Here is a 57,178-nt window from a genome sequence, read left to right as displayed (position 1 = left end):
GGGGGATTCCCAAAACGTTCCCATCGGAGCGTTTTTTTGTGTCTGAAACGTCGAAGCCCCTGTCATCCGCTAGGAAAATCAGGGGCTTCGCGTATATTGAGTCTGGCGGTGAGGGTGGGATTCGAACCCACGATACGATTTCTCGTATACACACTTTCCAGGCGTGCTCCTTCAACCGCTCGGACACCTCACCGGATCTCGACGGAGTTTGATGTCCGTCGAGGCGCGCTAATGTAGCCGAAGAGCTCTCGGATGGCAAAAAGTTTTTTAGTTCTTTCATGTGGTTAAGGCACCGTTAGAATGCCGACGAGGTGGCGATAGCAATGAACCTATCGTTGCGCTAGGTTTCTCAGCTCTAGTTGGCATCGGAACACACGTCACTGGGATCGAGCGTAGTGAATATTAAGAGCCAGGACAGGCTTTGATGAAGTTATTCAAAAACAAACGCAAGCGGCCAGATGCGGTGGAGGTCGCTACGAAGCGCCGTCTGCACGTCAGCCACCTCGAACTCGGCATGTTTATCTGCGAGTTGGATCGGCCGTGGCGTCAGACCGATTTTCTGTTCCAGGGGTTTCCCCTGCTCAAACTCGAACATATTCAGGCGGTGCGTGAGCGCTGTGACTATGTTTTCGTCGACGACACCCGTCGGGTTCTGCTCGATCAGGGCCAGATGATCGTGCCTTCGGCAACGCCGCTACGCGTCACGCGCACAATGACCCGTATTCCGCTATCGCTTGAGGTTCAGGAAGCCCGCGAAGCCTATCGTAGTAGCGCGCTGGTGCTCGATCAGGTGCTGCTGGACGTCCAGCAGGGTCGAGCGATCGACACCAAGGCCTGCCAGGCGCTGGTATCACGAAACCTCGAAAGCATGTTGCGCAACGAGAGCGCCATGCTCTGGCTGACGCGGCTGAAGTCGCAGGACGTCTATACGAGTCTGCACTGCCTGTCCGTCTCCATTCTGGCGATGGGCTTTGGCACTCATCTCGGGTTACCAGACGAAAAAATTGAGTTGCTGGGAATCGCCGGGCTGCTGCACGACGTGGGCAAAATGAAGATCGACCCCGCTGTTCTCAACAAGCCCGGCAAGCTCACCCAGGAAGAGTTCGAACATATCAAGCTGCACCCGACCTTTGGCTACCAGGCGCTGCGCAGTCAGGAAGACATTCCGGCCGCGGCCGCGCAGGCGGCGCATGGGCACCACGAGCGGCTGGATGGAAAGGGCTATCCGCTAGGCCTGGATCAGTATCAGATTCCGTTCACTACGCGGATCATCACTATCGTCGATGCCTTCGACGCGATCACCAGTCATCGCACTTACGACGACGCGCGACCGATCCAGGCCGCCTACGACGTTCTGCGTGGCGGTGCTGGCAAGCAGTTCGACGAAACACTGGTGCAGGAGTTTATCCGCTGGCTGGGCGTGTTTCCTGTGGGCACGCTCGTCGAGCTGCACACTGGTGAGGTGGCGCTGGTGTTGGAGAAGCATCAGCAACTGCATTTGCGCCCCAAGGTGGTTGTCATGCGGGATGCCGAGAAGAAGCCCTGCGAGCCGCGTTATCTGGATCTTTCGCAGCTAACCGTCGATGCCGATGGGACGCCTTATCGGATTCGCAGCGGCATTTCCGATGGGGCGTACGGCCTGTTCATCGCCGACCCGCAGCTACAAACCATCCTGCATCCCGAACTGCTGGCGATACTGGAGCTCGAGCCGGAATCGGCTGAAAGCTGAGCCAGCCGCCTTTGTGTGCGGTGTTCCAAATGACCTTTAGATCGTGACTTGTCAGTCAGTCACGGCGCTTTACCTCAAGGGTCGTGCTGGGTAACGTCTGCCGACTTCTAACAAGGAATATTCGTCATGAGTGATCTGGTTTCCTACGAAGTCGAAGACGGCATCGCCACCCTGACCCTGAACAATGGCAAGGTCAACGCATTGTCCCCGGCTGTATTCGACGCGCTCAACGCGGCATTCGATCGCGCCGAGCAGGACCGCGCCGTCGTGATTCTTACCGGGCAGCCGGGCATTCTTTCTGGCGGTTACGACCTCAAGGTCATGACATCCGGGCCGGAGAATGCCATCGCGCTGGTCGCGACCGGTTCCAGCTTCACGCGGCGGATGCTTGCCCATCCGTTTCCCGTCATCGTTGCCTGTCCTGGGCATGCGATTGCCAAGGGTGCCTTCCTGCTGCTTGCCTCGGATTACCGCGTCGGCGTAGATGGGGCGTTCAATATCGGTCTCAACGAAGTACAGATCGGTATGACCATGCACCATGCGGGCATTGAGCTGGCACGGGATCGTCTACGTAAATCGGCGTTCAGCCGCTCGGTGATCAACGGCGAAATCTTCGATCCGCACGCGGCGGTCGATGCCGGCTTCCTGGACAAGGTCGTTCCGGCCGGTGAGCTGATGGCAGTCGCCAAGGCAACCGCGATTCAGCTGAAAAAGATCAACATGACAGCGCACAAGAACACCAAGCTCAAGGTCCGCAAAGCGCTGCTGGAAACACTCGATCGGGCCATCGTTCTGGATCAGCAACACTCGGTTGCGCCCTGAAGAGAATTTTCGCCGGACCGCCCACTCCTGGCGGACCTGCGTTTAAACTGCGTGTGCAACGCCCCGCTATGGCGGGGCGTTTTCATTCCTATTCGCTGCATCGCAGGAGAGTCCTGATGTCCGCCCCGCACACCCCGGTAGAACGCGCTGATTTCGACCAGGTCATTGTTCCCACTTTCGCTCCAGCCGCTTTCATTCCGGTGCGCGGCCAAGGTTCACGAGTTTGGGATCAGAGCGGGCGAGAACTGATCGACTTTACCGGCGGCATCGCCGTGAATGTGCTCGGTCATGCGCATCCGGCGCTGGTGGCTGCGTTGACCGAGCAGGCGGGCAACCTCTGGCATATCTCCAATATCTTCACCAACGAACCGGCGCTGCGCCTGGCGAAGAAGCTGGTGGCGGCGACCTTTGCCGACCGGGCATTTTTCTGCAACTCTGGAGCCGAAGCCAACGAGGCTGCGTTCAAGCTGGCACGTCGCTATGCCCACGATAATCATGGGCCGGAGAAGTACGAGATCATCTCGGCGGTGAACAGCTTCCACGGCCGCACCCTGTTTACTGTGACGGTGGGTGGCCAGCCGAAGTATTCCGACGGCTTCGGCCCGAAGATTCAGGGTATCAGTCACGTTCCGTATAACGATCTGGGCGCGCTCGCCGCCGCGATCTCGGGTAAAACCTGCGCCGTGGTGCTGGAGCCTATTCAGGGCGAAAGCGGCGTGCTGCCCGCCGACCAGGCCTACCTAGAAGGTGCTCGCAAGCTCTGCGATGAGCACAACGCGCTGTTGATCCTTGATGAGGTACAGACCGGCCTGGGTCGTACCGGTGCGCTGTACGCCTATATGAACTACGGCGTAACACCAGACATCCTGACCAATGCCAAGAGCCTGGGTGGCGGTTTCCCGATCGGCCTGATGCTGACCACCGATAAGGTCGCGGCGCATTTCAGCGTCGGTACCCACGGCACCACCTACGGCGGCAATCCGCTGGCCTGCGCTGTGGCAGAGGCGGTGGTCGATATCGTCAATACCCCAGAGGTACTGAACGGCGTCAAGGACCGGCACGAACGCTTCAAGAGCGGGCTGCTGAAGATCGGCGAGCGCTATGGACTGTTCAGCCAGGTGCGTGGCATGGGGCTGCTGATTGGCTGTGTGCTCAACGATGCGTGGAAAGGGCGCGCACGGGAAATTTTCGACGCGGCCGAAAGCGAGGCCTTGATGATCCTGCAGGCCGGCCCCGACGTGATCCGCCTGGCGCCGAGCCTGATCATCGACGAGGCCGACATCGCCGAAGGTCTCGCTCGCTTTGAGCGCGCCGCAGCGAAACTTACCCAGGCCTAAGCCGATAAATCTGGCAGGGCGATTTTCCGTCCTGTCTTCCTCACTTCATCGAGAACATTGACCATGAGCGATAGCCTGCAACTGATCCTGGAAGACGTAGACGGCACCCAGCTGGAAACCTCCTGCACCCGCTTTGCTGTGATGTGGCAGGGCCGGGAAGTCTGGATTCAGCAGGTCGGCAATAATCAGCTGATGATTGGTGTAGACGTCGAGGACGGAGACACCGAATACGCCAATTTGCTGCTGCGCCCGTTAGCGACCAACTTGGTCAGTCTTGAGCTTGAGATGGAGCCGGTCGAGTCCGCCGACGATGACCACGTCCATGGGCCGGACTGCAATCACGATCACTGATCGCGCCGACATGCTCTCGCTCGGTGGGTTGTTGGAGCTGACCCTTGACGGGCGCGAGCCCGGTGAGAAGGTCCAATGGACGGCTGACGGAGCCAGGCTGCAATGGCTGGGCGAGGGCACGCTTGAGGTGACGCCGGCGGCTGGCCGAGACGCAGGCTTGGATCTAGTGCTGTCCGCTGGCGTACATGGTTGTGAAATAGTCCCGATTGAACTGCTCGACCGACTGGTGCGGGCGATCGGGCGCGGCGAAATACTTCCTCGTGCGCGCTTGCTTCTGCTGTTTTGCAATGTGCCCGCGATGCGTCAGGGCGTGCGCCTGATCGGCCGGGATCTGAATCGTCTTTTCTGCAGTGCACACGCGAATGATTCGAGCGACGAAGCGCGTCGTGCGTCGCAGTTGGAAGCGTTGGCGGCAGATTTCTTTCATGATCCGGGTCGCCGACGCTGGCACTACGATCTGCATTCGGCCATGCGTGCCTCGAAATTGACGCAGTTCGCCGTATGTCCGTGGGTGGGTGGACGCGAAGCCTCTGCCGAAAGCCTGCAGCGCCTCCAGCATGCAGCGGTCGACGCGGTGCTGGTGCAGGAAAAGCCGTCCGCGACCTTTAGCGCTCATACGGCGACGCGCCATGGAGCTGAGGCCTTTACCTTGGAAGTTGCGGAAGCGCCAGATGGCGTCTGGCCTGATTGCCTCGATGAGTTTCTACACGCTGCCCAATGCTGGATCGAGGAGGCTGAATCTGCGCAGAAGAACCAGAACCCGGTACGACCTCTATTGAAGTTCCGGCTGGCCAGGGAAATCATCAAGCGCAGCGAACAGTTCGTCCTGCGTCTGCCGGCTGATATCGATAACTTCGCGCCGGTATCGCCCGGTACCTTGCTGGCCGAGGATGAACACGGCGTGCTCTGGGTGGTTGAGGAGCAGGACGCGCGCATTCTGTTTCCGCTGGCCGATGTCGCGATCGGCGAGCGTGCCGGCTTGATTGTGGTGCCCCTCGATTGAATCATGCTGCCGCTTCAAGAAAAACGGCTCGGTGTCGGATTTGGCCGTTTTGATTCTTGAGAGGCCCGACCTCGGAGCGGAGCTTTTACCTCTGAACGAGCGGCAAGAAGCTTTCGCCGCGGGGCGCGCCTCCCACTGGAAGCAGTTCGGAGTGGGCTCGGGTACCACGTACCGGCTTTGGCTTTTGTGGGAGGCCCGCCTCGGGGCGAAGCTTTTGCCTTTGAACGAGCGGCAAGAAGCCTTCGCCGCGGGGCGCGCCTCCCCCTGGAAGCGCGCCGGCCAGGATCAAACGCCGATCGGCGGGTTGCTGAGCGAATCGTTACCGGTCACCGCCGCGGTGCCAGTAGCCGCCTGGGCATTGGTTCGCAGGCGTTTGTCGTCGGCTTCACTGCGCTCCAGCGGCATGCTCCGAGAGTTGCCTTCGGCCATTTTGGCCTGCTCGTTTACCTCGCACAGCACCCGCTTGGCTTCGCAGTGGCCAGATACCCCGCGCGCCAGCGCCATGCCGCCCATGGCGAGTTGAAGCAGGCCGCCTAGACCGCCACGTCCAAGTCCCTTGCCAAGGAAATACAGTCCGCCTGCAATTGATGCGGCGCGCTCCCAGCCGTGCACATTCTGCGAAGCCTGGTTTGGTGTCCTGTTCATGGGTAATCACTCCGAAACAGTGGTGTGAATAAGTGACCCCGGCGTGCAAGGCCCGTTCCCACCGCAAGTCGGCAATCCGCGGCTGTGTACAAATGCGGGGTGGCGCCGCATGCAGGCCCACCCCGTCACATTAGCGCGCGGCTATTCCGAACACTTTCAGCACGAAGGTGTATTCCAGCGCGACATCCTTGAGCGCCTGATAGCGCCCACTCATGCCTCCGTGACCGGCACCGAATTCCGTCTTGAGCAAGAGCAAGTTGTCGTCGGTTTTGCTCGCGCGCAGTTTGGCCATCCACTTCGCCGCCTCCCAATACTGCACCCGACTATCGTTGTACCCGGCAACGGCGAGCAGGGCTGGATAAGCCTGGGCGCGAACGTTCTCGTAGGGCGCGTAGGCCTTGATACGCGCATGCACGTCGGGAATGTTCGGATCGCCCCACTCGTCGTACTCGGTGACCGTCAGCGGCAAGTCGGCATTGAGCATGGTGTTCAGCACATCGACAAACGGCACCTCGGCGACGGCGGCTCCGAACAGTTCCGGGCGCAGGTTGAGCACGGCACCGATCAACAGGCCGCCTGCGCTGCCGCCGCTGATAGCCAGCTGCTGTGATGATGTGTAGCCATCGGCGATCAACTTTTCGGCGCAGGCGATGAAGTCGCTGAAGGTATTGGGTTTGTGCTCCAGCTTGCCGGCGCGATACCAGGCTTCGCCTAAATCGCCGCCGCCGCGGACATGGGCGATGGCGAAGACGAAGCCACGGTCGAGCAGCGATAGCCGTGCGTGAGAAAACCAGGGATCCAGGCTGTGACCGTAAGCGCCGTAGCCGTACAAGTAGAGCGGTGCGGGCTTACCTAGATTCTCGCGGCGGCCAACGAGGCTGATCGGCACCTGGGTGCCGTCTGCGGCGGTTGCCCAGATTCGACGGCTTTCGTAGGCGTCGGCATCGAAGGGGCCTTCAACAGGGGTTTCCTTGAGCACCTTCTGCTCGCCATCGGCCAGGTTCAACTGCCGAATCTGCGCGGGGCGGTTCAGCGCCTCGTAGCGCAGGCGGATGACAGGACTGTCGAACTCGAGCGTGTTGTGCACATGCAGACTGTAAGCCGCATCCGGTAGCTGAAGGCGGTAGGGCGTACCATTTTGTGGCCGCACCTCGATGATCGGCAGACCGGACTCGCGCAGGCTGAGCGTGATGGCGCTGGCATTCAGGCTGACATCTTCGAGCATCACCGTTTCTCGGTGAGCGATCATTTCCTGCCAGTGCTCACGCTGCGGAGTGCTCCCAGGCGCTTGGTATAGCGCAAAGTTGATGCCGGTCTGGTTGCTGCGAACGAGCCAACTCCACTGGCCGTCGAGCAGTCCGTGATCGGGATAGTACTCGTGATTTTCTTGACGTGGTGCCATGCAAACCCAGCGGTCTTCGGGTTCATCGGCCGAAAGCACCCAGGCTTCGCTGGTGGTTTTGCTGTTGGACAGGATTACCAATTGGCGCTCGGAGCTGGCGCGGTAGCAGTGGACGAAATAGCGACCGTCGGGATCGTGATACACCTCTGTGCGGTCCGTTTCGCCCAGGCGATGACGGTAGATCTTGTGTGGGCGGTGTGTGTCGTCTAATTCGCCGAAGAACAAGGTTCGATGGTCGTTGGCCCAGGTCATGCTGCCGTCGCAATCATCGAAGGGCAGGGCAGTGACTTCACCCGAACTCAAGTCTTTGACGAACAATTGATAAATTTCGTCGCCCTGGGTGTCGAGGCTGTAGGCCAGCTTGCTGTGGTCCTGGCTGACGCTGAATGCGCCGAGCGAGAGAAAGCCGCCGGCCGCCAGCTCGTTGGGATCGAGCAACAATTGTTCGGAGGTCTCGTCTACGCTGAACGACCCATCGGCCGGTCGTGGGCAGCGGTAATGACGTGGATATTCATCGCCAGCGGTAGTTCGCTGGTAATAGAGCCAGGGGCCCCAAGGTGAGGGCAGCGACAGATCGGTCTCGCGGATGCGCCCTTTGATCTCCTGAAACAGCGCCTCGCGCAGATCAGCCTGGTCGAGCAATTGCTTCTCCAGATAAGCATTTTCCGACTTCAGGTAATCGAGTACGTCGGGCGCGTCGCGATTCTCCAGCCACTTGTAAGGATCCTGGCCGTTATCGACGCGGGCAATGGGGACGGACATGCGGAACTCCTGGGGTGTGGCGGCTGGCTGGTGCAGCTGCAGGTGAGAATTGCGGCGCCCAGTGTACAAGGCGCATCGTCAGTTTGTGACGGTGCGGACCGTCATGGGTTCAGCGACATCACTGCTCAGATCATTTGCATGAATGGATCTCGATGAGGCAAATCGATGCATCACACACCGCACACGCCGGGGTCTTGGCTAGTCTCACTGGTCTGGTTGCGGGGCGAGCATATCCGAGCGGCTTGCTAGTCGATTGACAATGGATCGCTTTTGCATGAAGGTGTGCTCACCCAAATCAAACGGGCGTATGAATCGAGCGTTTGCCACGCAAACGCCGTCAGCCCCGGTTTATCGTGTCGGTGGGTGTCGTTTCACCGAGATCGGTGAAGGTCTTCGGACCGGAGACGTGCGACACGTAACGTTCAGCTTCCATACCGTGGAGATCAGTTGATGATTTACGAAGGTAAAGCCATCACGGTTAAGACTCTTGAGAGCGGCATCGTCGAATTGAATTTCGATCTCAAGGGTGAGTCCGTCAACAAGTTCAACCGCCTCACCCTCAACGACCTGCGCCACGCTGTCGACGCCATCAAGGCCGACGCTTCGGTCAAGGGCGTTATCGTTACCAGTGGCAAGGACGTGTTCATCGTCGGCGCCGATATCACCGAATTCGTCGACAACTTCAAGATGCCTGATGAGGAGCTGGTAGCCGGCAACCTCGAAGCCAACAAGATCTTCAGCGACTTTGAAGACCTTGGCGTTCCTACGGTCGCCGCCATCAACGGTATCGCACTGGGTGGCGGTTTCGAGATGTGCCTGGCTGCTGATTTTCGCGTCATGTCCACCAACGCCAAGGTGGGTCTGCCGGAAGTCAAGCTGGGCATCTACCCAGGCTTCGGCGGCACCGTGCGCCTGCCGCGTCTGATCGGTGTCGACAATGCTGTCGAGTGGATTGCTTCCGGTAAGGAAAACCGCGCTGAAGAGGCGTTGAAAGTTCGTGCCGTCGATGCGGTCGTTGCTCCTGATCAGTTGCAGGCCGCCGCTCTGGATCTGGTCAAGCGCGCCATCTCCGGCGAACTGGATTACAAGGTCAAGCGTCAGCCAAAACTGGACAAGCTCAAGCTCAACGCCATCGAGCAGATGATGGCTTTCGAAACCTCCAAGGGTTTCGTTGCCGGCCAGGCCGGGCCGAATTATCCGGCGCCAGTCGAAGCGATCAAAACCATTCAGAAAGCCGCCAACTTCGGTCGTGACAAGGCGCTGGAAGTCGAGGCCGCTGGCTTCGTCAAGCTGGCCAAGACCTCGGTTGCGCAGAGTCTGGTCGGCCTTTTCCTGAGTGATCAGGAGCTGAAGAAAAAGGCCAAGAACTATGACAAGCAGGCCCGTGAAGTGAAGCTGGCTGCTGTGCTCGGCGCTGGCATCATGGGCGGCGGTATCGCCTATCAGTCGGCGGTCAAAGGCACGCCGATCCTGATGAAGGATATCCGCGAAGAAGGCCTGCAGATGGGTTTGAACGAGGCCTCCAAGCTCCTCGGTAAGCGCGTCGAAAAGGGTCGTCTGACTCCGGCGAAGATGGCTGAAGCGCTTAACGCCATCCGCCCGACCACGTCCTATGGCGATTTCGGCAACGTCGATATCGTCGTCGAAGCCGTGGTGGAAAACCCCAAGATCAAGCAGTCGGTTCTGGCTGAGGTCGAAGGGCTGGTACGTGATGACGCGATCATCGCTTCCAACACCTCCACCATTTCTATCAGCCTGCTGGCCCAGGCGCTCAAGCGTCCGGAAAACTTCTGCGGCATGCACTTCTTCAACCCGGTGCACATGATGCCGCTGGTGGAAGTGATCCGTGGCGAAAAAACCAGCGAAACCGCCATCGCTACCACCGTTGCTTATGCCAAGAAGATGGGCAAGAGCCCAGTGGTGGTCAACGATTGCCCGGGCTTCCTGGTCAACCGCGTACTGTTCCCGTACTTCGGTGGTTTTGCCCGTTTGGTCAGCGCAGGCGTGGATTTCGTCCGCATCGACAAGGTAATGGAAAAGTTCGGCTGGCCGATGGGCCCGGCCTACCTGATGGACGTCGTTGGTATGGACACCGGCCACCATGGCCGCGACGTCATGGCCGAAGGTTTCCCGGATCGTATGAAGGACGATCGCCGCACTGCGGTTGATGCCTTGTACGACGCCAATCGCCTAGGCCAGAAGAACGGCAAGGGCTTTTACAGCTACGAGATGGACAAGCGCGGCAAGCCAGCCAAGGTCGTGGATGCGAGCGTCCAGGAAGTGCTTGCGCCGATCGTTTACGAGCAGCGCGAAGTCACCGACGAGGACATCATCAATTTCATGATGATCCCGCTGTGTCTGGAAACCGTCCGTTGCCTGGAAGACAAGATTGTCGAGACCGCCGCCGAAGCCGATATGGGTTTGATCTACGGCATCGGTTTCCCACCTTTCCGCGGCGGTGCACTGCGCTACATCGATTCGATCGGTGTTGCCGAGTTCGTGGCACTGGCCGACAAGTATGCCGACCTGGGCCCGCTGTATCAGCCGACTGCGAAGCTGCGCGAAATGGCTGCCAACGGCCAGCGCTTCTACGGTTAATCGAGGAATAGAGATAATGAGCCTTAATCCGAGAGACGTCGTCATTGTCGACTTCGGCCGTACCCCGATGGGTCGTTCCAAGGGCGGCATGCACCGCAACACACGCGCCGAAAGCATGTCCGCGCACCTGATCGATGGTGTGCTGGCGCGCAATCCGAAAATCGATCCGGCCGAAGTGGAAGATGTGATCTGGGGCTGTGTCAACCAGACCCTGGAGCAGGGTTGGAACATCGCCCGCATGGCCTCGCTGATGACCCGTATTCCTCATACCAGCGCCGCGCAGACTGTCAGCCGCTTGTGCGGTTCGTCGATGAGCGCGCTGCATACCGCCGCCCAGGCGATCATGACCGGCAACGGTGACGTATTCGTCGTCGGTGGTGTCGAGCACATGGGTCACGTCGGCATGATGCACGGCGTCGACCCGAACCCGCAGCTGTCCCTGTATGCCGCCAAGGCATCCGGCATGATGGGCCTGACCGCCGAAATGCTGGGCAAGATGCATGGCATCACCCGAGAGCAGCAGGACGCGTTCGGTGAGCGCTCGCACCGGCTGGCGCACAAGGCGACCGTCGAAGGTATGTTCAAGGATGAAATCATCCCGATGCAGGGCTACGACGAGAACGGTTTCCTCAAGATTTTCGACTATGACGAAACCATTCGTCCGGAAACTACGCTGGAAAGCCTCGCGGCGCTGAAGCCCGCATTCAACCCCAAGGGCGGCACTGTGACGGCTGGTACATCCTCGCAGATTACTGATGGTGCGTCCTGCATGATCGTGATGTCGGCGCAGCGAGCGCAGGACCTCGGCATCCAGCCGATGGCTGTGATCCGCTCCATGGCACTGGCCGGTGTCGACCCGGCGATCATGGGTTACGGCCCGGTGCCGGCCACCCAGAAGGCGCTCAAGCGTGCCGGCCTGACGATGGACGACATCGATTACGTCGAGCTCAACGAAGCCTTTGCCGCCCAGGCTTTGCCTGTGCTTAAGGATCTCAAACTCCTCGACAAGATGGAGCAGAAGGTAAACCTGCACGGCGGCGCAATCGCGCTGGGCCATCCGTTCGGTTGCTCAGGAGCCCGTATTTCCGGCACCCTGCTGAACGTGATGAAGCAGAACGGCGGCACCCTTGGCGTGGCTACGATGTGTATTGGCCTGGGTCAAGGTATCACCACGGTGTTCGAACGCGTCTAAGCTGTTCGGGACACAGAAGCCGGGGCCTCGTGCCCCGGTTTTCATTTATAGGTATGTCGTTTTTTTCCAGAGGCAGTGGTCATGCAGGTTACGCCTGGTCGTTATCGTCATTACAAAGGCCCCGAGTACCGGGTTTATGCGGTTGCCAGACATTCCGAGACGGAAGAGTCCGTTGTGTTCTATCAGGCGCTATATGGGGACTTCGGCCTTTGGGTACGCCCGCTTTCGATGTTCACCGAGACGGTAGAAGTCGACGGCGAAACGCTTCCCCGTTTCGCCCTGATCGAAGCCGAACCCAGCCACTTTTAACCGCTGCCTGGGCAAGCTGGCTTAACCCTTGCGCTTGACCTCAGCGCTATCGCCACTATATATAGCGGTGCTTTTCGGACAGAGTAAAAGCGACTCCACTCTGTTTTGGCGGTACAAAACCACCGGGCAGCCAAGCTGCCAATAGGTTTTGGCCGTGGATATGAAGGATTTTCCGGAGCATATGAATGCTTCTGTGCAGCTCTGGAAAGCGCTGCTTCGCTTCTTTCCTGGCAACCTGCACATCGCGTTGCGACGCGACGTTTAGGCACCGCCGATCAAACTTCTCAGTTCACCTCTCGATTCAGGAACTCTCCTCTCCATGGGTAAATCGCTGGTCATCGTGGAATCACCGGCCAAGGCCAAGACAATCAACAAGTATTTGGGCAACCAATACGTGGTGAAGTCGAGTATCGGCCACATCCGCGACCTTCCTACCAGCGGTTCCGCAGCTCGGGAGCCGGCCAAGCGTGGCAAGGCGGCCGCCACCGAAGCCCCTGTGCTTTCCCCGAAGGAAAAAGCCAAGCGTCAGCTGTTCACTCGTATGGGCATCGATCCCGAGCATGGCTGGAAAGCGAAGTATGAAATCCTGCCGGGCAAGGAAAAGGTCATCGATGAATTACGGCGTCTAGCCAAGGAAGCCGACACCATCTATCTCGCGACCGACTTGGATAGAGAGGGAGAGGCGATCGCCTGGCATCTGCGCGAGTCGATTGGTGGAGACGACAGCCGCTTCAAGCGGGTGGTGTTCAACGAAATCACCAAGAAGGCCATTCAGGAAGCCTTTTCCAAACCGGGCGAACTCGACATCAATCGGGTCAATGCGCAGCAGGCGCGGCGCTTCCTTGACCGTGTGGTGGGATACATGGTTTCGCCACTGCTGTGGCAGAAAATCGCTCGCGGCCTGTCCGCCGGTCGTGTGCAGTCTGTTGCTGTGAAGCTTGTGGTCGAGCGTGAGCGCGAAATCCGCGCATTTGTTCCTGAAGAATACTGGGAAGTGCACGCGGATCTGGCCACCGCCGAGCCGGCCAAGGTCCGCTTCGAAGTCGCCCGCGAGAATGGCGAGGCGTTCAAGCCGCTGAATGAAAGCCACGCGATGGCTGCGCTGGAAAAGCTCAAGGGCGCCAGCTACAGCGTAACCAAGCGTGAGGACAAGCCGACCAGCAGCAAGCCATCGGCACCCTTCATCACTTCAACGCTGCAGCAGGCGGCTAGCAATCGCCTCGGCTTCGGCGTGAAGAAGACCATGATGATGGCGCAGCGCTTGTACGAGGCCGGTTACATCACCTATATGCGTACCGACTCGACCAATCTCTCCGTCGACGCTGTGACTATGGTGCGCGGCTTCATAGAGGACGAGTTCGGCAAGAAGTACCTGCCGGACAACCCGATTGTTTATTCGAGCAAGGAAGGCGCCCAGGAGGCGCACGAGGCGATTCGCCCGTCCGATGTCAACTTGCGCCCGACACAGCTAACCGGTATGGAGCGCGATGCTGAGCGCCTTTACGATCTCATCTGGCGCCAATTCGTGGCCTGTCAGATGCCGCCAGCACAATATTTGTCCACCAGCGTCACCGTTACCGCAGGCAACTTCGAACTTCGTGCCAAGGGTCGTATTCTCAAGTTCGACGGTTACACCAAGGTAATGCCGCAACAGAGCAAAAGCGGTGAAGACGATGTCCTGCCGGATATGAACAAGGGCGACGGGATGAAGCTGCTCAAGCTTGACCCAAGCCAGCATTTCACCAAGCCGCCGGCACGTTTTTCCGAAGCGAGCCTGGTCAAGGAAATGGAGAAACGCGGCATTGGCCGACCGTCCACCTACGCGGCGATCATCTCGACCATTCAGGATCGTGGCTATGTGTCCTTGCAAAATCGCCGGTTTTATTCCGAGAAGATGGGCGACATCGTTACCGAACGACTTTCAGAAAGCTTTAACAACCTGATGGACTACGGCTTCACTGCCGGCATGGAAGAAAACCTCGACGACGTGGCCCAGGGCGAGCGCGAGTGGAAGCACGTACTCGACGAGTTCTACGGCGATTTCAGGAAGAAGCTTGAAATGGCGGAGGCCAGCGACAACGGCATGCGTGCCAACCAGCCGACGCTAACCGATATCCCGTGCAAGGTGTGCGGCCGTCCAATGATGATCCGCACCGCTTCGACCGGTGTGTTCCTCGGCTGCTCCGGTTACAGCCTGCCGCCGAAAGAGCGCTGCAAGTCGACGGTCAATCTGATTCCTGGCGACGAGATTGCTGCCGACGATGAGGGTGAGTCGGAATCGCGTGTGCTGCTCGGCAAGCATCGCTGCCCAATTTGCAGCACGGCGATGGACGCCTATCTGCTGGACGAAACGCGCAAGCTGCATATTTGCGGCAATAATCCAGATTGCACCGGCTACGAGATCGAGCAGGGCCAGTACCGCATCAAGGGCTACGAAGGTCCGAGTCTAGAATGCGATAAGTGCGGCAGCGAGATGCAGCTCAAGACGGGCCGCTTCGGCAAGTTCTTCGGTTGCACCAACGCCGAGTGTAAGAACACACGCAAGTTGCTCAGGAGTGGCGAGGCGGCACCGCCAAAGATGGATGCGGTGAAGATGCCGGAACTCAAGTGCGAAAAGGTCGAGGATACTTACGTGCTGCGTGACGGTGCGTCCGGCCTGTTTCTCGCCGCCAGCCAGTTCCCGAAGAATCGCGAAACCCGCGCGCCTCTGGTGCTGGAGCTGATTCCGCACAAGGATGAGATCGATCCGAAGTACCACTTCCTGTTAAGTGCGCCGCAGAAGGATCCGGAAGGTCGCCCAGCCGTTATCCGCTTCAGTCGCAAGACCAAGGAGCAATATGTGCAGACCGAGGTCAATGGTAAGCCGACGGGCTGGAAGGCATTCTTCGATGGCGGCAAGTGGAAGGTAGAAGACAAGAGCGCCAAATAGATCAACAGCCGATAAGGGCGCTTGAGGCTGAACGCCGGACGAGAAAGCGGCTTCAGCCTCGACCAAGGCAAGTGTTCGGATTGCGATTCCTGCATCTGCCGCCATACTTTCCCAGCTACCTGCTGATCTACGAGAGCGACCGCTATGGCTCATGAGCTGTACACCCGAACCAATCAGAAGATCTATTTCGCCGGGCTGACGCTTGAGAGCTGGCGACGGGCCGAGGAAAAAGGTGCGCTGAATGCTCCGGGGCTGATCCAGGCGGAGCGTGAGGCCAGTCTGTTTCATCTGTACGGCGCACTGCTGGGGCTTTGCCACGAGATTGCCGGCTACTATCGCCTGCCGGGTGCGAACGCGCCGCGAGCAGAGTTGCTGCTTACACATTCGCCGCAGAATTCATCGTCGAGTCCAGAGCTGGCTGAGTTGGTCGAGTTGGCCGAGCATTCCGAAACCTGGCTTGCGCGATTGCTGCAGGCCCATGCGGCACTGTTCGAGCCGCCTAGCGCGCCCGTCAAGGCCAAGACCGACCCAGCCATGCCATTGATCGAAGCGGTCAGCGTGGGCGAGGAAGCGCCGGTACTGACGCATGCCGAAGTCGAGTCCTGGCGGCAGAACATGAAGGATCTGGCGCTGCGCTTTCGGGAATCGCTTACCGAATGGTAAAGGCCTAAGCACGAAACCGTCTGGCTATTCCGCTCTGGTTGGGACCTTGTGCTTGACCCGTAAGACCAAGGCGATGCCGCCCAGGATTGCGAGGCCGGAGATCAATAGTCGGCCGGTCAGGGTTTCCCCGAGAAGCAGACTGCCGGCCAGCGCAGTGATAAGGGGCACGCTCAGCTGGACGCTGGCAGCCTGTATAGCCGCGAGGCCGGGCAGCGCGGCGTACCAGATGGCATAGCCGATACCGGACGTCAGCCCTCCGGATAAGAGCGCATAGATCACACCGGCCGTGTCCCACTTGAGCGAGGCCAGCGCCAGCAGGCAAAGCACAGCAGTGATCGGTAGCGTGCGGATGAAGTTTCCAGCTGTTGCGGCCAGCGGATCTGGCGTTCCTCTTCCCAATAGCGAATACGCGCCCCAGGCGATGCCCGATAGCACCATCAGCAACGAAGCTGCAACGGCCGGGGTGCTCGTGCCTGGAAGAAGAAGCGCGACCAGTCCCCCTCCTGCCAGAAACAGCCCAACCACTTGCAGGCGATGCAGCCGCTCCCCTCTGGTGAGCCCCCAGGCAATCATGCTCAACTGCACTGCACCGAACAGCAGCAGCGCGCCGGCACCGGCATCGAGATGCAGGTAGGCGTACGAGAAGGCTGCCGCATAGACGAAGAGCGCCAGGGCGCCGTACCAACTGCCGGACTTCACTGAAGGTCGTTTGCGCAGGAATAACAATAACCACAGCATCAGAGCGCCGGCTAACAGGCGCAACGCGGTAAAGCTGGCAGGGTCGATCTGGCTGTCACGCAATGCAGCACGGCAAAGCAGTGAGTTCCCCGCGAAGGCAAGCATGGCCAATGCTGTCAGCAGCAACGTTCTGGCGGTCATTCGACAGTTTCCTTGGGGCGAATGGCGCTGCCCGACTGCTGTTCGGACGGCGATGAGACGCCATCCTACTGCGCCGTTGAGCTTTGGCGCACCTGCATTTGGCAACCACCCCCTCGCTCTGAAAGCGGTATGGCATCGTTCTCGTACCGAGAAGCCAAGGGCTGTCTGCACGCTGGTCGGCTGGTACAATGCGCGCCTTTCACGGGGAGCAGACTCATGCCAACGTCTTTTCTGGAAATCGTCGAGCTACCCGACGGCAGCATTGTGCTGCGTCGCGCTGAGGACGAAGGCGTGCTGGTCACGCTGGATTTCTCTGACGATGCCAAGGAGTTCCTGCAAGGTCAGCATGTCGAAATTGCCAAGGCAATGTTCAGCGTCGGTGTGCAGATGGCAGGGCGAGTATCGGAAGGGGAATTCGAACGGGAAGAGGGGCCGCATGTGCTGCACTGATGCGGACTGCCCGGTTGCCATTGCGGCTGGGCGGGATTTTGGCACTTCCTTGTGCCGGGTAGATCAAAGGGTTCAGTTACCCATACGTATGTTCAGGCTTTGCGCGCTGCCCTGATCAGCCGCAGCGTGCAGTTTCAGCCGGCTGGCCCTGTCGAGGCGCCCCAGCCAGGTAATCACCGTATGGCTGCAACCTGACATCAGTGCCTTGCACGCCAATTCCAATGCGCCTTGGGTCTCGCGGGACTGTAATAACAGAATACGGTCGCGGTTGAGCCCGGTTTCCCGCAACCAGCTTTGCGACAATGATGCAGGCGGCGCGATCAACGTCAGCCAGCGTGTATCAGTCGCCTCACTAAGCTCGCGCAGAATGGGGGCGAGCAACAGACGGCAATGACCACTGCTGCCGCTCAAGGTCATTTCGCTCAGGCAGTCGTCGGCAGGCTGCGGGGTGACGCAAGCCACCTCCCCGAACGGCGCCAAGCGATGAGCGATCAGCCCTTCGAATAAAGAAAGCTGTGGTGGTTTGCCTGCGATGGGTTGGGGTTGATACTGCATGAACCTCTCCTCAGCAGGCTGTTGAAACTACCTGCGTTGCCAATACGTCGTTAAAACAGCCTCGTCTCGCTATCTCGGCTACGTTTTTCAACGGCCGGCTAGCGGCGAATCACGCCGACACTCAAGCCTTCGATAACCAGTTCCTGTTGTTCGAGATCCACTTCGATGGGGGCAAATTCGGGGTTCTCAGCGAGCAGCCAGACCTTGTCGCCTTCGCGCTTGAAGCGCTTCACCGTTACTTCATCGTCAATCCTAGCCACAACGACCTGACCATTGCGTGCCTCACGCGTGGTATGTACGGCAAGCAAATCACCATCGAGGATGCCGATGTCCTTCATGCTCATGCCATGCACGCGCAGCAGATAGTCGGCCTTGGGGTGGAAGAATGACGGGTTGATCTGGCAGGACTCTTCGACGTTTTGCTGGGCAAGAATTGGCGCGCCGGCTGCGACCCGGCCGATAACGGGTATACCGCTCTCTTCGGCGGCAGGTTCGAATCCGGGAATACGTATCCCGCGCGAGGCGCCGGGCGTCATCTCGATAGCGCCTTTTCGGGCCAGCGCCTTAAGGTGCTCTTCAGCGGCGTTGGGAGATTTGAACCCTAGCTGCTGAGCGATCTCCGCGCGAGTCGGCGGGTAGCCGTTGTCTTCCAGGCAGCGTTTGATGAAAGCTAGGATTTCCGACTGGCGAGGGGTCAGCTTGATCATGAGCGGTCTCTGTTCTTTTATACAGTGACTGGGATTATATACAGTGCCTTGTGCTTGGCAATCTTTGTTTGGTTGAGGGCTGCGCTGGCTTGGTGCAAGCTTTGGTTGCGACGGCTAGGCGCTCGGGCGCTTTCATGGTTGACTTGGCTGTGAGTGAAACGTAAGTTTCAAACAAGTGTTCGTCAGTGGGGAGGGGGCATGGCGCAGTCGGAAACAGTGGAGCGTATTCTTGATGCAGCGGAACAGCTGTTTGCTGAAAAAGGCTTCGCCGAAACTTCGCTTCGCCTGATCACCAGCAAGGCCGGGGTCAACCTGGCGGCAGTGAACTACCACTTCGGTTCGAAAAAGGCGCTTATCCAGGCAGTGTTCTCTCGTTTCCTCGGGCCGTTCTGCGTGAGCCTTGAGCGAGAGCTGGACAAGCGGGAAGCTAAGCCCGACAAGAAGGACAGTCTCGAAGAGTTGCTGGAGATTCTGGTCGAGCAGGCGCTTGCGGTGAAGCCACGCAGTGGCGACGATCTGTCGATTTTCATGCGCCTGCTGGGTTTGTCATTCAGTCAGAGCCAGGGTCACCTGCGCCGTTATCTTGAGGACATGTACGGCAAAGTGTTTCGCCGGTACATGCACCGAGTGCACGAGGCGGCGCCTTCGATACCGCCAATCGAGTTGTTCTGGCGCGTGCATTTCATGCTCGGTGCAGCGGCGTTCAGCATGTCGGGCATCAAGGCGCTGCGGGCCATTGCCGAGAACGATTTCGGTGCCAGGACTTCCATCGAACAGGTCATGCGCATGATGATTCCATTTCTTGCTGCCGGTATGCGCGCCGATTCCGGCGTTGTGGATTCGAGTCTGGCCCACGCCCACCCCATCGCCCGGCGCAACGCCCTGGCGATGCCCGCTAAGGGTTGAGGTGCACGACTGCGGATCGATCGGCTAAGCTAGCCGCCCATGTCTGATCTCGATTTTCTTCATATCTCGATTGCCGACCAGATGCTCTACGGATTTTCCGATGGCAGGCTGCGCGTTCGGCTGCCTGTGTCTACCGCTCTTAACGGTGCTGGCGAGCGCAACGGTTCCGGCTGCACGCCTCGTGGTCGCCACCAAGTCCGTGCGCGCATTGGTGAAGGGCTGCCCTCCGGGGCCGTTTTGCGCGGCCGGCGCTGGACCGGTGAAGTCTGGAATTCGGGCCTGGACGAGCAGTTTCCCGGGCGCGACTGGATTCTTTCCCGAATCCTCTGGCTCAGCGGATGCGAGCCCGGACACAACCGGATGGGCGAGGTAGATACCTTTCGTCGTTACATCTATTTGCATGGCACGCCTGACGTAGAACCCATGGGCGTACCGCTTTCTCACGGTTGCATCAGGCTGCGCAATGCCGATTTGCTCGATCTTTTCCCGCTGGTTCCGGCTGGTTGTGCCGTTCAGATAGGCGAAGCAGCGTGTCCGGATTGGTCGAGCGCAACGCTGAACTAAGGATTTGCTCAATATCATGCAAGGCTCATTGATGCTGGACATCGCCGGCACCTGGCTGACTGCCGAGGATCGCCAGTTGCTACGCCAGCCGGAGGTAGGCGGACTGATTCTGTTCGCTCGCAATATCGAAAATCCTCGTCAGGTGCAGGAGTTGTGTTGCGCGATTCGTGCCGTGCGGCCCGATGTTCTGTTGGCTGTCGATCAGGAAGGCGGGCGCGTTCAACGGCTGCGGCGCGATTTTGTTCGCTTGCCAGCGATGCGCGACTTCGCTTCGCACGCCGATGCGTTGGCGTTGGCAGAAGCTTGTGGCTGGGTAATGGCGACCGAAGTGCTGGCGGTCGGGCTGGATTTCAGCTTCGCGCCGGTACTCGACCTGGATCATCAGCGCAGCGCAGTAGTCGGGACCCGCGCGTTCGAGGCCGACCCGCAGCGGGCCACCGAACTTGCCGGGGCGTTCATCAAGGGCATGCGTAGCGCCGGGATGGCGACCACAGGCAAGCACTTCCCTGGTCATGGCTGGGCCGAGGCTGATTCTCACGTTGCGATTCCGGTCGACGAACGTGGTCTGGACGCGCTGCGCGCGCATGATCTGATCCCATTCCGGCAGTTGGCGGGCGAGCTAGACGCGGTGATGCCTGCGCATGTGATCTATCCGCAGGTGGACGACAAGCCGGCCGGCTTTTCACGACGCTGGCTGCAGGACATATTGCGCAACGAGCTGGGCTTCCGCGGGGTGATCTTCAGCGATGACTTGTCGATGGCCGGTGCGCATGTGGCAGGGGATGCCGCGAGTCGCATCGAAGCGGCACTGACGGCAGGCTGCGACATGGGGTTGGTGTGCAACGACCGTGGCGCTGCCGAGCTGGCCCTGTCGGCGCTGCAGCGTCTCGGTGTGCAACCGTCGCCGGCACTGGCGAAGATGCGCAGCCGTGCGGCAGGCTCGCTGGAATACAAACAGGATCCGCGCTGGCGCGCATCGATCGCCACGCTCAAAGCAGCCGAACTGATCGTTTGACCAAGGAAGCATGATGACTGTCCACGCCATTATTGGCGGCACCGGCCTGACCGAGTTGCCCGGTTTTACCCTGCGTGAAGCCATTTACATGGAAACCCCATACGGTCCGCCGTCGGCCGACATCCTGCGCGGCGAGTATGCCGGCAAAGATGTGTTGTTTCTGGCCCGTCACGGACACCCGCACCGCATCCCGCCGCATCAGGTGAACTACCGCGCCAATTTATGGGCACTGAAGAAGGCCGGAGCGCAGGCGATCATCGCGGTGAACGCGGTCGGCGGCATTCATTCGGCGATGGGTTCTGGCCATCTGTGCGTACCGCATCAGCTCATCGACTATACCTACGGGCGCGAGCACACCTTCTTCGAGGGCGACATCGAGCATGTCACCCATGTCGATTTCAGCTACCCCTACGACGAAACCCTACGTCAGCGCCTTATCGCTGGTTTGTCTGCCGAAGGCTATCTGTTCAGCAGTCATGGCATCTACGGCTGTACCCAAGGACCAAGGTTGGAAACGGTTGCCGAAGTCGCCAGGATGGAGCGAGATGGCTGCGATATCGTGGGTATGACGGGGATGCCCGAGGCGGTCCTCGCCCGAGAGCTAGAGCTGCCTTATGCCTGCCTGGCGCTAGTCGTCAATCCTGCTGCCGGCAAAACCACCGGCGTCATTACCATGGCGGAAATCGAGGCGGCACTGGCGGAGGGGATCTTCAAGACCCGGGCAGTGCTAGCCCGCGCGCTCGCTGGTTAGCCCGGCGGGCAGTTGGCTTCCTAGAAGAGCGAACGGCTGCGTCGGCAAGTGCCGCAATGGTTCCGTACGCCGCAATGGTGGTAGCAAAGACGTAGCGGAGACATGCTAGCTTCGCCAAAACAACCCATTGCAGCCAATCCGCCGCTTGCTACACTTGGCCGTCCTATGGAGTACCGGAATGCTTTGCCACGCACCTATAAGAAGAATATCGAGAGCAGTGGTTTTGCTGGGCCTGCTGTCCAGCCTTGCCGGTTGTTCGACCTGGTTCAGCGGCGATTTCCAGGATCCTCGTGTCCAGCTCACTAAGGTCGAAATCATTAAGGCCAGGTTGCTCGAGCAGCAATTCATGCTGCGCTTTCGCATCGACAATCCCAATGAGCAAAGCCTGCCGGTTCGCGGGCTGATTTACACCGTCCACCTCAACGATATCGAACTGGCCAGCGGCGAATCCAGCGGCTGGGCGACTGTTCCCGGTCATGGCTTCGAATACTATGAAGTGCCGGTATATACGAACCTCTGGCGGCACATGAAATACATCGTGCGACTCTTGGAGAAGCCTGACCGGCCAATTGCCTATCGTCTGGATGGTGAGCTGAAAACGGGCTTGCTGCTCGGTCGGGGCGTGCACATCTCCACCAATGGCGAGATAATCCCCGGCAACTTTATCCCAGAGTAGCAACCTAGATGAACCAGGAAACCCACGTACACGGTCCCGATTGCAATCACGACCACGACCACGACCACCACGTCCATGGCCCGCATTGCAACCATAGCCATGACCCGGTTCGCAATCCGCTGAAGGATGTCGGCCGCAACGACCCTTGCCCGTGCGGCAGCCAAAAGAAATTCAAGAAGTGCCACGGAGCCTGACCCGCTCATGACGTCCGTCGCTATGGCGCTCCTTTTTGTTGGCCTGCTGCTGATTGCGGCGTTGGCCGTATACGCCGTGAATCTCTGGCGCAAGGTTTGGCGCAGGGAGCAACAACTTGCAGAAATGCAGGCGCAGCAGCATGCGGCGCTTGCGGGGGACCTGCGGATGCTCGCCGGGAGCCTGCTCGATGAGCAGGTGCCGCTGATCGAAGGCGCGATCCGGATCAAGGTACTGCTGGATAACTACGACTCGAACCTGGGGCAGGATCCTCGCTGCCAGGTGTTCCAGGTGCTTTTCGAAGCGACCGAACAAGTGCCGAGGCATTCCGCCTGGAAGGCATTGGACAAGACCGAGCGCCGCCGACACGAAGCCAGCTTCAGTGCACTTGAGTTGCAACACAAAGCGGAGGCGCGCCGGTCCGCTCGCTGGCTGCTCGACGAGGCCTTGCCGAAAAATCGCGAAGCCGCCTGAGCGCAACGTCGTACCGCAGCACCCTCTATCCTGTCTATTTCTGTTATTGCCCGCCCGCGAAGGAGCCGTTGATGTCTCTGCGTCTGCCGTTTGTTCTGGTTCGTCTGACTCTGGGCGCTGCATTGGCGGCTGGCGGCCTCAGTGGCTGTCAGGCCTACCTGGATAATCGTTACAGCGACAGCCTGCCGCCCGCGCAAGGTGTCCAGGCGATTACCGGTTTGGACAAGAGTGTGAGTATCCGGCGCAATCCGCTGGGAATGCCGTTGATCGAGACGGCCACTTTTCACGATGCGCTGTTCGGTCTAGGTTACGTGCATGCTACTGACCGTCTAAGCCAGATGGTCGGATTGCGCCTCATGGCCGAAGGGCGTCTGGCGGAGATGGTCGGGCCCGGTGTGCTGGAGATCGATCGCTTCATGCGTGCGGTGAATCTTCGACAGAGTGCGGCGGTGCTGTACCGGGAAAGCTCGCCGCGGATGAAGCGTTTTTTCGAAGTCTACTCCCGTGGCGTCAATGCCTATTTGTTCCGGCATCGCGACAAGCTGCCGATGGATTTGGCCGCCGCGGATTACACCCCCGAATACTGGAAAGCCGAAGACTCAGTGCTGGTGTTCTGCCTGCTGAACTTCGGACTTGCGGTCAATCTGCAGGAAGAGATCGCATCGCTGGTCATGGCGCAGAAAGTGGGTAGCGATAAGCTTGCTTGGCTACTGCCGACCTATCCTGACGAGCCGTTACCCTTCGATGAGGCCGACAAGCTCGCGGGCTTGAAGTTGAGTGGTGAGATACCAGGGCTTGCTGCCCTTGACAACGCCGCGTCTGAGGTTGCTTCGCTGAATATGCTTGGTGTCGCTGCGTCGAACAACTGGGCTATATCGGGCAGCAACACCCGCAGCGGCAAGCCGCTGATGGCTAACGACACGCATCTGCCGCTGTCGATGCCCTCGTACTGGAACTTCGTGCAGATCCGCTCGCCGAAATTCCAGGCCGCCGGTGTGACTATCGCAGGGGTGCCCGCTGTGATCGCTGGCTTCAATGGCAAGCTGGGCTGGGGCATGACCATGGTCATGGGCGACACCCAGGACTTATTTCTGGAACAGGTAAGACGCGAAGGCGGACGCTTGTTGTACCTTGCAGATGGCAAGTGGGTGCCGGCTCGCGAGCGTCACGAGACGTTTTTCATCAAGGGTCAGCGCCCAATTCGCGAGACGGTCTACGAGACCCGCAACGGCCCGCTGCTGAACAGTGTGCTGGGCGAACGCAAGCATCCCTTGCAGCCGCTGCAACTGAGCAGCGGTTATGGGCTCGCACTGAAGACGACGCAATTCGAGGGCGACCGGTCGCTGGATGCGTTTTTCGACCTGATTCGCGCGCAGTCGCTGGACAAGGCCTTCGAGGCGACTCGTGAGATCCGCGCTGCGGCACTCAATATCGTTTTCGCCGATGCCCAGGGTACCGGCTGGCAGGTAACCGGACGCTATCCCAATCGTCGCGAAGGGCTCGGCCTGATTCCGTCGCCCGGCTGGGATGGTCGTTACGACTGGGATGGTTTCGCCGATCCGATGCTGCATCCCTATGACCAGGATCCGCAGCAAGGCTGGCTCGCGACGGCCAATCATCGCACCGTGCCCAAAGGCTACGGCATGCAGCTGTCCAACTCCTGGTATTACCCTGAGCGCGCCGAGCGCATTGCCGAGCTGCTCGGGCAGGGCAAACAGGACAGCCGCAGCGTGATCGCAATGCAATACGATCAGACGACAACATTCGCTGCCAAGCTGCAAAATATGTTTCGCGCACCGGGAATGGCGGAGCCGCTCAAGGTCGCCATCGATGCGCTCGCCGAACCTGCACGAAGCAAGGCGCGCGAGGCGTTGTCTCGTCTGTTGAGCTTCGATGGCAAGCTCGCCGCAGATTCCGCTGACGCTGCGCTATACGAGACTTTCTTGATGGAGTCGGCACGGCAGATCTTCCTCGACGAGTTGGGACCGGAAACCAGCTCCGCGTGGGAAGCGCTGGTAGAGACAGCAAACGCGTCCTACTCGGCGCAGGCGGATCATCTGCTCGGACGCGAGGACAGTCCTTATTGGAACGACCTGAGCACGCCTCAGCAGGAAGACAAACCCGCCATCCTGGCGCGCTCCCTGGCGGCGGCGATCAGTCGCATGGAGACGGCGCAGGGGCCGGATCGCAACGCCTGGCGCTGGGGCAAGCTGCACACCTATACCTGGCGGACGGGTACTACCCAGTTGGCCCCTTACATGCCCGCCAGCCAGCGTAGCGGAATCAATGCCATCAGCGGCTATCTGGACCGCGGACCGTTCGCAGCGGGTGGTGATCACAGCACGCTGAACGTCTCTGCCTACCGTTGGGGTGACAGTTTCGATACCTGGCTGATCCCAGCCATGCGCATCATCGTAGATTTCGGTCGCGACGAGCCGATGATCGGGCTCAACAGCTCCGGTCAGTCCGGCAACCCGGCCAGCCCACACTACGCCGATGGCATCGAGGCTTGGCTGAAGGGGCAGTACATGAGTTTTCCGTTCAAGCCGGAAAATCTGGACAAGGTCTACGGTAACCAGCGGTTGCTGCTCACTCCGGCGCGCCAGTAAGTCGCACCAAGCCGGCCAATGCCAGGCCGGCTTACTGTCAGTGATTCTCGCGCCAGTCGAAATCCAGCTGCCGGGCAGTGGCCTCGGCCAGTTCGCGGCCGGCGATTCGCTCGACCAAGTGCAGGCTCATGTCAATGCCGGCCGAGATGCCGGCAGAGGTCACGTAGCGTCCGGTATCCACCCAGCGGCAGTTCTCGACCACCTTAAGCAGCGGGAACATCGCCTTCAGCTCGGCGATGTCTTCCCAGTGTGTAGTCGCCTTATGGGCGTACAGCACATTGGCTTTGGCGAGAAGGAACGCGCCGGTGCATACCGAAGCGGTTAGCCCGGCCTGAGCGGCAATCTTCTCGATCCAGCGCACCACCTCCAGGTTCTCCAGTTCGGCTGTAACCACACCGCCGGGAATAATCAGCAGGTCAATCGGTGGGTGATTGGCGAAGTTGAAGTTGGGTTGCACGACCAGACCGGCCCTGGCGCGGACCAATCCCTTGCGTGCGGCGATGGTGAAGCTGGAAAAGGGCGGCGGGTTGCCCTCACGCAGGGCAACCCGCGTGGCGGTGGTAAATACCTCGTAGGGGCCGGCGAAGTCGAGGACCTCGACGTCGGGGTAAAGGTAGATACCGACGGATGTGGGCATGCAGCTACCAGTGCTCCTGTTGCGGTGTATGGCGAGCCAGCGGTTCGCGTGCTGGGCCGGAAGGTCGCTCGATAACCGGCCCAGGTAGGCTAGCTTGCCGTTCGCAGCACTTCCAGTATCGTGATGGAGTGTAGGTCAGGATAGTGCCAGCGTACCTCGACATCCCATAACCGAGTGCCGTAACGCCGTTCCGGCGTCGGTAACTGATAGGCCGGACGTGGATCCTGCGCCAGACATTGTTCGATCAGTTCTACCAGCGGCTCGCCAAGCCGCAGCGCTTCGCTGGAGGCCTGTTCCAGGCTTGCCGCGGTCCAATGCACGGCGATTGGTGCTGGCGCGGCGGTAGCCAGATCATTGCGCGCCCCTGCGATGGCGTCGGCATAAGGAACGTAAGGCTTGATATCCAGCACTGGCGTGCCGTCCAGCAGATCTATCCCCGACAGATGCAAACGGCCAGGCTCGATCCGCTCGAGTCTGACCACTGATTGCCCAATGCCGTTGGGCCGGTGAGTCGCGCGCGTCGCGAATACGCCAACCATACGGTTGCCACCCAGCCGCGGCGGGCGTACCCGCAAGCGTGGCTCGGCTTCCAGCGACTGATGGAAGAGAAACAGCAGCCAGACATGGCTGACCTGCTCAAGGCCCTCCAACGCGTGGGCCTGATCGAAGGGCGGAACCAGTTCGAGCACACCACGTGCTGCGGGCGCTAGTTGGGGTTGTCGCGGAATCGCGAATTTTTCCTTGAAACAGGAGTGGACGAAGCCAATGGGTGAAACGGAATAAGACATGCTATTGGCTGCTAGGAAAGAGCTGGGGTGGCCATCTTACCTGTTGCGGTGGCGGTACGTTTTGGACCCATCGCAACGCGCGTCAGTGAATGCGCAGTACGAGCGCAGCAAATCGGTCTGGGCTGAAACTGGCCCGGCGTCACCCCGGCGAAAGTCGAAGCCCGACCGGCGAGGCATGGCAGGTCAATCCAGCCGCGCCGACAGCATGGCCGCGTGCCGTCAGCAACAGGGCCCGCTAGCTGTGCAGGCCTTTGATGGTTGTCAGACGGCTTGGATCAAATCGTCTCGGCCCAGAGATCGTACTCGTCGGCATTGGTTACCCGAACGCGGACCTTGTCACCCGGCTGCAGTGAACGGTCGCTGTCGATGTAGACCATGCCGTCGATTTCCGGCGCATCGGCGTAGGAGCGTCCGATCGCGCCGTCTTCATCGACCTCATCGATCAGTACTTCGATTTCCTGGCCGATTTTGCGCTCCAGACGAGCAGCGCTGATGGCTTGCTGATGCGCCATGAAACGATCCCAGCGGTCCTGCTTGATATCGTCGGGTACTGGCTCCAGATCCAACTCTTCGGCCGGCGCACCTTCGACGGGGGAATACTGAAAGCAGCCAACGCGGTCCAGCTGCGCTTCGGTGAGCCAGTCCAATAGATATTGGAAGTCATCTTCCGTCTCGCCTGGGAAGCCCACGATAAAGGTCGAACGGATGGTCAACTGCGGACAGATTTCGCGCCACTTTTTAATGCGCGCCAAGGTCTTGTCCTCGAAGGCAGGGCGCTTCATGGCCTTGAGCACTTTCGGGCTGGCATGCTGGAACGGGATATCGAGATAGGGCAGCAGCTTGCCCTCCGCCATGAGCGGAATCACGTCATCGACATTTGGGTACGGGTAGACGTAGTGCAGGCGCACCCACACGCCCATGCTCGACAGCGCCTGGCAAAGCTCCAGCATGCGCGTTTTGACCGGCTGGCCGTTCCAGAAATCGGTCTTGTACTTCACGTCGACGCCATACGCGCTGGTGTCCTGGGATATCACCAGGATTTCCTTGACGCCAGCCTTGACCAGACGCTCGGCTTCGCTGAGCACGTCGCCCACCGGACGGCTGACCAGCTTGCCGCGCATGGACGGGATGATGCAGAAACTGCAGGTGTGGTTGCAGCCTTCGGAAATCTTCAGGTATGCGTAATGGCGTGGGGTCAGCTTGATGCCTTGCGGCGGAACCAGATCGACGAAGGGATCGTGATCGATGTTCGGTGGCACCACTTCATGTACCGCATTGACCACCTGTTCGTACTGCTGTGGACCGGTGACCGCCAGCACGCTGGGGTGCACATTGCGAATGCTGTCCTCGGCCACGCCCATGCAGCCGGTGACGATCACCTTGCCGTTCTCGGCGATGGCTTCACCGATGGCATCCAGCGACTCGGCTTTGGCGCTATCGATGAAGCCACAGGTGTTGACCACCACCACATCGGCATCCTGATAGGTGGGCACGATCTGATAGCCCTCCATGCGCAGCTGAGTCAGGATGCGTTCGGAGTCCACCGTTGCCTTGGGACATCCTAGTGAAACAAATCCGACGGTAGGTGCTTTGCTCATCGCGTAACCTCAGGACACCACGTAAAAAGGCGCGCGAGTATACAGCTATTTATGTTTCTTTCGGATTTCGGATGCCAGGCGGTACTCAACATGGACGAGGGCAAAGTGGTTTAGCCGCTGTGCGGGGAATCCTCCGACATGTACTGATCCAAATCAGCGATTTGCGAGCGATTGCGGCCCTGCTGCTTGGCTTTGTACAGAGCGCTATCGGCAAGCTTGAGGACGCCCTCGATGCTGTCGGCGTGCATTGGCCAGAGCGCGATACCCAGTGAAATGGTGAGGCGGCCCACCTGCGAAATTTCATCCTGTTCGACGCACTGACGCAGCCGCTCGGCAACCAGCACCGCCGATTCGAGATTGGTGTCCGGCAATAGCATCAAAAACTCCTCGCCGCCACTTCGGCATAGTGTATCGGCCCCCCGCGAGCAGGCGCTCATAAGCTGTGCCAGGTGTCGAATGACCTGATCCCCCGCGTCGTGGCCGTGACTGTCGTTGATGCGTTTGAAGTGATCGATATCCAGGGCGACGACGGCGAATGAACGGCCTTCGGCGCGCAGGGTATCCAGGGCAAGCGTGAGGCCGCGCCGGTTATGCAGGCCGGTCAATGGATCGGTCTGAGCATCGAGATTGAGTTTGCCTATGCGCTGGTGCAACAGGCTGATGCCCAGCTGCATGGCACGTTTGAGTTGCGCGGCCTCGAAATACCAGGAGCGGATGTGCTGGATTCGTTCGGCGCTGTTGGCTGCGTCCATCTCGCTTGCGCTTTTTGCCAGCTGCCAGAGTGGTCGAGAGACCAATCCTGAAAGCCACCATACGCCAAGAAATGTCAGCAGCGCGAGAGGAGCGGTCTGGCGCAGGACCTTTAGCATCAGGCCGTCGAGTGGGTGCAGGGTCGCTGCCGTGGGACGTTGCGCAATGATGCCCCAACCGGCTGTTGGCAGGGCTGCGAAACCGGCCAACATGTCGCGGCCCTGGCTGTTGATCACGCGTTGGCTGCCCGACTCGCCGTCGATTACACGGTCAATGACTTCGTTGTCGGCCACCACGGTGCCGAGCCGTTTGGGGTCCGGGTGATAGAGCAGCCTCCGGTTCTGGTCTACCGCGTACAGGTAGGAACCATCCTGGTAGTAGTGCGCACCGAGCAGGCTGTTGAGAATGCTTTCTTCCGTAAGGTAAATGGTACCGCCGACATAACCCAAGTAACTGCCGTTCTCGTTGAAGATCGGCTGCGATATCACCACTACCAGCTTGCCGGTCGCTGCAATATAGGGCTTGCTGATCGCTGCCCGACGCTCGTGAAGTGCTTCGAGTGCTCCTGGCGTATCGAGCTTCTGGCCGAGCAATTGACTTGCATTGGGCGAGGTTGCCCGTACAACGCCTTGTGCGCTGGTTATAACGATCGAGTTGAAACTATCCGTCTGCAATCGCAGGCGTCTGGTCTCGGCGCGCAACGCGGCATCGTTGTCGAATCGTTCAGCGATAACCGCTGCGCTGAAGGCCAGTTGTTGTTGAGCCGACCGGAAGAATCGATCAGTAATGTCAGCGAGCTTCGCCGCGTAGGCACGATTGGCCTGGAGCGTGCTGTCGATCAGCGATTCGCGCTGTACCTGATAGCTTGCATAAAAGCTGATGCCCAGCGTGATCAACCCGCTGAGTATCGCCAGCAGCACAATCAGCCGCCGCAGGTCCACGCGAAGCAGAGGAGCAAATGGCATAAATTCTGGTTGTTATTTAGGCATGAATTCGCCGCGCATGGTAGGTCGTTTAACCGCCTGGCTCCAGTTCAAACGATAGTTGGTGCAACGGGACGCTCTAGCAAGGGCTAGTTTTAGCCTGGCGCGACGAAAGGGAAACAGGCAAAAGGCCTGGAATCGGTGAGCTGAACCCTCCGCTGCATGTGCCCTGAACGCCCTTCCGCGGACGGTGACCAACGTATAGGCAAAGCAACGAATAGCGCAGACCCTTTTGCTAGTATGCGCGCACTGACTTGAACGGATGGCCGCTGTGACCGATACCTATACCTCCTCGCAAACGGGACCGGCCCATGTTCCTACCGGCGTACCGGGACTGGATGCTGTGCTCAAGGGCGGTCTGTTGCCGCGGGCGGTGTACATCGTTCAGGGCGGGCCAGGCGAGGGCAAGACGATTCTGGCCAACCAGATCTGCTACAGCTGGGCGGCTCGTGGAGAGCGCTCGCTGTATGTGACGCTGCTGGCTGAGACTCACCATCGCTTGCTGCGCCATTTGCAGAATATGGCGTTCATGGATAACCAGTATGCGGGCACATCCGTGGTCTACGAGAGCGCCTTCGATATCCTTCGCACGGATGGCCTGGAAGGCATCCTTCGATACCTGACGCGCAACGGGAAGCGCCAACAGGCATCGCTCATCGTCATCGATGGTTTGTTCGCGCTGGAAGAAAACGCCGAGTCGGAACGGGTGTTTCGAGAATTCATCAACGATTTGTCGATTTACGCCGATGTCGTCGGCTGCACGATATTGCTGCTGACCAATAGTAAGCGTGATTCTGGCTGCCCGGAATTCACCATGGTCGACGGCTGGTTGCACCTGGGCAGCGACGAGGACCAGTTTCGGACCTTTCGCTATCTGCAGGTGCGCAAGTTCCGCGGGAGCGATTTCATTTCCGGCCGGCACATGACCTCTATTACCGGCGCGGGCTTCCGGGTATTTCCGCGACTCGAGGCGGTTACCGGCGAGCTGGAATCCGCGCCGATGCGTGATCAGCGGCTCAGCACCGGTGTCAGTGGCCTGAACCACATTATCCAAGGCGGTATTCCTTTCTCGTCGACAACACTGCTGGTCGGCCCGACGGGCGTAGGTAAAACCACGTTGGGCCTTAGCTTCATCTGCCAGAGCAGTGAAGCGGAGCCAGGCTTGATCTTCGGTTTCTATGAAGATGCGCATCGTCTGCGACGTCGCGCCAGCGCGCTGGGCCTGAACTTGGGGGCGATGATCGACAGCGGCGTTGTGGAGGTTATTCACCACACGCCGACCGAGTTGTTGCAGGACCAACTGGCAGAAGAAATGCTCAACGCGGTCCGGCGTCGGGGCGTCAGGCGCTTGTTCATAGATGGCGTCGATGCGTTCAAGCAGACGGCCATCAATACTCAGCAGCTTGGTCGATTCTTCAGCACGCTGACTGCCATCCTTCGTTGCGAGGGTGTCACCACGGTATTCACCGCAGAATTGGCAGAAATCGTCGGAGGGGAAAATGGCTTGCGGTTCGCCGCGGTGTCGGCGATTGCAGAAAATATTGTGCTGTTGAGATACGCCGAACTCGAATCGCGGCTCTATCGGACCCTGGCGATTCTGAAGATGCGTGAGAGCGATTTTGATCCCTATGTCTATGAGTTCACCCTGGGTGCGGAAGGATTCATGCTCGGTGAACGTATGAAACGTACGGAGGGAGTAGTGGCGGGGCGACCGCACCGTCAGCCTACGTCGGGGGGCAAGGATGTCTGAAGAAGGCCGGGACGGGCTGGCGCCGCTTGTGCTGCTAGTCGAGGATGAGCTCGGGCTTAGCAAACTGATGGTGATGATCCTGGAAGGCGAAGGCTACCGGGTTACCGAGGCGGCGAATGGGTCGCAGGGTCTGGCTAAGCTTGAGCAGGAGAAGCCAGCTTTGATCATTACCGATTACATGATGCCGGAGCTCAACGGTTTCGAAATGGTTCGAACGATCCGCAGAAACCCGACTTTCGACGACGTTCCCATTCTAATGATGAGCGCCGCGCTGCCTCAGCAAATCCCCGGACGCGACCTCGTCGATCAGTTTCTGCCCAAAGGCACGGGGCTCGATGTGCTGGTGACAACCATTCGACGTCTTGTTGATGGCGATGCCGCCTCGGGCTCTCACGACAAATAGGGCGAGCTGTCATGCCGAACGGCTTGTCAGGGAGCAGGGCTGAGGTCCTCGCCTCTAACACGCTCGCGACTACCGGGTAGATAACGCTTAAGGCGCAATGCCGGCGACTCGATCAAATGCCAGGACAGCGCTGCGATGGCGATGCTGGCCGACAAGCTGATCGCCATGAACGCGGGTAGCGATAGGTGCGGGCTGAACCAGTGCATCAACAGCTGTTGAATCGGAAAGCTGAAGATATAGATGCCGTAAGAAAAATCGCCGTATTTGCCGAACCCAGAGAGCCGCGGAATTTTCAGGTGTGCCAGATAGATAGTGAGGTAGGGCAGCGTCAGCACATGGAAATACAGCCATAGCTCAGTTTTAGCACTGAGCAGCGACAACACCAGCAACGTCAGCGCGACCTTCCAGTTCCAGGGAAGGATTTTGCGATACAGATACAGCGCCGATCCGAAGAAAAAGAACATGCCCAGCCGGGTGGATTTGCGCAGGATGTCATTTTCCAGCCCCAAGTTCGGCGCCAGATGGAAATGGACCAATATGAGCGCTATGGGCACCGCCAATACGGCAATTCGTCCGAACAGCTTGAGCAAGCCCATCAGCATCAACGAGGCGTACATCAGCACTTCGTAGGGCAATGTCCAGACCGATCCGTTGACCGTGTTCGGGAACGGATTGTCGGCAAACACGCCCGGCAGATGAAATTGCGTCACCAGTGCCATGTTCGACAGATAGCGCATCGTTTGGCTGTTGAGCAGATATTCCGTCAGTGACAATCCGGTCGCCAACGGGCCGACAACCAGCACGGTGAGCAGTACCGATACGCATAGCGCCGGAAAGATCCGCAGTGCCCGTTTGACGGCGAAATCCAGCGCGCTGCGGCTGTTGATCCATGATGCGGCGATCAGAAAGCCGCTCATTACGAAAAACAGGTTCACGGCGACATCCGCGGTATCCATCGATCCGGTGAACAGCCGCACCGGCTCGGCATGGCCAATTCCAGACAGCCAGTAGCAGTGACCGATGACCACGGCCGATGCGGCAAAAAAACGCAAGAAGTCGAAGTTGTTTCCTTCTCGCTGAACCGCTGTGATGCCCATAACAATGTCCTCTGTGCCAACGCTACGGCTGGTCAACGCAACGGGAAGGTCTTGCTCATGCCTAAGGCACCGTTTTCGCCGTCATGGATGGCCTGCTCAATGAGCGTCAGGCGCTCACGGGTATTGCGAAGTCTCGCGACCAGGCGCAGCAGGGTGAGAAATATCGCGCGGTTGAGGCGATGCAGCCGGGGCGAAGCGGCCCAGATGTTCTTGTCGAACCAGGCCTGATTGCGCGCAGCGTAGTAGGCGCGAAAATCCGAATTGCCGAGCAGGAAGGTCTCGTAGATGTTCCGCGTGTGTTCCTTGATATTCCAGGATTGCTCGAGTTCGTCGATCACCGCGTCGGTGAACAGGAACAACCGACCACCGCCGGCGGTGATGCGGCGCGTGTATTCGGTGTCATCGACGTAAAGCACCAGTTCCTTCAAAGGCACGCCGATGCGCTGGTACAGGCTGCGGTGCGCCAGCATGCCGCCATAGGGGGCGAAAGGCAGGCTGATACTCGCCGGCCGCTTACCGGGTCGCTTGATCCAGGGCAGGCGGCGCCAGAGTTTGTAAGGCAATTGGGCGATATGAAAACCGAAGTAGCTGGAGCGCGGCTGGAGAATGTAGCGGGTCGGCACACCCTGGGCGATGTCCGCCTGCTGCGTCGCGCGATAGCCCAGCACCGCTACGCGATCTAAACCAAGCAAACCACTGAGGCGCTCGAGTTCACGATGCAGGATCGACACCGCTGCTGCAGTAGGAGCGTTGTCGTCGTCCATCATCCAGATGTAATCGGCCCCGTCTGCCAGCGCTGCCTCGATCGCCACGGCGTAACCATTGGCCGAGCCGGTATTGTGCTGCAGCTGAATCAGCTTCACCTGCTCCGGCCAACGCTCCAGCAGTTGCTCCAGCGGCGCGAGTGCGGCATTGCTCACCACAATCACCTCGCTGATTTCGGTAAAAGCCAATGCGCGCTCGATCAGTAGCTGCAGGTAGGCCAGCCGATCGCCATAGGTCACGGTCACCACGGTGGTTTTCGGAGTCATGAATTGTCTCGGTGTAATCGTGGGCATGGTCGCCGCGTCAGTAGGAACTCATCTGACGAAGCGTTTGCCGGGCTGCAGGAGGAAACGTGGGGCGTATTGCGGGTTTGCTGGGCGGTCAGACGTTCTTGGCGGCTAGCTCGATCGCTTCGGCGGGCACCGCTTCGGTCGGGGTGGTTTCGAGAATGTCGGTGTTGCGATCGTTGGTGAAAAAGGCGTGGAACACGCGGATCAGTTGATCGCTGCTCGGCATTTCCGGCGTCTCGGACGCCTGGAATATTTCGGTGTAGGAATAGCCATCGGCAAAAACCAGCGATTGCCTGTCTTTGTCTGCATTGTTCATGGTGCCTCCGAAGATCGCTAGGTTCAGAACGAGTAACGGATGCTGTCGCCAGACCGAATGTACTGGCGGCCCGAAAGCGGTCGCGCCAAGCGCACGGGCGGTGTGATCGTCATGGACTTGCTGGCGTCGCCGCAGGGCGTTGCAGCCTGGCGAATGCTATCGAAGATGATGATTCGGGGGTCCCGGTTGTTGGCACAGCTGGGTATGTCCACCGCAAAGCTTTCATAACCCTGGCGATACACCTCGCCGCCGGGTTGCTCGGATCCTTGGTTGGCACTCGTGGTCCCGCTGATCAGCAGGGCGATGCTCAGCGCGCAGGTGGTTTGGAAATGTTGAGTTGTGACGGCTGTGTTCATCCTTGAAACCTCGCAATTGAATAGAGTCCTGATTTAGGCGTGCTTCATTGGAACCGCCGCTGGATAGACCGGTGCGACGCTCACCGGCGTTACGGTTGGTCGATGCAGCAGCGCCTCCTGTCCTTGAAGCAAAGTAACTTCGCGAACTCTAGTATCGACAAAAGACTTAATCTCCTGCCTGAACCGTTCGGTTGAAAAGCGCTCCGCACTTGCGCGGCATGTCTCAGATCGGATGTGATGCGCTGCCGATTCGAACTCGCTGACCGCGGCGATCAGCGACTCCGGCGTCTGCTCGGTGTAGAACACGCCCGTGGGTTCGGGATGATCGAGGCCGCGTACGGTTTCCAGCACGCCACCCCTTCCATAAGCGATGACCGGCGTCCCGCAGGCTTGGGCTTCGATGGGCGCGATGCCGAAATCTTCCTCCGCTGCAAACACGAACGCGCGGGCGCGTTGCATGTGGTGCAGCAGCACCGCGAAGCTCTGATAACCCATCAGCGTCACGTTCGGCGTTGCGAGTTCCTTCGCCTTGTCCATTTCGGGGCCGGCGCCGATGACGATGAGCTTCTTGTCGGGCATCCTGGAAAATGCTTCGACGATCATTGGAATGCGCTTGTAAGGCACCATGCGCGACGCCGTCAGATAGAAGTCCTCCTTTTCCGTGTGCAGCGTGAACTGGCGGGTATCGACCGGCGGATAGATCACCGTCGACTCGCGCCGATAACTCTTGTTGATGCGCCGGCCGATGAAGTGCGAATTGGCGACGAAATCGTCCACGCCGCTGGCCGTGCGCTGATCCCACATGCGCATGTAATGCAACAGCATGCGCGCCAGCTTGGCCTTGAAGCCCCGGTCCAGGCTGGCCTCGTGCAAGTACTGATGCTGCAAATCCCAGGCGTAGCGGATCGGTGAATGCACGTAGCTGATATGCAGCTGGTTGGGCCCGGTGAGCACACCTTTGGCCACGGCGTGGCTGCTGGATATCACCAGGTCGTAGGCGGACATGTCGAGCTGCTCGATGGCCAGCGGCATCAAGGGCAGATATTTCTGATAGTGAGTCTTAGCCTTCGGCAATTGCTGAATGAAGGTCGTGGTAGCGCGTTTCCCGCCGAGGCTGGCGCGATCTTCGTCGGAGAGGAAATCGATCACTGCATACAGATCGGCGTCCGGCCAAGTCTCGAGTAGCCCGGCAAGTACCCGCTCGGCTCCGGCGTAGGTCACTAGCCAATCATGAACAATGGCAATTTTCATACGAAGACCTTTTGTAGGTTGTGGCATGGCAGCGGAATCAGCCGGCAGAAATGGCGACTGAAAAAATGGGTACGGCGGCCATCGCGGTGTGCTCACACTCCGCGTAGTTCGGCTGATGGGGCGGCTACTGGCGAAGGACTAGCTTTCTGGCGGGCTGAACGGCAGCTGGCGAAGGTCGCTATCACCGATGTACGGCACCCCGGTGAAGGCCTGATCGATCAGGCGAGAAACCTGCCGGGCCGATGAAATCCAGCAGAAGCGGGCGACGTTCGCCCTGCCGCGGCGACGCAGGTCATTGCGTAGCGACTCGTCCTGCAGGACTCGTTTCATGCAGTCAGCGATATCCCGTACGTCCAGCGGATCAAAGTACAGCGCGCTATCGCCCAGCACCTCTGGAATCGAGGCGGCACGTGCGGCGATCACCGGACAGCCACATGCCTGCGCCTCGAGCGGCGGAATGCCGAACCCTTCATAGACGGAAGGAAACACGAAGGCCGTGGCGCCCTGATAGGCTTTTACCAACTCCTCGTCGGTAAGCCGGCCAAGCATGCGGATGCGTCGGCTGCCGCCGACATCGTGAAGGCTGCCTGAGAAGATCCGATTCGAGTCGCCGATGATGCGCAGCTCGACGTCGTCGAGGCCCTCCATCCTTAGAAAGGCCGCCACCATCCGGGCGAAGTTTTTGTGTGCGCTAGGCGATGAAACCGCTAGCAGATAGGGCGTCGATCTATCGTCGCACTGCGCTGCGCAGAACGGTTGAAAACGCGAATCCACGGCGTTGGGCACCACACAGATCTGGCGCGCCGGATAGCCGTAGAAGCGAGCTATCTCTTTGCGGGAAAATTCACTCACGGTAATCAAGGCCTTGATTCGCTTTAGCAATACCGGCGTCAGGCGGCGATAGGTGGTTCGGAAGGCTTTCGAGTAGCTTTCCGGATGTCTGACATAGGTAATGTCGTGATGGGTCGCGATTTGGTTGCTGTACGCCAGCGGCGCGGTATTGCACAGCGAGACCAGCGGCGGGCTGCCATTTCTAGCCAGCCACAACGGGAGGTCAAGCTGTTCCCAGAGGTGCCCTTTGCGTCGACCTATCCGCTGCACCTGTAGCTGCTCGGCGCTGTCGTGCAGGTGAATGTCGTGCGGCGCGACGAACACCAAGTCGTCGCGCAGCCCTTTGAGTTGCAGACAGATCTGCTCCGCGAAACGCTGCACTCCACGTATCTCCTGGGTAAGAAAGCGGGCGTTGATCACGATCATCTAAAAATCCTCCCTGCAAAAATCTGTTCATAAACTGCGATCCGTGAGTGGGCTGGAACGAGTTGGCCTGCCGAGGCTGATGATCTTTGGGAAGCCGTCGAGCTCGACGCGGGCGGTACAGTTATCCGCGGTCGCCGGGCATTCCCATGCCGTACCACCCGCGATACGTCCTTGGTCAGGGCGCGCGGTGTCGATCAGTTCCAGCTTGCCGGGTGTTTTGCCTATGGATTCGATGCTGACCGAGCGAGGTTTGTCGGTGCTCCACGCGATCAGAAGCTGTTCTTCAGCGTTGCCGAAACGCAACAGAACGGTGTCGTTCCCGGATTCGCTGGCATGCTCAAGGAATGGATAGTCGTGGACGATTGGGCTGATCGCTGTGAGCACCTGATACGCCGGCTTTGCGACGTAATTCTGGCGCAACAAGCCGAAATTGTGCTCTCGCTCGCGCTTGTCTGTGCCGTCGTTTCTAAAGTCGTACCACCAGTACCCCTTAACGTTGGGCAGTGTTCTGGCGAGAAAGAAACTGCGTGCCAGATAGGCTGCCTGCAGGCTTTCGTCGATTCCGCAGGCCCCCTCGTGAGCGGGCCAAGCCATCTCCGTGAGATACAACGGCACTGGCTGACCGGCGGCGCGGGACAGTTCCATATCCACCTCGGCGAGCCATTCGATCCAGGCTTCGGGCGTGTTCTTTCCACGGCCACGGCAATGCACGTATGGATGCAGCGAAATGCCGTCGATCGATTGCATGACCCCGGCCTCGATCAGGCGCAGGGCGAAACCGGACTCGATTCCTTTGGTCGTCACCGCGCCCGCTAGAACCTTGGCGGCCGGATCATGCTGGCGAATGATGCCCGCCGCATCGGTGATCAGGCGGGCATAGTCTTCGGTGAACTGCGGGTCGGTCGGATTTTCGACGTCCCACTCGTTCCAGACTTCGTAGTGTTTGATTCGACCGCGAAACTGCTGCGCGACGAAGGCGACATAGCGATTGAACGCGGTGCGTACCGGTTCGCTGCGCGGCTTTTCACCGTCCCCATGAAACCTGTTGCCATAACCGAGAATGAACAGGCTATCCAGACCCTGCGCTTCAGTACCGGCCAGGTAGGTGCGCCAATGCGGTTCCACCTTCAATTGATTGCGGTTGCGTTCGAGGAATGCCCAATGCGCATCGGTTCGTACCGACTCGATACCCGCATCCCGCATGAGCTGGTTGCCCTGGCTGCGGCTATCGCGATAGTGCAGATCGTGCGAGCAGACCCCGATGATGAATGGGTCTTCTTGTTGCTGTGCCGGCGCATGCAGCGCCAGGCCGGACATGACGGCGATCAGCGTCAGATGGCGAAAATTGAGGCGGGTGCTCATGGCAGCTTCCGTTGCTAGGGGCGAAGGTTGTTCAGGGCCGAATGGCTGGTCCAGTTTCGATCTGGCTGTAGCGCGTGCCTTGTGGGGCGTCCCGTGGCGTAAGGACATGGGCGATGGCCATGCCGATGAATAGGGTGGCGGTGGCTACCTCCAGCACGTCGGTGGCCCAGCCGATCAGGCATATACAGAAGACGATGCCCAGCAGTGCGTCGCGAATGCGCGAGCCGCGGTCGTGCAGGCGCAGCAGCAACGGGAACAACAGCAGATACAGCAGCACGCCGAACACCCCGAGCATTCCCCAGAGATACAACGCCGTGTTGTCAGCGACGCTCAGCAGTTCCAGCCAGGCCAGTGGAAAGGTAGCGGCCGCTCCTCCCACCGCGCCGAAGCCTGCACCCCACCATCCCCAGCCCTCGTTGACGATTACCTCGATGAAGTTGGGCCAGCTATTGATCAAGCGGTCGTTGAATGATGACAACAGGCTCTCGCTGTAGGCTTCGCTCTGCGGAATGTTCAACAGCAGGCTGATGACCGGCAACGCCAGCCCCACCATCACCGCAATGAAGAATGCCGTGGCGCTGGGCATGCGATAGCCGGCGAGAAACAGCATCATCAGTGTCAGCAGATAGGCCGCCGCGGTGGATTTATTGGTGGTGAGGAAGATCGCGCCGAAGGCCAGTGGGTAAAGCATCATTCGCAGCAATCGCGACTGCAGAAATGCCGCGAGAAACAGGCTGTACAGCGCGATCATCACGGCCAGGCTGGTCGACATGCGGGCGAATCCGGCGAGACGATCGATGCTGCCGAAGGCCCAGGATCTGTTCCCGCTCAACTCGACGTCACCCATCATGTAGCTGTAGCCCTTCCATGGGACGCTGGTGAACATGTCGAGCGCGATGCCAATCAGCGAGGCGACCAGGCATAGCCCGATGACCCATCCGAGCAGCTCGACCCTGCGTTCCACATAACTGCCGCAGACCAGCCCGAACAACAACGGAATGTAGATGAATACGCTGAAGGCAATGTTGCTAGGCGAGGCCCCGTGAAGCAACGCCAGCAGGCTCGAAACCACTAATGCGAACAGGACCAACCAGGCGCCGGGCTTGATTCGGGCGCGTGGCAGCTCCAGCGCCACTGCCGCCACGCAGGCCAGTTTCGGCAGGTAGAGCAGGGCGGAGATACCGGCTATATCCAGGTAGTAACGCAGCGCCCCGGCAAAGGTTTCGCCGATAAGCAGCGAGGCTGCAATCAGCGTCAGCACCGTCGGCTTGTCAATCGCCAGCGGGCTCGACCTGTGTTGCGCAATAATCAGCGAACTCGGAATCATCGTGGGCTCTCCGGCCGTGCAGCGTGGCATGCAGGATCGACTGGTACTGATCGAGCATCCGTTCCATATTCAGAAAAGGGGCGACGCTGATGCGCGCCTGCTTGGACAGTCGCTGACGCAGGCCGCTGTCCAGGTACAGCCTTAGCATCGTCCGGCCGAGCGAGTCGGGATCATGCGGCGAGCAGAGCAACCCATTGACGCCGTCCTGAATGATTTCCGGCAGCCCGCCCATGTTCGTCGCGATGACGGGCAGATGGTCGGCGCAAGCTTCGATGGCAACCAGTCCGAAGGGCTCGGCCCAAATCGACGGCACCACCAGCACGTCGATGTTGCGCATGAAGGCTCCCGGGTCCTGATAGCCGACGAACCTGACTTTGCCCGGATCGGCCATCGCCTTGATCTTCGCTTCGTAGTCCAGCTTGCCGCGGCCGGCGATTTCCAGCGTCGCGTCGATGGAGAGCGCCTGGAATTGCTCGATCAGCCAGCCCACGCCCTTGTTTTCCGAAAGCGTACCGATGTAGCCGAAACGCAGCAGGCCGCTGTGGCTCGGGCGCGGCGCAGACGGCGCACTGGCGCTCAGCGTGGTGCTGTTGTGTACCACGTGGCGGCTGGCCTGGCCGAAGTAACCGTGGCCAGTCACGCGATTCAGGACGAAGCGGCTGACGCCAATCACCGCCGCGACCTGGGCCGACGCCGCGGCATGGTGCTGGCGGAAGGCCGAGCACGTGCCGCACTGGCGCTCGCAGCTGCGGCCCTTACTGAACATCGTGTCCTTGGGGCACAGCAGGTACAGGTCGTGTAGCACCTGAATGATTGGCAGGCCAGCCGCACTGATTTCGTCCCATGCCGACACCGACCAGCCGGTCAGGTTGTTGCAGACCACCAGATCGGGTCGTTCGCGGGCAATCACCTCGCGAACATGCTGGCGCATGCTGCGGTTGTAGCGATCCCGGTAATGCCAGCCGAGGCGCAGCAGCCGATTGGGTCGGGTCTGGGTGAAGTGCCAGTAGAAGTTGTGCAGGCCGGCGCGGTAGATCCGCACGTCACCGTGCGTTTCCTCATGCAGCCCGGACTCGGGCCCGGTGACCAGTACCGCGACCTCGCAACCCCGTCCCTGCAGCCCTTCGGCCAGCTGGCGTACGACGATTTCTGCACCACCGCCGATATGGGGCGCATACAGGCTATGCAGCAGAAGAATCTTCATCTGGCATCCCTCCAGTTCGATCAATCGGCGGGCCAGGCTGTGGCGAGCATGGCTTGCGATGCGTAACCGTTGAGATAGCGCGTGGGTACGCGGACCTTCTGCTCGCGCTGCAACAGGTTCAGCAGGATCACCGAGCGCGCTTCACCGTCGGTGCTGATGAAAATCGCCTCGATATCCTGAAAACTGCCGCCATTGAGCTGTACCCGTTCGCCGGGTTTGAACCGTGGCGCTTCGGGTTGTGGCTGTTCGACCGCAAGGCGCTGGCGTAGCTGTTCGATCAATTCGTCCTTGACCGGAGTCGGTTCTCCGCCGAAGGAGACCACACGAGCGACGCCACGGGTCGAGCGGATCGGATACCAGTTGTCCATCTGCCGGTCGAGACGGATGAACAGATAACCCGGAAACAGTGGCTCTTCTGCCTTGCGGTTGGATGATCCGCGCTGCTTTTGCGGGCGGTAGCACTCGAAATGCTGACGTCGAAGATTCTCTTCGGCGCGGGCTTCCTGGCGTGGTTTGGTCTGGATCAGGTACCAGCGTGGGTTGCTGCTAAGCGCTGCCATGTGATTGCCTTCCGTAGTGAGTGATGCTGATGTCCGTTTTCGCGAAAGTAGCGGCTATGCCCGTTGAAGCGTGGCCTGCTGCTCGATGCCTTCCACCAGGGAAAAGCGCTTGAGCAGGGCTTGCGCGTCGCTTTGGCTGTTGAACATCAGTACGTCGATGATCGAAAGCGACGGCACGAAGGGCTGGTTGAGTTGCGGGTAGCTCAGGTCGTCCATACGCATAAAGCGCAGCATCAAGCCGTGCGCTTTGAAAAAAGCAGGGCAATAGAGCTCCATGCCGCCAATGGGGTTGATATACAGCTCGGCGTCCAGCTTCCGCGCGATGCTGATGACCCGCTCCTGCTTGTCCATACGTGCCGGCAGTCCCAGTTCAGACCCGATGCGTATCGGTGTCTGAATCTGCAAATACGCGCAGATTCGGCGAATGGAGTGCTCGGTGAACCGCGCCAGGTTGCGCTCCGGATACGTCAGGATCTGGCGTACCAGATCGATCACCGCGGCTTTGTACGGGGCGCGGGAATAGGCGCGTTCCAGCGTCTTCAGAAGCCTTTCCGCGTCCCGCGAAAAGTCATCGCACAGCCAACGTTGGTTGATCTGGTCGCACTGATTGCCCTTGCGCAGCGGAAAAGTGATCAGCGTCGGCTGCCCGCCCATCAGTATCCGGTTGCGGTTTATCCAGGAACTCTTGATGTACTGGAGATCATCGCCCAGCACGAAGGCATCACTGCGGGCGATCAGCTGAAAGTAGCCGAGGTAGGGGAACAGGTAGGGTTGCATCATGGCAGCGGTTCTGAGCACGGCATTTCCCTCGCAGGTGTCAGGCTTTCTGAGAATAGCTGTAATAACCGTATGCACCGGTTTCATAGGCGGTGCTTGATGCTTTGCGTTTGACACCGTTGAGAATGGTGCCCTTGAGCAGCACGCCGTTCTGCGCTAGCCGCCGCTTGGATGCCTCGATCTGGCTTGCGGTGCTCAGGCCATAACGGGCCACCAGCAGGCTGGTGCCAGCCAGTTGCGCGACCAGCACCGCATCGGTGACGGCGAGAACCGGTGGCGTGTCGATGATGATGAAGTCGTATGCTCGCTCCGCCTCCTTGAGCAGCTTGGCGAAGTTGTCGTGCATCAGCAGCTCGGACGGGTTCGGCGCGGAAAAACCGCGGGCAATGAAATGCAGGTTGGCCTGGTCGGTTTTGTTGATTACCGCAGCGAGATGCAGACCACTGGCCAGCGCATCGGACAGGCCACTGCGCGGCGCCATGCCAAACATGCTGGCGATATAACCGCGACGCATGTCGGCATCGATCAGCAGCACGCGTTGGCCGGCTTGAGCGATGACCGACGCCAGATTGCTTGCGACGAAGGACTTGCCCACCGAGGGCGTTGGGCTGGTGATCACCAACACCTGATTACGTGCTTCGAGCATGGCGAATTTCAGGCTGGTGCGCAGGCTGCGCAGGGACTCGATGGCCAAATCCGCCGGGTCGGCACCGCCCAGCAACTTGCTCCTGCCGTCGCGTATTTTGCGCAGCCGATAAAGCTGTTCCTGTTTCGGCGAGAAGGGCAGTGCGGCATACACCGGAATACCCAAGTGCTCGATCGCCTCCGGGTTTTCGACGCCGCGATAGAACACCTGGCGCAGCAGGATCACCATTGCCGAAACCAGTAGTCCGACGAAAATCGCGACCAGCACCACCAGTGGCTTGATCGGTTTAGCCGGCCTCTCCACCACCGAATAGGCGCTGTCGATGATGCGCACGTTGCCGATAGTACCGGCGCGCAGGATGTCCTGTTCCTGAGCCTTGTCCAACAGCAGGGTATAAGTGCGGGTCGTGACTTCCATGTCACGGTTCAGGCGCAGCAGCTCCTGCTGGGTCATCGGCAGCGTATCGATCTCGCTCATCAAAGCGGCCTTTCGCGCCTCCAACTGATCGATCTTCTTCATCAGTGTCTGGTAGGTCGGGTGCTCCGGCGTATATAGCTGGTTGTATTCGGTGCGCTTGAGATTGTGCTCGGAAATCTGTGATTCCAGCGCGACGATCTGATCCAGTACGCCCTTGGTCTCGATGCTGATGTCCACCGACTGCGCGCTGGTTTGATAGTCGTTGAGTGCCGCCTCGGCCTTTTCCAGTTCCTTGCGTACCAACGGCACCTGCGAACGCAGGAATTCCAGGCGCTGTGCGGCCTCGGCGGAGCTGCGTTCGATGTTCTGACGCACATAGAGGCGACTGATTTGGTCGAGTACGTGGTTGGCCTTGTCCGGGTCCGGGTCTTCCAGAGTGAGGTAGATGATTCCCGAGTCTTTGCCGGCTTCGCCCACTTTGAGGCGCTTCTGGTAGCTCAGCGCGGTGGTTTGCGGGCGGCTTCGTACGAGTGAAAACTCCGTACCGGGGCGGGCCTTTAGTTCGGCGATCTGAACTCGGAAGCCTTCGTGCTGCACCGCTTCATTGGTCTTGCCGCGCAGCAGCAGATGCTCGTCCTTGTCATACAGGCTGAAGGCGCCCGCACTGCCCGCACGCAATGTCAGCTTCTCGCCCAGGTAGGCTTCGGGCACATCCAGCTGAAACACATCCAGCTTCTCGCCGCCCCAGGCATAGCTATCCATGCCCAGCAGGGGCGCGGCCAATTCGCCGTCCTCAGCCGGATCGTGCAGGCGCGCCAGATAACCGCCGAGAAGCGGCAGGTACTTGGGGCGAGCGGAAATGTAGAGCTTCAGGGCGTTGACCGTACGCCCGAGAACCGAGCGTGACTTGATCAGTTCTATCTCGGTCACGGCCTGGGAAACCGAGCTGGATTTTGCGATCTCTGGAACGCCGGCGATACCGGTCTTCTTCGGCTCGATCTGGATCATCGCGCTGGCCTGGTAGATCGGCGTCGCGACAATCGCATAGGCGACGCCGAGCAGGGCGAAGAAGGTTGTGATGGTGAAAATCAGTGCCTTGTGATCAAAAGCTACGCGCAGAATACGCGCCAGGTCGATGCGATTGTCCGCGTCATATTCCAGCGAAGAGCGGTTCATGGCAGTCATACGGATCCTTCCTTGAGTGTTGCGCTATCGATACGGCAGCGTTGCCATTCGCCGGTCAAGCGCCTGGGTTCAGCCTGCGTAACAGGTTGATGCTGATGTTCTGGAATACCTGGCCCAGCGCCTGCAATTTGCTGAGCGGGGAAATCAATGCCAGCGCATGGGAGAACACCTGAATCAGGAAATACTCATAGAGCGCCTGATCGCCGATCCGCTGGTAATAGCGGGCGAGGCTGTAATAGGCGTGCATGCTCATCTGGATGCGCTGTTTGCTGCTGCGCATGGAGAAGATCCCGCCCTCATGTACGCGGTAGGCGGCGGGCTTGATTTCTTCGATGAACTTGCCTTTGCCGTAAGCACCCAGCAGCGACCACCAGCAGATATCCAGCACTTCGACGCCGTGCAGTTCCGGCGGCAGCTCCTGCAGCAGATTGCGAAAACAGACCGTCAGCGTCGATACCGGGCGTGCCTGCATCAACTGGCGAGCACTGGCGTCCTGCCGGTACTTGCCCTGCATGTCCGGACTGCGGACAACGCCCTGCATGTCCGGACTGCGGACAACGCCCTGGCTGTTGAACATGAATGCGTCGTGATAGGTGATCACGTAGTCGCGGTTTTGCTCGAGAAAGTCGACCTGTATCTGCAGCTTGCGCGGGTCCGTCCAGTAGTCGTCCCCTTCGCAATAGGCGATGTACTTGCCGCGCGCCCTGGCGAACAGCCGTGTGCTGAACGGTACGCCCTGGCGGTACTGGTTTTCGCGCTGATAGATCGGCTTGATGACGCTTGGATAGCGCGCGGCATATTCGCAAATGATCGCCGCAGTTGAATCGGTCGAGGCGTCGTCATGAACGATCACCTCGAAGGGGAAGTCCGTTTCCTGCCGGAGGAACCCATCCAGCGTTTCCCTTATGAAGGATGCATGGTTGTAGGCCAGGCAGACGATGCTCAGCAAGGGTTCACGCCTGTCGCCCCAGGTTGCCATCAAGGCTTGTTCGTTCTTCGGTTGCGTGTTCATTCAGATGCTCGACTTGGTCATCAATACATAAAGGCGGAGTACGACGGGTTTGGAGGTAAAGGTGACCAGCGTCACGCAGATCAACCCGCTGACCGCCAGTCCCAGAAGTGTGTCGAAGCGGTTGTCGCTGGCGATGGCGGCGAACACGGGCTCACCGATCAACAGGCCCACGCCGGTCATGGCGGTGATACGCAGCAAGTCCTGCAGCCATTGCCGATGCAGGCCGGGAGCGAAGCGTTTGTGAACCATCGACGGCCAGATAAAGAAGGTCAGCATGCGCAGCCCGAACCAGGCCAACGCTGCGCCGTAGACGCCATGTTCCAGCGCCGCATAGATCACCAGTGGAATGCTCACCGTGGCAGAGATCAGGCTGAACCAGACATGCAGGCGCAGCTGCCCATGGGCGTATTGCAGGTAAAACTGGAAGGCGGTGGCGGCCATGATCGCGCTACCCAGCACATACCAGGGCAGCACCGACCGGCTCCATTGCGCGGCTTCCAAATCACCGGTCCAGGCGAATATCAGCTCGGCGGAGTGAAAGGCGATCACCCCGGCAAGGGGAAACAGCAGGCTGCAGACGAAGCGGGTGGCGTTCAGGTAAAGCGCCTGCATCTCGTCGATCCGGTCTTCGGCGACGAGCATGGTCATGCGGGGCAGCAGCGTCTGCACCAACGGATTGGTAAGCGTCATGATGCCGGTCGAAATCAGCGCCACCAGCGAGAAGTAGCCGTACTCCTTGAGTAGCAGCACGTTGGACAGCAGCACCTTGTCCAGCTGCGTCAGAATGATCCACAGCACCGAGGTGAGCGACATACCTGCCGCAAAAGGCAGCACCGGCCTGACCACTGCCCAGTCGAAGCCGGTCAACAGCTTCGGATTGGGCATCAATGCGTAAGCCTTGGCGGCGAAAATCAGCATCTCGATCAGGGCTACCGCTGCCTGGAACAGGAAAAAGTCCAGCGGGTCCTGACTCACATAAGCCACCAGAAACAGGCCGCCGAAATAGCGCAGCGTGGCGACGAGGATGTTTGCGCCGTTCAGCCAGGCATGCAGTTCGAGTCCCTGCAGGCCGCTCTTGTACAGGGTTGCGTACAGCTTCAGGCCGATCATCAAGCCCATGAGGCTGATGCAGTGGACGATGGTCGCAGTACTCAATTCCTGCACTTGCAGCCACTGATGAGCAATCCAGCCGCTGGAGAAATGGATGGCCAAAACCGTCAGCGCCGCCAGCGGCAAAAAGATGATTTCGAACGAGCGCAGCAACCGCCCGGGCTCGTAGCGTTGCGCCGCAACGTCCGGGCGGCCACGGAAATGCGCGATCTGGCGAACCAGCGACGGTGACAAACCTGCGTCTAGCAATTGCAGCCAGGCCTGTAGCACTGCGAAGAACCCGATCAAACCATAGGCTTCCGCTCCCAGATGGCCGAGATAGAAGGGCAGGATGAGAATACCGATCAGCAAAGCGTACGCCTGACCTGCGTAGCTCAGGCCGGTGTTGCGAATCATGGAAAGCTTTCGAGAATCGGACATCAAATCAGACCGCCGCGAATGAGTCAGGAAATACGCTTGCACTTGGGATCGAGCAGGCTGAGTCGGTGTTCGTTCAGCAATCCGACGGAGCCGGCCTGCGGCCAGTATTGCTCCGCGCGCGCTTGGGTGCGCCGCAGCGATTCGGTCAGCGTCTGAATTACGGTGTTCTGGATGTGTCGCGGCAGGCCCGGATAGATCGGCAGGCAAAGCACGCGGCGGCTCAAGCTCCGCGACTGTATCTGCGGCACCTGTGGCTGCAGGTGGCCAAGGGTATCCAGCGAGGGGTAGAAGTAGCGCCTGGGGTTGATACCTTGCGCATTCAGTGCGCTGCGACTGCGCAGCAGTTGGTCTTCATTGGCCAGGGCTATCGGGAAATAGCTATGGTTGCGCGCGGAGTGAAGCTGCTGGTGCTGCAGGTCGAAGTGATCGCCCAGTTGTTGTTCATAGCGCCGGGCAATCTCTGCCCGCTGTTCCAGAATCAGCGCCATGTCGTCGAGGATGCACAGGCCCATGGCGGCGGCGAACTCGTTGAGTTTGGCGTTGATGCCGATACCGTTGATGGTGTCGGTATCGACGATGCCGAAGTTGCACAGCAAACGAATCCTGGCTGCCAGCGCATCATCGTTGGTAACGATGGCGCCCCCTTCGATGGTGTGGAAGAGCTTGGTGGCATGGAAGCTGAGCGTGCTGACATCGCCCCAGTTGAATATTGACTGATCCTTGTAGCGCACACTGAACGCATGGGCTCCGTCGTAGATCACCTTCAAACGATGACGGTCGGCGATCTGCGCGATGTTCTCGACATCACAGGCGTTGCCGAAGACGTGGGTGGCAACGATTGCTCGGGTATCGCTGTCGATCCTCGCCTCGATGGCGTGCGGATCGAGGTTCCAGGTCGCCTTGTCGATATCGGCGAATATTGGCCGAATGCCTTCCCATTGCAGCGAGCTGGTGGTGGCGACGAAGCTGAACGGGGTGGTGATGGCGCTGCCGGACAGATCCAACGCCCGATAAGCAATCTGCAACGCCAGGGTTCCGTTGTTGGTGAGGATGATGTTCCTGACCCCCAGGTAATCGCGCAGGCGCTCCTCCAACTCCGTGACAAGCGGCCCGTGATTGGTCAACCAGCCGGACGCATAGATGCTGTCCACGTAATTGAGAAACTTGGTCTTGTTGCCCAGATACGATTTGGTGACATTGATCATCTCGACGTCCTTATCGCTAGCCATGGCGAAAGTGCGAAGCGGAAAAACACGGTTGGTGCCACGTCGGTTCAGGCGGCCGGGTGGGCCCCGGCAGCGGTCGCGCGGCGGGCGCGGCGCTGGTTCAGCTTGAGAATCAATCGGGTCGCGAGACTGCCTGCATGCGGATCGCCATAATGAAAGATGGCAGTCGCGCGGCGGTTGGCAGGATCGCAAGGCTCGTTTGCATGCAGCGTGCGGTAGCCCCAGAACAGATAGAGATTGCCGGGAACCAACTGCAGCTTCTTTGGCTGCAGCAAATTGCGGCGAATGGCGGCGCTGATCAGCTTTCGGCTCAGCGCGTTCTGCAACAAGGCTTTTTCCAGCACATTGAACAGAACGTTCGAACGTACACGGCGAAGGTTTGGAAAAATGATCAGGTCACCGCAATCGACGCCATTCTTTGGAATTTCAATGGGCAGCAGTACTGTCAGAAGGCTCGCGTCGTAGTGAAAGCAGTTGGACTCTCGGCGTCCTGAATCACCCTGTACGCAGCGCAGCACCTGAAATATCGCGTCGTTAAAAGAGGCTTTTCCCGTACCGGTCTGATGAATGCCTGCAAGCATTTCACGAAACTCCGGCGCAGCGCCTAGGATGCCCAATAAAGAGTTCGCGATTGCGTCTCCGCCATGGTGCGCGAAGTAATGGCCCTTATGTTTTTCGGCGTCGATCCGAACCTGCTCTTGCAATGACGTTAATTGATCTTGAGTTAGAAAGTTGGCAACGCAGGAATAGCCTGTGTTGTTCATCTCGCGAACAATTAGTTGATGCGTTTCTGTATCTACGCTACGAAATAAAGTGCTCACGATTCACTCCGAGTTGGAATAACGCAAGTTGCGGGTGTGCAAATAGCGAGTACCCAGATGCACGCAGCGAAGCAAAACCGAAAGTTGAGCGGTTGGCTATTGGCTTTTTTATTTTATGGGTTCGAAGATCAGAGGCCGTTCCCTGGGCTTAGCCTTGTTTTTGCCGCAATTGTTTTTCATCAGGCAATGCTACCGCCACCGGCGATCATGGCCGTTTTGTACGCGCTTGCTGCATATTGCGGTTCGTCGTGCTATGGCCATCAGGCAAAGCTACCGCACTCGGCTGGGATACGAGATAAGCATTAGCGATAAGAAAAAATATTCAGCGCTCAGATATAAAGGTGCGCTGTAAAACGATGCCGTCTCTGAATTGCTCGTGGTAGCAAAACTTGACTATCTTGTTGGCTGGCTTGCCGTTTCGTTGAGCATCCTGTCTCTGTTTTATGTGACGTAGTTATCATCTAGAACCGGGCGACAGTCAAGATCGAAGAGCCAAATTTTTCGTTAAAAAATCGCGTGGTGTGCGTTTTGTCATCGTAAGTCGTTGATAAATAGGTGTCCTTTCTGGCTGTTCATGGCGCGTTTACAGATCGGCAGTATTTTTCAATAAAACAACAGTCAGTCTTTCAAACTAAGCCATTCGATCTATTGAACTTTGTGCGGAGAAGAAAACGACGCATAGCCAGAATGCACTAATGCCAAAAAGGATTAATGACTAAAAAAGGTTTTGGGACGATTGCAGCGCTGAGAGGGAAGGGCGATTTTCGTAGCGCAACGAAAAAAGGCCACTCGCATGAGTGACCTTTTTCGTATTTGGTTGCGGGAGCCGGATTTGAACCGACGACCTTCGGGTTATGAGCCCGACGAGCTACCAGACTGCTCCATCCCGCGTCTGTGGGCGGCATTCTACAGACTGCCGTGTCTCTGTCAACCGCTCGCGCAAAAAAAAGAGTTTTCTTTTCAATTGTTTAGCCGATTCGCCCGCCATCGGTGCTGGCGGGCGGCAGCTTACTGCTGCGCTCGGCTTTTTTCTCTGCCAACGAAAAAGGCCACTCTCAAGAGTGGCCTTTTTCGTATTTGGTTGCGGGAGCCGGATTTGAACCGACGACCTTCGGGTTATGAGCCCGACGAGCTACCAGACTGCTCCATCCCGCGTCTGTGGGCCGGCATTCTACAGCTTTCGGTCGTTCTGTCACGGCTTTTATCGAAGATAAGCTCGTTTCTTCTAAGCGCTTAGCGAAACAGTAATACCGTGCCGCGTGGTTATGGCTGGCCGGTCCTGCGGTGCTTCAGGGCCAGGTTTGTGGTGGTAGCGAGCGATTCGCAACATGCCCCAGAGCATGGCGAATGCGGCGCCGCTCCAGCCGATGATCATCAACAGAATTACCAGTGCGGGTGTGATCATTGTTGGATTCCTTTCTAAGCTGCCATCAACTGCTCTCTGAACATGGACCCCGGATCGATATGGACGGTTCCACCTGCCGTCGGTCGGTGATCCTCGCAGGTGATGCACGGCTGGTTCACTAAGCTGCCTAAAACGTTGTCGTGACTTGGTAAGGAGGATTTATGCGGACCTATCTGATAATTGCGCTTGGATCCGTGCTTGGGCTTGCTGCAACAACACCTGCAGCCGCCGCCTCGCTTGAGCGCTCAGCGCCCAGCACTATTCAATTGGCGCAAAACACCGGCGCCGTCGACCGCACCCTCGGCAACAGTTCCATGGGCGTTGGCGAAGGAATCGAACGCCTACCCGAACGATCCGAAACGGATAACGATGGGGATGATGAGCGACGCACACGAAAGATTTACGACGAATCGGGCCACGGCGACAACAATACCGATATGGAACATCACCCGCGCCGGACTCTAGATGATCGCGAGGACGATTGATTCATCCAGTCGATGCAGGCGGGCACGTTCCTAACCAGTGATCCGCTCCGTACAATGCGGTCCTTTTTCGAGTGGGCCGTACAACATGCAGATCGCCTTGGCGCCCATGGAGGGTTTGGTCGACGAAATTCTTCGTGATGTGCTCACACGCGTCGGTGGTGTGGACTGGTGCGTTACCGAATTCATCCGCGTATCGGACCGTTTGTTGTCGCCGTCCAGTTTTCGCAAGCTCGCCCCAGAGCTCGATGATGGTGCGGTGACGCGGGCGGGCACGCCGTTGCGAGTGCAATTGCTGGGCTCCGATCCGCTTTGCTTGGCCGACAACGCAGCTCTAGCCTGCAGCCTAGGTGCTCCCGCGATCGACCTCAATTTTGGCTGCCCGGCCAAGACAGTGAACAAGTCTCGGGGCGGTGCCGTGCTGCTCAAAGAACCCGAGCTGCTTCATTCGATCCTGTACCAAGTGCGCAAGGCAGTGCCGGCGCATATCCCCGTTACAGCCAAGATGCGGCTGGGCTTCGACAGCCCAGACGGTGCACTCGATTGCGCCAGAGCGTTGGTCGATGGCGGCGCCGAACAGTTGGTGGTGCATGCGCGAACCAAACTCGACGGCTACAAGCCACCTGCGCATTGGGAGTGGGTCGCCAAGGTTCAAGACGTAGTCGGCGTGCCGGTTTTCGCCAATGGCGATATCTGGTCGCTGGAGGACTGGCGCCGCTGCCGCGAAATCAGCGGCGTGGACGACATCATGCTCGGTCGCGGGTTGGTCTGTCGGCCGGATCTGGCTCGCCAGATTAGTGCTGCGAAGAATGGCGCAGCGGTCGAGCCGATGACGTGGGAAAACCTGCAGCCATTGCTCGCTGACTTCTGGCTACAGGCGCGGCGCAAAATTTCACCGCGCTATGCACCGGGTCGGCTCAAGCAATGGATATCCATGCTGACCCGTAGCTACCCGGAAGCGGTTTCGCTATTCGCCCAATTGCGGCGGGAAAACGATTGCGAGCGACTCGACGTTCTACTGGGTATCGACAGCAACGCGCCGAGTTTCGAAGCAGCCGTTTAGCGTCCGCCGCTGACATCCAGCAAAGCGCCGCTGGTATAGCTAGCTTTATCGCTGGCCAGCCAGACAATCGCTTCGGCCACTTCTTCAGCATGACCGCCACGGCCCATGGGCACGCTGGCCTTGACGCGCTCGACTCGCCCAGGCTCGCCGCCGCTGGCATGAATCTCGGTGTCGATCACACCCGGCCGCACGGCATTGACGCGAATACCTTCTGCCGCGACTTCCTTGGCCAAGCCCAGGGTCATGCTGTCGATCGCGCCCTTGGCGGCTGCGTAATCGATGTATTCATTGGGCGCGCCGAGCTTCGCTGCGATCGAGGAGACATTGACGATGACGCCGCCATTACCTCCGTAGAGCGTCGACATGCGTTTTACTGCTTGGCGCGCGCAAAGAAAACTACCCGTCACATTGACCGCAAACACCCGCGCCAGCCGCGCCGCATCCATCTCGTCCAGGCGCATCTGGTGCTCCAGCATGCCCGCGTTGTTGACCAGCACATCGAGCCTGCCGAACTCATCGTCGATCGCAGCGAACAACCCGGCCACTTGGGTCTCGTCGGACACATCGGCTGCCACGGCGATTGCCCGGACACCGGTGCTTTTAAGCTCTTCCAGCAGGCTTTGCGCGGCATCCTGGCGGTGATTAAAGTTAAGGCACAGCGCATAGCCTTCGGCGGCAGCAAGTCTGGCAGTGGCGGCGCCTATTCCTCGGCTGGCTCCTGTAATCAGCATAACTTTGGACATAAATTAACTCCGACGAACGGTCTTGAAAAGCAGCGGGCGATTCCTATTTAGGGGGTCACAGGATGCCGAATTCGGGTCCTGTCATAACCACTCGCTGAATTTCAGGAGATAGCAAATGAGTAGTTTTTCTATGGCTCCGCTGTTCCGCCAATCCATTGGCTTCGATCGTTTCAATGATCTGTTCGAGTCTGCCTTGCGCAACGACGCGAGCAGCTCGTTTCCACCGTACAACGTGGAAAAACATGGTGATGATCAGTACCGAATCATCGTAGCAGCCGCAGGTTTTCAAGAGTCCGATCTGGATTTGCAGGTCGAACGCAGCGTACTGACCGTCAGTGGCGGCAAGCGTGAAAATGGCGGCGATAACGTCACCTACCTGCACCAGGGCATCGCTCAGCGTGCATTCAAACTGTCGTTCCGCCTGGCCGACCATATAGAGGTCAAAGGCGCGGCACTCAACAACGGTCTATTGAGCATAGAGCTCGAACGCGTCGTGCCGGAAGAGGCCAAGCCCAAGCGCATCCCGATCAACGGTGAGCGTCTGGTGCTGGAAGAGGTCTGACCTTGAGAAGGGCGTCGCAAGGCGCCCTTTTTTGCTTGTAGATCAGGCTGTCAAATTCGTTGCCAACAGCTCGCTGAACTCGGCAAGCGGCAGCGGACGGCTGAACAGATAGCCCTGATACAGATGACAGCCCTGCAGCTGCAGCAGCTCGAGCTGCGCCTGTTGTTCGACCCCTTCGGCGATGACTTCCAGCCCCAGGCTTCTGGCCATTGCGACGATAGCGCGAATAATTTCGGCGTCATTGCCGTCATCCAGCGCGTCGCGGACGAATGACTGATCGATCTTCAGCAGATCTACTGGCAAGCGTTTGAGATAGGTGAGCGAGGAGTAGCCGGTGCCAAAATCATCCATCGCGAAGCTCACCCCATGTCGGCGCAGGCGACGCATCTTCGCAATGGTGTCGTCCAGGTTCTGAATCACGATGCCTTCGGTGATTTCCAGCTTGATCATTTGGTGTGGCAGCCCGGTGGCTTTCAGCGCTTCGACGACGCGTTCGACGAATTCGTTCTGGCGGAACTGGCGCGGGCTGATGTTGACGCAGAGGCTGAATTCGTCGGGCCGGACCAGATCGTTGGCCAGTAATAAAGCACCGATTCGGCTGGCTTCCTTTATTACCCAGCCGCCGACGTCGATGATCAGTCCACATTCTTCCAATACGTCAATGAACTGGGCGGGCGAGCGAACGCCATGCTCCGGGTGATGCCATCGCAACAGCACCTCAGCACCGACCACCACGCCGGATCGTGCGTCTACTTGAGGCTGCAGGTATAGCTCGAATTCGTTGCGCTGCAGTGCCAATCGCAACTCGTTTTCCAGCTGCAGGCGGGCACTCGCGGCTTCCTGCATGGTCGCTCGAAACATCTGTATGGCATTGCGCCCAGCATCCTTGGCTCGGTAGAGGGCGATGTCGGCGCGCTTCAGCAGGTCGGCAGGGGTGTCGCCGTGATCTGGCATCAGGGCAATGCCGATACTCGGGGTCACTTGCAAGCGATTGCCTTCGAAGACCATCGGCTCGGCGAGTAGAGTGCGCAGCTTTTCCGCGACCTGGCGAACGTGGCGGGCCACCTCCGAGCGCTTGCCGGTAAGCCCGGTCAGAAGCACGACGAACTCATCGCCACCAAGGCGGGCAACGGTATCTTCCTGGCGGATGCTGGCCTCAAGGCGTGCCGTGATCATTTTCAGTACGCCATCGCCGACTGGATGTCCGAGCGAGTCGTTAATGTGTTTGAAGTGGTCGAGATCGAGAAATAGCAGCGCGCCGCGCAGGTTGTGCCGTTTATGCAGCGCGGCCTGCTGGGTCAGGCGATCCATGAGCAGGGCGCGGTTGGGCAGGTTGGTCAGCGGGTCGTGGTAGGCCAGATGATGGATCTGTGCATGGGCGGCCTTCAGTTGGCTGATGTCGCGCGCCGACATCAGTAGGCATTCGGTGTCGTTGAGCTCGATCGGCTCTACCGACACTTCGATGCTCAGCGGGCTGCCGTAACGATCCTGGCCGATCATCTCCCGGTTGGTCACGCGGCCGTCACGTTCCAGCAGTTCGAGAATTTCGTTGCGTTGCGTGACAGCCCAGATGCCAAATTCGGCAGGAGTGCGGCCGATGGCTTCTTCCGGGCGGTAACCGGAGAGACGGTAGAAGCCCTCGTTGACTTCGATGAAGCGCCCGGTGCTGCGCTCGCTGATGATGATTGCGTCGGGGCTCGAGTGAAATGCAGTAGCGAACTTGGCCTCGCTGGCCTTCAGTGCCGCTTCGGCCTGCTGTCGCTTGGTGACGTCCCTGAAAGTGGTGACGATGCACAGCCGCCGGTCGATACGAATGAAGCGACTGGAGACCACACAAGTGATGTATTGATCTGCTTTGGTGCGAAATTGCGCTTCGGCATTTTCCAAGCGCTGGTGGTGAGTCAGCTGCTGATAGAGTTCCTGTCGCTGATTCTCATCGCGCCAGAAGCGTAGTTCCGGGGCCGAACGTCCTACGATCTCGCTGCTCTCCCAACCGAATACGGCGCTGAATCTCGGGTTGATCGCAATGAACTTACCGTCGCGAATGCGCGACAGGGAAATCGGATCTGGACTGCCCTGGAACAGCGCGGAAAACTTGGCTTCGGACGCGGCTAGATGCTGCTCGCGCAGAACACGCTCGGTGGCATCGATAATAATTCCGGCCATTTGCAGTGGGGCGCCGTGCTCATCACGATAGAGTTTGGCGGTGCTTTCCAGGTGGCGGACCGTGCCATCCGCATGTTCCGCTTGGTAGACGGCCTGGTAGGTCTGGCGCCGCCCGGCGAGCAGATCGTTGTAGGCCTCGCGCATGGCTTGCCGGTCTTTTGCCGCGACGCTGCGGAAAAACTCCCGAAACGATCCATCGAAAGGGCCCTCAACGGTGCCCTGCAATTCAGATGCCCGAGCCGAGGCATAAAGCCTGTCGCTCGGGATGTGCCATTCCCAGTTGCCAAGCTCTGCCGATGCCAACGCCAACTCCAGACGTTCCTGACTGTCTTCGAGGGCTTGGGCCTGGATGTGCTGGTCGGTGATGTCGCGGACGATGCCCACCAGCGTTGACTGATCCGTGCTGCCAGCCTGTTGCTGACCGTCGATTTCCAACCAGTGCACGCTCCCATCTGCCCAAAGCACCCGATGGCGAAAGCTGAAGCGTGGCTCGTTGCCTTTTAGTGCGGAGCGAAGGAAAGATTCGATACGGGATCGGTCTTGCTCGGCGACGAGCGTCAGATACGCTGCCTGTGTCACTTCGACGAGCGGCTCGGCGAGGCCAAAAAGCCTGCTGGTGCCGAGTGACCACTGCACGACGCCGCGCCGCAGGTCCCAGGACCAGATGCCCAACCCTGCACCGTCGAGCACCGACAGCAGGCGAGAGGCGTCCTGCCAGGGTGTTGTTGCTTCGTTTGCGGTGGTATTGCGTGCGGGCTCAATGGGCAACATGAACGGCCTCGGCCGGGCAAATCAGGGAATGGCTAATCGGTGAAGAACAGACAATGTGCATGGGCTTCTGGGTATCGTTGTAGTTATGCCCCGAACTTATCCGTAGCTAAGGATGGTCTGAAGTAGTTGTGTATTTCTGGCTGACTTCAGCCCCTGCC

The 57,178-nt window shown here is 59.2% G+C and carries 52 protein-coding genes and 3 tRNA genes; 24 read left to right on the top strand and 31 right to left on the bottom strand.

The features are described from left to right. Positions 1-103: 103 nt before the first annotated feature. Positions 104-193, bottom strand: a tRNA-Ser gene (locus tag AC2LD7_RS02625). Positions 194-424: 231 nt separating this feature from the next. Between AC2LD7_RS02625 and AC2LD7_RS02620 the strand changes: the two genes are divergently transcribed. From AC2LD7_RS02620 to AC2LD7_RS02600, 5 genes are all read left to right on the top strand, one after another. Further along, entirely contained in the window at positions 425-1,729 is a 1,305-nt protein-coding gene (locus AC2LD7_RS02620; RefSeq protein WP_484596304.1) for an HD-GYP domain-containing protein, read from the top strand. Between the two features lie 126 nt (positions 1,730-1,855). Continuing rightward, positions 1,856-2,551: a crotonase/enoyl-CoA hydratase family protein gene (locus AC2LD7_RS02615; protein ID WP_484596303.1), complete on the top strand. Its 696-nt coding sequence runs from the start codon at positions 1,856-1,858 to the stop codon at positions 2,549-2,551. Between the two features lie 116 nt (positions 2,552-2,667). Beyond that, positions 2,668-3,888, top strand: a complete 1,221-nt coding sequence (locus AC2LD7_RS02610; protein WP_484596302.1) for an aspartate aminotransferase family protein — start codon at positions 2,668-2,670, stop codon at positions 3,886-3,888. Between the two features lie 63 nt (positions 3,889-3,951). Then, entirely contained in the window at positions 3,952-4,239 is a 288-nt protein-coding gene (locus AC2LD7_RS02605; protein WP_019340650.1) for a topoisomerase II, read from the top strand. A gap of 10 nt (positions 4,240-4,249) precedes the next feature. Continuing rightward, positions 4,250-5,242, top strand: coding sequence for a succinylglutamate desuccinylase (locus tag AC2LD7_RS02600; RefSeq protein WP_484596458.1), 993 nt, complete (start codon positions 4,250-4,252; stop codon positions 5,240-5,242). A 285-nt stretch (positions 5,243-5,527) separates the two neighbouring features. Here the strand turns inward: AC2LD7_RS02600 and AC2LD7_RS02595 are convergent, their stop codons facing one another. After that, a complete protein-coding gene (locus AC2LD7_RS02595) occupies positions 5,528-5,887 on the bottom strand; it encodes a YgaP-like transmembrane domain (protein ID WP_484596301.1) in 360 nt (119 codons plus the stop codon). Between the two features lie 130 nt (positions 5,888-6,017). Further along, positions 6,018-8,051: a S9 family peptidase gene (locus tag AC2LD7_RS02590; RefSeq protein ID WP_484596300.1), complete on the bottom strand. Its 2,034-nt coding sequence runs from the start codon at positions 8,049-8,051 to the stop codon at positions 6,018-6,020. A gap of 450 nt (positions 8,052-8,501) precedes the next feature. On the opposite strand from AC2LD7_RS02590, the gene fadB reads away from it, so the two are divergent. The 5 genes from fadB to AC2LD7_RS02565 all read left to right on the top strand — a co-directional run bounded on the left by fadB (position 8,502) and on the right by AC2LD7_RS02565 (position 15,742). Beyond that, positions 8,502-10,649, top strand: a complete 2,148-nt coding sequence (gene fadB / locus AC2LD7_RS02585; protein WP_484596299.1) for a fatty acid oxidation complex subunit alpha FadB — start codon at positions 8,502-8,504, stop codon at positions 10,647-10,649. Positions 10,650-10,665: 16 nt separating this feature from the next. Beyond that, positions 10,666-11,841 carry an acetyl-CoA C-acyltransferase FadA gene (gene fadA, locus AC2LD7_RS02580; protein WP_484596298.1) on the top strand — a complete coding sequence of 392 codons (1,176 nt, stop codon included), beginning with the start codon at positions 10,666-10,668 and terminating at the stop codon, positions 11,839-11,841. Between the two features lie 81 nt (positions 11,842-11,922). Further along, a complete protein-coding gene (locus tag AC2LD7_RS02575) occupies positions 11,923-12,150 on the top strand; it encodes a DUF1653 domain-containing protein (RefSeq protein ID WP_484596297.1) in 228 nt (75 codons plus the stop codon). Between the two features lie 319 nt (positions 12,151-12,469). Beyond that, complete coding sequence (topA, locus tag AC2LD7_RS02570; protein WP_484596296.1) at positions 12,470-15,079, top strand: type I DNA topoisomerase; 2,610 nt, start codon at positions 12,470-12,472, stop codon at positions 15,077-15,079. A 144-nt stretch (positions 15,080-15,223) separates the two neighbouring features. Next, positions 15,224-15,742, top strand: coding sequence for a DUF6586 family protein (locus AC2LD7_RS02565; protein ID WP_484596295.1), 519 nt, complete (start codon positions 15,224-15,226; stop codon positions 15,740-15,742). 24 nt (positions 15,743-15,766) lie between these two features. On the opposite strand, the gene AC2LD7_RS02560 is transcribed toward AC2LD7_RS02565, so the two are convergent. Beyond that, positions 15,767-16,621, bottom strand: a complete 855-nt coding sequence (locus AC2LD7_RS02560; protein ID WP_484596294.1) for a DMT family transporter — start codon at positions 16,619-16,621, stop codon at positions 15,767-15,769. A 216-nt stretch (positions 16,622-16,837) separates the two neighbouring features. Between AC2LD7_RS02560 and AC2LD7_RS02555 the strand changes: the two genes are divergently transcribed. Further along, positions 16,838-17,071, top strand: coding sequence for a hypothetical protein (locus AC2LD7_RS02555; protein WP_484596293.1), 234 nt, complete (start codon positions 16,838-16,840; stop codon positions 17,069-17,071). 72 nt (positions 17,072-17,143) lie between these two features. Here the strand turns inward: AC2LD7_RS02555 and sulA are convergent, their stop codons facing one another. Further along, a complete protein-coding gene (sulA, locus tag AC2LD7_RS02550; protein ID WP_484596292.1) occupies positions 17,144-17,626 on the bottom strand; it encodes an SOS-induced cell division inhibitor SulA in 483 nt (160 codons plus the stop codon). 98 nt (positions 17,627-17,724) lie between these two features. Beyond that, a complete protein-coding gene (gene lexA / locus AC2LD7_RS02545; protein WP_484596291.1) occupies positions 17,725-18,333 on the bottom strand; it encodes a transcriptional repressor LexA in 609 nt (202 codons plus the stop codon). A gap of 198 nt (positions 18,334-18,531) precedes the next feature. On the opposite strand from lexA, the gene AC2LD7_RS02540 reads away from it, so the two are divergent. The 8 genes from AC2LD7_RS02540 (at position 18,532) to AC2LD7_RS02505 (ending at position 25,520) form a co-directional block, all read left to right on the top strand. Then, positions 18,532-19,239 (top strand): TetR/AcrR family transcriptional regulator, encoded by a 708-nt coding sequence (locus AC2LD7_RS02540; RefSeq protein WP_484596290.1) that lies wholly within the window; start codon positions 18,532-18,534, stop codon positions 19,237-19,239. Positions 19,240-19,278: 39 nt separating this feature from the next. Beyond that, positions 19,279-19,803, top strand: a complete 525-nt coding sequence (locus tag AC2LD7_RS02535) for a L,D-transpeptidase family protein (protein ID WP_484596289.1) — start codon at positions 19,279-19,281, stop codon at positions 19,801-19,803. 16 nt (positions 19,804-19,819) lie between these two features. Beyond that, positions 19,820-20,818: a beta-N-acetylhexosaminidase gene (nagZ, locus tag AC2LD7_RS02530; protein ID WP_484596288.1), complete on the top strand. Its 999-nt coding sequence runs from the start codon at positions 19,820-19,822 to the stop codon at positions 20,816-20,818. Positions 20,819-20,831: 13 nt separating this feature from the next. Continuing rightward, complete coding sequence (locus tag AC2LD7_RS02525) at positions 20,832-21,569, top strand: S-methyl-5'-thioinosine phosphorylase (RefSeq protein ID WP_484596287.1); 738 nt, start codon at positions 20,832-20,834, stop codon at positions 21,567-21,569. 178 nt (positions 21,570-21,747) lie between these two features. Next, positions 21,748-22,245: an LEA/WHy family protein gene (locus AC2LD7_RS02520; RefSeq protein WP_484596286.1), complete on the top strand. Its 498-nt coding sequence runs from the start codon at positions 21,748-21,750 to the stop codon at positions 22,243-22,245. A gap of 8 nt (positions 22,246-22,253) precedes the next feature. Beyond that, the gene (locus AC2LD7_RS02515; RefSeq protein ID WP_484596285.1) at positions 22,254-22,439 is read left to right on the top strand and encodes an SEC-C metal-binding domain-containing protein; all 186 of its coding nucleotides are present in this window, start codon (positions 22,254-22,256) and stop codon (positions 22,437-22,439) included. Between the two features lie 7 nt (positions 22,440-22,446). Next, entirely contained in the window at positions 22,447-22,911 is a 465-nt protein-coding gene (locus AC2LD7_RS02510; protein WP_484596284.1) for a DUF2489 domain-containing protein, read from the top strand. A 71-nt stretch (positions 22,912-22,982) separates the two neighbouring features. Next, on the top strand, positions 22,983-25,520 hold the full coding sequence (locus AC2LD7_RS02505) for a penicillin acylase family protein (protein WP_484596283.1): 2,538 nt from the start codon (positions 22,983-22,985) through the stop codon (positions 25,518-25,520). A gap of 37 nt (positions 25,521-25,557) precedes the next feature. Here the strand turns inward: AC2LD7_RS02505 and AC2LD7_RS02500 are convergent, their stop codons facing one another. The 4 genes from AC2LD7_RS02500 to AC2LD7_RS02485 form a co-directional block, all read right to left on the bottom strand. Beyond that, a complete protein-coding gene (locus AC2LD7_RS02500) occupies positions 25,558-26,157 on the bottom strand; it encodes a DJ-1/PfpI family protein (RefSeq protein ID WP_484596282.1) in 600 nt (199 codons plus the stop codon). An 89-nt stretch (positions 26,158-26,246) separates the two neighbouring features. Beyond that, positions 26,247-26,945, bottom strand: a complete 699-nt coding sequence (tsaA, locus tag AC2LD7_RS02495; RefSeq protein ID WP_484596281.1) for a tRNA (N6-threonylcarbamoyladenosine(37)-N6)-methyltransferase TrmO — start codon at positions 26,943-26,945, stop codon at positions 26,247-26,249. Positions 26,946-27,220: 275 nt separating this feature from the next. Further along, positions 27,221-28,543, bottom strand: a complete 1,323-nt coding sequence (gene rimO, locus AC2LD7_RS02490) for a 30S ribosomal protein S12 methylthiotransferase RimO (protein ID WP_484596280.1) — start codon at positions 28,541-28,543, stop codon at positions 27,221-27,223. Between the two features lie 110 nt (positions 28,544-28,653). Continuing rightward, positions 28,654-30,258 carry a sensor domain-containing diguanylate cyclase gene (locus tag AC2LD7_RS02485; RefSeq protein WP_484596279.1) on the bottom strand — a complete coding sequence of 535 codons (1,605 nt, stop codon included), beginning with the start codon at positions 30,256-30,258 and terminating at the stop codon, positions 28,654-28,656. A 289-nt stretch (positions 30,259-30,547) separates the two neighbouring features. On the opposite strand from AC2LD7_RS02485, the gene AC2LD7_RS02480 reads away from it, so the two are divergent. Both AC2LD7_RS02480 and AC2LD7_RS02475 read left to right on the top strand, forming a co-directional pair. Continuing rightward, a complete protein-coding gene (locus tag AC2LD7_RS02480) occupies positions 30,548-32,026 on the top strand; it encodes an RAD55 family ATPase (protein WP_484596278.1) in 1,479 nt (492 codons plus the stop codon). Further along, entirely contained in the window at positions 32,019-32,429 is a 411-nt protein-coding gene (locus tag AC2LD7_RS02475) for a response regulator (RefSeq protein ID WP_484596277.1), read from the top strand. Before AC2LD7_RS02480 ends, AC2LD7_RS02475 begins: the two co-directional genes overlap by 8 nt. Positions 32,430-32,455: 26 nt before the next feature. Here the strand turns inward: AC2LD7_RS02475 and AC2LD7_RS02470 are convergent, their stop codons facing one another. From AC2LD7_RS02470 to AC2LD7_RS02380, 19 genes are all read right to left on the bottom strand, one after another. Continuing rightward, positions 32,456-33,526, bottom strand: coding sequence for an acyltransferase family protein (locus AC2LD7_RS02470; protein ID WP_484596276.1), 1,071 nt, complete (start codon positions 33,524-33,526; stop codon positions 32,456-32,458). Between the two features lie 32 nt (positions 33,527-33,558). Then, positions 33,559-34,557: a glycosyltransferase gene (locus tag AC2LD7_RS02465; RefSeq protein ID WP_484596275.1), complete on the bottom strand. Its 999-nt coding sequence runs from the start codon at positions 34,555-34,557 to the stop codon at positions 33,559-33,561. Positions 34,558-34,672: 115 nt separating this feature from the next. Further along, on the bottom strand, positions 34,673-34,897 hold the full coding sequence (locus tag AC2LD7_RS02460; RefSeq protein WP_484596274.1) for a hypothetical protein: 225 nt from the start codon (positions 34,895-34,897) through the stop codon (positions 34,673-34,675). A gap of 23 nt (positions 34,898-34,920) precedes the next feature. Continuing rightward, positions 34,921-35,253: a hypothetical protein gene (locus AC2LD7_RS02455; protein WP_484596273.1), complete on the bottom strand. Its 333-nt coding sequence runs from the start codon at positions 35,251-35,253 to the stop codon at positions 34,921-34,923. Between the two features lie 33 nt (positions 35,254-35,286). After that, entirely contained in the window at positions 35,287-36,504 is a 1,218-nt protein-coding gene (locus AC2LD7_RS02450; protein WP_484596272.1) for a glycosyltransferase family 4 protein, read from the bottom strand. A gap of 138 nt (positions 36,505-36,642) precedes the next feature. Then, positions 36,643-37,761, bottom strand: coding sequence for a glycosyltransferase family 4 protein (locus tag AC2LD7_RS02445; RefSeq protein ID WP_484596271.1), 1,119 nt, complete (start codon positions 37,759-37,761; stop codon positions 36,643-36,645). Between the two features lie 27 nt (positions 37,762-37,788). Beyond that, positions 37,789-39,123, bottom strand: coding sequence for a hypothetical protein (locus tag AC2LD7_RS02440; protein WP_484596270.1), 1,335 nt, complete (start codon positions 39,121-39,123; stop codon positions 37,789-37,791). A gap of 31 nt (positions 39,124-39,154) precedes the next feature. Further along, on the bottom strand, positions 39,155-40,447 hold the full coding sequence (locus AC2LD7_RS02435) for a hypothetical protein (RefSeq protein WP_484596457.1): 1,293 nt from the start codon (positions 40,445-40,447) through the stop codon (positions 39,155-39,157). After that, entirely contained in the window at positions 40,395-41,654 is a 1,260-nt protein-coding gene (locus AC2LD7_RS02430; RefSeq protein WP_484596269.1) for a glycosyltransferase family 4 protein, read from the bottom strand. The genes AC2LD7_RS02435 and AC2LD7_RS02430 overlap by 53 nt, the downstream gene beginning before the upstream one ends. 20 nt (positions 41,655-41,674) lie before the next feature. Then, a complete protein-coding gene (gene rfaH / locus AC2LD7_RS02425; RefSeq protein WP_484596268.1) occupies positions 41,675-42,214 on the bottom strand; it encodes a transcription/translation regulatory transformer protein RfaH in 540 nt (179 codons plus the stop codon). A gap of 54 nt (positions 42,215-42,268) precedes the next feature. Then, positions 42,269-43,012 (bottom strand): WbqC family protein, encoded by a 744-nt coding sequence (locus tag AC2LD7_RS02420; RefSeq protein ID WP_484596267.1) that lies wholly within the window; start codon positions 43,010-43,012, stop codon positions 42,269-42,271. A 19-nt stretch (positions 43,013-43,031) separates the two neighbouring features. Continuing rightward, entirely contained in the window at positions 43,032-45,239 is a 2,208-nt protein-coding gene (locus AC2LD7_RS02415; RefSeq protein WP_484596266.1) for a polysaccharide biosynthesis tyrosine autokinase, read from the bottom strand. 55 nt (positions 45,240-45,294) lie between these two features. Continuing rightward, positions 45,295-46,251, bottom strand: a complete 957-nt coding sequence (locus AC2LD7_RS02410; protein ID WP_484596265.1) for a glycosyltransferase family 2 protein — start codon at positions 46,249-46,251, stop codon at positions 45,295-45,297. Continuing rightward, complete coding sequence (locus tag AC2LD7_RS02405) at positions 46,252-47,781, bottom strand: MATE family efflux transporter (RefSeq protein ID WP_484596264.1); 1,530 nt, start codon at positions 47,779-47,781, stop codon at positions 46,252-46,254. Positions 47,782-47,804: 23 nt separating this feature from the next. Next, positions 47,805-48,986 (bottom strand): DegT/DnrJ/EryC1/StrS family aminotransferase, encoded by a 1,182-nt coding sequence (locus AC2LD7_RS02400; protein WP_484596456.1) that lies wholly within the window; start codon positions 48,984-48,986, stop codon positions 47,805-47,807. A gap of 68 nt (positions 48,987-49,054) precedes the next feature. Continuing rightward, entirely contained in the window at positions 49,055-49,828 is a 774-nt protein-coding gene (locus AC2LD7_RS02395; protein WP_484596263.1) for a hypothetical protein, read from the bottom strand. A gap of 814 nt (positions 49,829-50,642) precedes the next feature. Then, a tRNA-Met gene (locus AC2LD7_RS02390) sits at positions 50,643-50,719 on the bottom strand. Positions 50,720-50,906: 187 nt separating this feature from the next. Continuing rightward, a tRNA-Met gene (locus AC2LD7_RS02385) sits at positions 50,907-50,983 on the bottom strand. A 70-nt stretch (positions 50,984-51,053) separates the two neighbouring features. Then, positions 51,054-51,233: a hypothetical protein gene (locus tag AC2LD7_RS02380; RefSeq protein ID WP_484596262.1), complete on the bottom strand. Its 180-nt coding sequence runs from the start codon at positions 51,231-51,233 to the stop codon at positions 51,054-51,056. 161 nt (positions 51,234-51,394) lie between these two features. On the opposite strand from AC2LD7_RS02380, the gene AC2LD7_RS02375 reads away from it, so the two are divergent. Both AC2LD7_RS02375 and AC2LD7_RS02370 read left to right on the top strand, forming a co-directional pair. Beyond that, a complete protein-coding gene (locus tag AC2LD7_RS02375) occupies positions 51,395-51,718 on the top strand; it encodes a hypothetical protein (protein WP_484596261.1) in 324 nt (107 codons plus the stop codon). Between the two features lie 85 nt (positions 51,719-51,803). Further along, complete coding sequence (locus AC2LD7_RS02370; RefSeq protein WP_484596260.1) at positions 51,804-52,778, top strand: tRNA dihydrouridine synthase; 975 nt, start codon at positions 51,804-51,806, stop codon at positions 52,776-52,778. Here the strand turns inward: AC2LD7_RS02370 and AC2LD7_RS02365 are convergent. Then, positions 52,775-53,521: an SDR family oxidoreductase gene (locus tag AC2LD7_RS02365; RefSeq protein ID WP_484596259.1), complete on the bottom strand. Its 747-nt coding sequence runs from the start codon at positions 53,519-53,521 to the stop codon at positions 52,775-52,777. The two genes, AC2LD7_RS02370 and AC2LD7_RS02365, sit on opposite strands and share 4 nt — an antisense overlap. 115 nt (positions 53,522-53,636) lie before the next feature. On the opposite strand from AC2LD7_RS02365, the gene AC2LD7_RS02360 reads away from it, so the two are divergent. Continuing rightward, positions 53,637-54,083, top strand: coding sequence for an Hsp20 family protein (locus AC2LD7_RS02360; RefSeq protein ID WP_484596258.1), 447 nt, complete (start codon positions 53,637-53,639; stop codon positions 54,081-54,083). A 42-nt stretch (positions 54,084-54,125) separates the two neighbouring features. Here the strand turns inward: AC2LD7_RS02360 and AC2LD7_RS02355 are convergent, their stop codons facing one another. Continuing rightward, positions 54,126-57,020 carry a sensor domain-containing protein gene (locus tag AC2LD7_RS02355; RefSeq protein WP_484596257.1) on the bottom strand — a complete coding sequence of 965 codons (2,895 nt, stop codon included), beginning with the start codon at positions 57,018-57,020 and terminating at the stop codon, positions 54,126-54,128. Between the last annotated feature and the right edge of the window lie 158 nt (positions 57,021-57,178).

Source organism: Stutzerimonas sp. (assembly GCF_982611455.1).
This window is presented reverse-complemented; position numbering and strand designations above follow the sequence as displayed.

Coding starts and splice junctions, on each gene's coding strand:
- AC2LD7_RS02620 (WP_484596304.1), top strand. CDS start 425: ATGAAGTTATTCAAAAACAAACGCAAGCGGCCAGATGCGGTGGAGGTC.
- AC2LD7_RS02615 (WP_484596303.1), top strand. CDS start 1,856: ATGAGTGATCTGGTTTCCTACGAAGTCGAAGACGGCATCGCCACCCTG.
- AC2LD7_RS02610 (WP_484596302.1), top strand. CDS start 2,668: ATGTCCGCCCCGCACACCCCGGTAGAACGCGCTGATTTCGACCAGGTC.
- AC2LD7_RS02605 (WP_019340650.1), top strand. CDS start 3,952: ATGAGCGATAGCCTGCAACTGATCCTGGAAGACGTAGACGGCACCCAG.
- AC2LD7_RS02600 (WP_484596458.1), top strand. CDS start 4,250: ATGCTCTCGCTCGGTGGGTTGTTGGAGCTGACCCTTGACGGGCGCGAG.
- AC2LD7_RS02595 (WP_484596301.1), bottom strand. CDS start 5,887: ATGAACAGGACACCAAACCAGGCTTCGCAGAATGTGCACGGCTGGGAG.
- AC2LD7_RS02590 (WP_484596300.1), bottom strand. CDS start 8,051: ATGTCCGTCCCCATTGCCCGCGTCGATAACGGCCAGGATCCTTACAAG.
- fadB (WP_484596299.1), top strand. CDS start 8,502: ATGATTTACGAAGGTAAAGCCATCACGGTTAAGACTCTTGAGAGCGGC.
- fadA (WP_484596298.1), top strand. CDS start 10,666: ATGAGCCTTAATCCGAGAGACGTCGTCATTGTCGACTTCGGCCGTACC.
- AC2LD7_RS02575 (WP_484596297.1), top strand. CDS start 11,923: ATGCAGGTTACGCCTGGTCGTTATCGTCATTACAAAGGCCCCGAGTAC.
- topA (WP_484596296.1), top strand. CDS start 12,470: ATGGGTAAATCGCTGGTCATCGTGGAATCACCGGCCAAGGCCAAGACA.
- AC2LD7_RS02565 (WP_484596295.1), top strand. CDS start 15,224: ATGGCTCATGAGCTGTACACCCGAACCAATCAGAAGATCTATTTCGCC.
- AC2LD7_RS02560 (WP_484596294.1), bottom strand. CDS start 16,621: ATGACCGCCAGAACGTTGCTGCTGACAGCATTGGCCATGCTTGCCTTC.
- AC2LD7_RS02555 (WP_484596293.1), top strand. CDS start 16,838: ATGCCAACGTCTTTTCTGGAAATCGTCGAGCTACCCGACGGCAGCATT.
- sulA (WP_484596292.1), bottom strand. CDS start 17,626: ATGCAGTATCAACCCCAACCCATCGCAGGCAAACCACCACAGCTTTCT.
- lexA (WP_484596291.1), bottom strand. CDS start 18,333: ATGATCAAGCTGACCCCTCGCCAGTCGGAAATCCTAGCTTTCATCAAA.
- AC2LD7_RS02540 (WP_484596290.1), top strand. CDS start 18,532: ATGGCGCAGTCGGAAACAGTGGAGCGTATTCTTGATGCAGCGGAACAG.
- AC2LD7_RS02535 (WP_484596289.1), top strand. CDS start 19,279: ATGTCTGATCTCGATTTTCTTCATATCTCGATTGCCGACCAGATGCTC.
- nagZ (WP_484596288.1), top strand. CDS start 19,820: ATGCAAGGCTCATTGATGCTGGACATCGCCGGCACCTGGCTGACTGCC.
- AC2LD7_RS02525 (WP_484596287.1), top strand. CDS start 20,832: ATGACTGTCCACGCCATTATTGGCGGCACCGGCCTGACCGAGTTGCCC.
- AC2LD7_RS02520 (WP_484596286.1), top strand. CDS start 21,748: ATGCTTTGCCACGCACCTATAAGAAGAATATCGAGAGCAGTGGTTTTG.
- AC2LD7_RS02515 (WP_484596285.1), top strand. CDS start 22,254: ATGAACCAGGAAACCCACGTACACGGTCCCGATTGCAATCACGACCAC.
- AC2LD7_RS02510 (WP_484596284.1), top strand. CDS start 22,447: ATGACGTCCGTCGCTATGGCGCTCCTTTTTGTTGGCCTGCTGCTGATT.
- AC2LD7_RS02505 (WP_484596283.1), top strand. CDS start 22,983: ATGTCTCTGCGTCTGCCGTTTGTTCTGGTTCGTCTGACTCTGGGCGCT.
- AC2LD7_RS02500 (WP_484596282.1), bottom strand. CDS start 26,157: ATGCCCACATCCGTCGGTATCTACCTTTACCCCGACGTCGAGGTCCTC.
- tsaA (WP_484596281.1), bottom strand. CDS start 26,945: ATGTCTTATTCCGTTTCACCCATTGGCTTCGTCCACTCCTGTTTCAAG.
- rimO (WP_484596280.1), bottom strand. CDS start 28,543: ATGAGCAAAGCACCTACCGTCGGATTTGTTTCACTAGGATGTCCCAAG.
- AC2LD7_RS02485 (WP_484596279.1), bottom strand. CDS start 30,258: ATGCCATTTGCTCCTCTGCTTCGCGTGGACCTGCGGCGGCTGATTGTG.
- AC2LD7_RS02475 (WP_484596277.1), top strand. CDS start 32,019: ATGTCTGAAGAAGGCCGGGACGGGCTGGCGCCGCTTGTGCTGCTAGTC.
- AC2LD7_RS02470 (WP_484596276.1), bottom strand. CDS start 33,526: ATGGGCATCACAGCGGTTCAGCGAGAAGGAAACAACTTCGACTTCTTG.
- AC2LD7_RS02465 (WP_484596275.1), bottom strand. CDS start 34,557: ATGACTCCGAAAACCACCGTGGTGACCGTGACCTATGGCGATCGGCTG.
- AC2LD7_RS02460 (WP_484596274.1), bottom strand. CDS start 34,897: ATGAACAATGCAGACAAAGACAGGCAATCGCTGGTTTTTGCCGATGGC.
- AC2LD7_RS02455 (WP_484596273.1), bottom strand. CDS start 35,253: ATGAACACAGCCGTCACAACTCAACATTTCCAAACCACCTGCGCGCTG.
- AC2LD7_RS02450 (WP_484596272.1), bottom strand. CDS start 36,504: ATGAAAATTGCCATTGTTCATGATTGGCTAGTGACCTACGCCGGAGCC.
- AC2LD7_RS02445 (WP_484596271.1), bottom strand. CDS start 37,761: ATGATCGTGATCAACGCCCGCTTTCTTACCCAGGAGATACGTGGAGTG.
- AC2LD7_RS02440 (WP_484596270.1), bottom strand. CDS start 39,123: ATGAGCACCCGCCTCAATTTTCGCCATCTGACGCTGATCGCCGTCATG.
- AC2LD7_RS02430 (WP_484596269.1), bottom strand. CDS start 41,654: ATGAAGATTCTTCTGCTGCATAGCCTGTATGCGCCCCATATCGGCGGT.
- rfaH (WP_484596268.1), bottom strand. CDS start 42,214: ATGGCAGCGCTTAGCAGCAACCCACGCTGGTACCTGATCCAGACCAAA.
- AC2LD7_RS02415 (WP_484596266.1), bottom strand. CDS start 45,239: ATGACTGCCATGAACCGCTCTTCGCTGGAATATGACGCGGACAATCGC.
- AC2LD7_RS02410 (WP_484596265.1), bottom strand. CDS start 46,251: ATGAACACGCAACCGAAGAACGAACAAGCCTTGATGGCAACCTGGGGC.
- AC2LD7_RS02405 (WP_484596264.1), bottom strand. CDS start 47,781: ATGTCCGATTCTCGAAAGCTTTCCATGATTCGCAACACCGGCCTGAGC.
- AC2LD7_RS02400 (WP_484596456.1), bottom strand. CDS start 48,986: ATGATCAATGTCACCAAATCGTATCTGGGCAACAAGACCAAGTTTCTC.
- AC2LD7_RS02380 (WP_484596262.1), bottom strand. CDS start 51,233: ATGATCACACCCGCACTGGTAATTCTGTTGATGATCATCGGCTGGAGC.
- AC2LD7_RS02375 (WP_484596261.1), top strand. CDS start 51,395: ATGCGGACCTATCTGATAATTGCGCTTGGATCCGTGCTTGGGCTTGCT.
- AC2LD7_RS02370 (WP_484596260.1), top strand. CDS start 51,804: ATGCAGATCGCCTTGGCGCCCATGGAGGGTTTGGTCGACGAAATTCTT.
- AC2LD7_RS02365 (WP_484596259.1), bottom strand. CDS start 53,521: ATGTCCAAAGTTATGCTGATTACAGGAGCCAGCCGAGGAATAGGCGCC.
- AC2LD7_RS02360 (WP_484596258.1), top strand. CDS start 53,637: ATGAGTAGTTTTTCTATGGCTCCGCTGTTCCGCCAATCCATTGGCTTC.
- AC2LD7_RS02355 (WP_484596257.1), bottom strand. CDS start 57,020: ATGTTGCCCATTGAGCCCGCACGCAATACCACCGCAAACGAAGCAACA.